This is a genomic window from Streptomyces sp. NBC_00670 (genome assembly GCF_036226765.1).
GTDB lineage: Bacteria > Actinomycetota > Actinomycetes > Streptomycetales > Streptomycetaceae > Streptomyces.
This window is the reverse complement of sequence record NZ_CP109017.1, coordinates 3,268,779-3,325,773: the sequence shown is the minus strand read 5'-3', so window position 1 is coordinate 3,325,773 and position 56,995 is coordinate 3,268,779. Positions and strand designations below refer to the sequence as shown.

The following is a 56,995-nucleotide window of genomic DNA, read 5'->3' as shown; positions in this document are numbered from 1 at the left end:
CGTCCTGCTGGACCCCGCCCCGTCCGTCGCGGCGGCGCAGCGCAAGAAGCCGGACGAACTGGCCTCGATCGTGCAGGACCTGACGACCCTCCTCGAGAACCTCACCCCGATGCTCGAGAAGGGCCGCTACCCGGACAAGGTGTCGGGGAAGAAGATCGCCGGCCTGCTGCGGGCGGTCGCCGATCAGCTGGATGTCTGAGACGACCGGCTGATGTCTGAGACGACCGGCTGGATGTCTGAAACGCCCCGCCGGACGTCTACGGGAACGTGAGCGCGTTCGCGGGCAGCGGCGGGAGCAGGTTCTCCTTCGCCGCGCGGTCCAGCAGGCCCCGGATCGCCGCGTAGCCGTCCTCGCCGAGGTCGGCGGTGAACTCGTTCACGTACAGCTCGATGTGCTGGTCGGCGACGGCCGGGTCCATCTCCTGGGCGTGATCGAGGACGTACGGGCGGGAGACCTCGGGGTCGTCCCACGCGGCCCGTACGGACGTGCGAACGGACTCGGCCAGGCGGTTCAGGGCCTCGGCGCCCAGCGACCGCTTGGCGATGATCGCGCCCAGCGGGATCGGCAGACCGGTGGTGGCCTCCCAGTGCTCGCCCATGTCGGCCAGCTTGTGCAGCCCGTAGTTCTGGTAGGTGAAGCGGGCCTCGTGGATGACGAGGCCCGCGTCCACCCGGCCGTCGCGCACGGCGGGCATGATCTCGTGAAACGGCATCACGACGATCTCGCCGACGCCTCCGGGCACGGTGTCCGCCGCCCAGAGGCGGAACAGCAGGTAGGCGGTCGACCTCTCGCTCGGCACGGCGACCGTGCGCCCGGTGAGGTCCGCGTCCGCCTCCCTGGTCAGCACCAGCGGGCCGCAGCCCCGGCCCAGCGCGCCGCCGCAGGGCAGCAGCGCGTACTCGTCGAGGACGTACGGCAGCACGGCGTACGACACCTTCAGCACGTCGTACTCGCCGCGCTCGGCCATGCCGTTGGTGAGGTCGATGTCGGCGAACGTCACGTCGAGCGCGGGGGCGCCCGGGACACGGCCGTGGGCGAGGGCGTCGAAGACGAAGGTGTCGTTCGGGCAGGGGGAGTACGCGATCTTCAGGGTGCCCGGGGTGGACACGGGCTCAGTCGCGGTCGGTGCGGTCGTCATGCGGGTTCCAACTCTCCAGGACGGGCGCCAGCTTCCCGAAGGCCCCGGTGAGCGCGGCGAGGGCGTCGCCGATTCGCCAGGCGGCGCGGTCGCGGGGGCCCACGGGGTTGGAGACGGCGCGGATCTCCAGGACGGGCGTACGGTGCGCGGCGGCCGCCTCCGCCACGCCGAACCCCTCCATCGCCTCGGCCAGCGCCCTCGGGTGCCGGGCGCGCAGCACGGCGGCCCGGCGGGCGGTGCCGGTGACGGTGGAGACGGTCAGGACGGTGCCGGTGCGGGCGCCGGTCGCCTCGGCGGCCCGGCGCACGAGGGCGGCGGGCGGGAGGTGGGTGACGGTGCCGAAGCCGAGGTCGGTGACGGGCAGGAACCCCTCCGGGGTCCCGTCGGGTCCGTCGGTCGCGTCCGTCTCGGCGCCGAGGTCGGCGGCGGTGATCTCGTCGGCGACGACGAGGGTGACCGGGGGCGCGTCCGGCAGGAAGCCGCCGCCGATGCCGGCCGAGACGACCAGGTCGTACGGGGTGCCGTGCAGCGCGGCGGCGGTCAGCGCGCCGGCCGTGGAGGCGGCGGCGAGGGCGGGGCCCACGCCGGCGGCCAGCAGGTCGTAGACCGGGCCGTCGGCGAAGGGACCGAGCCGGGCGAGGGAGGCCGCGGGAAGCGGTACCTCCCGCGAGGCGCCGTCGAACGCCTGTGCCACCGCGTCCCGCTCGACGGGGACCGCGGTGGCGACCAGTACGCGCAGCGGCGCGGGGCCGGACGGGGACGTGGTCAGGAGTCCTTCTTGAACGTGAAGTTCCACAGACCGGTGACCTTCTTGTCGTCGCCCTCCTGGATCGACACCTTCGTGGAGTCGCCGCTGGCGCCGTACTGGGCGTTGAAGAACACGCTGCCCGGGATCGTCCGGTAGGTCTTGGTGCTGGACTCGACGAGCGGCTGACCGTTCATCAGGATCGTCCAGCCCTTGTCGGCGATGTCCGGGTCGACGCCGAAGCGGACCGTCGCGTCCGGGTCGACCTTGATCGACTCGATGTCCTTGTCCTTGATGCAGGACTGGAGCTCGGACGTCGACAGGGCCTTGTCGTCGTCGTTGTAGCAGGAAGCCTCCGAGCTGACCGAGTCCTTGCCGACGGTGATCGTCGCCCTCGGGGTGGGCTTGTCGCAGGCGGACAGCAGGAGCAGTCCGGCGGATACGGCGCCGGCGGCGGCGACGGCGCGGCGGCGTCGCACAGCGGATTGCAGCGAGGTCATGGCCGAAGGCTATCTGGCACGCACGGAGTGGTCCCCACGTGGGGTCCACGGCGTGCCGCCGTCCACAGTGGGCGGACCGTCGACAGCAGGCCCGTGGCGACGATCGCCGCGCCCACCGACATGCCCAGCGCGCCGTCGAGCGGCAGCACGATGCCGATCGCGCCGCCCAGCACCCACGCCATCTGGAGCGACGTCTCGGACCGGGCGAACGCCGAGGTCCGCACCTCCTCGGGTACGTCCCGCTGGATCAGCGCGTCCAGGGACAGCTTGCCCAGCGCCTGCGCGCAGCCGGCGAACGCGGCCAGGCAGGCGACGAGGAACGCGCCGAAGAACACCGCCGCCGTGATCGCGACGGCCAGGACCGCGGCCACCACCGTGACGATGATGACCTCTGGTGCCCGGGACTTCAGCCAGGCGCCGACCGCCGTGCCCAGCGCGTTGCCGGTGCCGGCCGCGACGCCGACGATGCCGAGGGAGACGGCCGCGCTCGACCCGGCCAGGGGATGCTCGCGGAGCAGGAACGCGAGGAAGAAGATCAGGAACCCGGACAGACAGCGCAGACAGGCGTTGGCGCCGAGCGCGTGGATGACGGTACTGCCGACCGTGCGCAGGCCGGGACGGCGGCGGGAGGCCTTGGCGGAGGCGGAGGCGGAGGCGGGGGCGGAGGCGGGGGCGGGGGCGGGGCAGTCCTTCTCGCGGTTCTTTCCCGCCAGCAGGGCGATGCGCTCGCCCTTCGCCGAGTCGACCTTGCGCGGCAACGAGAACGACAGGAACGTGCCCCCGACGAAGATCAGGAAGGCGCCGTAGAGCGGATAGCGGGGCCCCAGCATCTGCAGCCCCGCCCCGATCGGCGCGGCCACGCCGGTGGCGAGGAGCCCGCCGAGGGTGACCCGGGAGTTCGCCTTGACCAGCGAGAACGCGGGCGGCAGCAGCCGCGGCACCACCGCGCTGCGGACCACGCCGTACGCCTTCGACGCCACCAGCACGCCGAGCGCCGCCGGATACAGCTCCAGGCTGCCGGTGGCGACCGCGCCGGACAGCAGCAGCGCGAGCAGCGCCCTGGCCAGCATCGCGGCGGCCATCGCGGCGCGGCGGCCGTGCGGGAGACGGTCCAGGAGGGGGCCGATCACGGGGGCGAGGACCGTGAACGGGGCCATCGTGATCGCGAGGTAGAGGGCGACGCGGCCGCGGGCCTCGTCGGTGGGGACGGAGAAGAAGACGGTGGAGGCGAGGGCGACGGTGACCATGACGTCGCCGGCGCCGTTCACGGCGTGCAGCTCGATGAGCTTGGCGAGGCCGGATTCGCCGGCGCCCTGGGCGTGGGTGACGCGGCGGATGCCGCGGTAGGTGCCGGTGACGGGGAGGTGGAGGGCGCGGGCGACCTTGCGGGCGGAGCCGCGCACGCGGTTCGGCCCGCCACGTCTGTCGTTGCCGGTCCGGGGTGGCCCCTCGGTGGGGGTGTCCTGGGGCGGGCGCGCGGCTGCCACCCCGTCAGTGTGCCCGGGATGGGCGGGGGTAGTGCGGTTACCGGCCGTATCGGTCGGAGTGGCGTGCGGCGGGGCGGGGGTGGCCGGAGGGGTTTTCTCGCCCCCGCCGCCCCTGCCCTTCCCGTCCCGGGGCTCCGCCCCGGACCCCCAAAAGATGCGCCCACGCGGCGGAGCCGCACATTGACACAGCCCCGCGCCCCTTCAAGCCTCCGGCTTCCGCCGGAGGCGCCGGTGTGGGCCGAGCGGCCGGAAGAAGGTAGCGTGCGTAGCGCGCCCCGGCGGTTGTTCTCGGCCGCGCGCCTGTTCGTCATCCCGCAGAATGGATGGCTGAAGGTGTGCCCGAGCGCGATCGGGCGCGGACGTCGACGCGGCCCTTCGGTCCGCTCCGTCCGCACCCCCCGCCAAGGCCGGCGCACCCGTGAGACGGCGTAGGAGAGAAGCGATACCTGTGAGCGCAGCGAGCACGCGAAGCCGCACCCCCGACCGTCTGTGCGCCGAGGCCGTCGACCTCGCCCGCACCGCAGCCGAGGAGGCCGCCGCCCCCGGCATCGTCGGCGCGCACACAGGGACCCTCGCCGAGGGCGACCGCGTCGTCACCCACTACTTCGAGTGCCAGGAGCTCGGCTACCGCGGCTGGCGCTGGGCGGTCACCGTCGCCCGCGCCTCCCGCGCGAAGAACGTCACCGTCGACGAGGCCGTCCTGCTGCCCGGGCCCGACGCCGTGCTCGCCCCCGAGTGGGTGCCGTGGAGCGAGCGGCTGCGCCCCGGCGACATGGGCCCGGGCGATCTGCTGCCCACGGACGCGGACGATCTCCGCCTGGAGCCCGGCTACACCGGCGAGGACGAGCCGGCGCCGAACTCCGCGGTCTCCGCGGGCATGGCCGAGCTGGTCGAGGCGGAGGACGCGGAGGTCACCGCCGGTACGCCGGCCCACCTCCCCCTCGTGCCCTCGCGCGGTTCCCTCGCGTCGGTCGCCGAGGAGCTGGGGCTGCGGCGGGCGCGGGTGCTCTCGCGGTACGGGCTGCATGTCGCGGCGGACCGGTGGGAGGAGGCGTACGGGGCGAAGACCCCGATGGCGCAGGCCGCGCCGGCCTCGTGCGTGAGCTGTGGCTTCCTCGCGCCGATCGGGGGGTCGCTCGGACAGGCGTTCGGGGTGTGTGCGAATGAGTTCTCGCCGGCGGACGGGCGGGTGGTGTCGCTGGCGTACGGGTGCGGGGGGCATTCGGAGGCGGCGGTGATGCCGAAGGCGCCGGTGCCGGCGGCGCCGGTGGTCGACGAGACGCGGGTCGATCCGTTCCCGCTGCGGGCGGCGACGGATTCCGGTTCGGTCTCGGCGACCGCGCCGGAGGATGCGGAGCTGGGGCACTCGTAGGTTTTTCTCGCCCCCGCCGCCCCTACCCGTCCCGTCCTTGACCTGGGGGCTCCGCCCCCAGGCCCCCCGGGGTGCGTTGTCGGCCGCGGGCCGGTGGGGCTTCTCGCGCAGTTCCCCGCGCCCCTGACAGGGGCGCGGGGAACTGCGCGACAAGCCACGACGCACCCGGCACCCGCCGACGCACCCGAACCCCCGAGCTCTGAGGCGCCCCACCGGGGGTCGGGCACCCCGCCCCCCGGTCCGGTAGCGTCGGGCCGCACGTCTCGCAGAGGGAGATTGAAGCGTGAGCAACTTCGTGCGGCCGGCGCCCGAGGGCGCGGACCCGTTCGGTACCGCCCGCCTGCGGCGCGGCGTGCTGGACGCGTGGGCCACCAGCCCCGCCCGGTTCCGCGAGGACGCCAACGCCGAGGAGGACCTCGTCCTCGGCGGCTACCGCGACCGCCTCGTCGTCGAGCTCGCGCAGAACGCCGCCGACGCCGCCGCCCGCGCCGGCGTCCCCGGCCGGCTCCGCCTCACCCTGCGCGACGGCGTCCTCGCCGCCGCCAACACCGGCGCCCCGCTGGACGCCGCCGGCGTCGAGTCGCTCGCCACCCTGCGCGCCTCCGCCAAGCGCGACGCCGCGCCCGGCGCCGTCGGCCGGTTCGGCGTCGGGTTCGCCGCCGTGCTCGCCGTCAGCGACGAGCCCGCCGTGCTCGGCCGGCACGGCGGCGTGCGCTGGGCGCTCGCCGAGGCCCGCGACCTCGCCGCCGACACCGCCGCGCACAGCCCCGGCCTCGGCGACGAGATCCGCCGCCGCGACGGCCACGTTCCCCTCCTCCGGCTGCCCTTCGCCGCCGAGGGCCGCGCCCCGGAGCCGTACGACACCGTCGTCGTCCTCCCGCTGCGCGACCCGGCCGCCGAGGGCCTGGCCGAGCGGCTGCTCGACGCCGTCGACGACGCCCTGCTGCTCGCCCTGCCGGGCCTGGAGGAGGTCGTCGTCGAGGTCCGGGAGGCGGAGCCACGGACCCTGCGGCGGTACGCCGACGGGAGCGACACCGTCGTCGAGGACTCGGCGCACGGCACCACCCGCTGGCGTACCGCCGCCGACCACGGGCCGCTCGACGCCGCGCTGCTCGTGGACCGGCCCGTCGAGGAGCGGCTGCGGCCGCACTGGTCGGTCACCTGGGCCGTGCCCGTCGACGCCGACGGCGGCCCGGCCCGGCCCCGTACCAGCCCCGTCGTGCACGCCCCCACCCCCAGCGACGAGCCGCTCGGCGTGCCCGCGCTGCTGATCGCCTCCCTGCCGCTGGACAGCACCCGCCGGCACGCCGCCCCCGGCCCGCTCACCGACTTCCTCGTCGAGCGGGCCGCCGACGCCTACGCCGAACTCCTCGCCGAGTGGCGGCCGGTCACCGACGGCGTCCTCGGCCTCGTCCCCGGCCCGCTCGGCAAGGGCGAGCTGGACGGGGCGCTGCGGCGGGCGATCCTCGAACGGCTGCCCCGCACCGCCTTCCTGCCGCCCGCCAACCCGCCCACCGCGGAGCCGGACACCGGTGACGACGACGGCACGCTGCCCGAGGCGCTGCGGCCCCGGGACGCCGAGGTCGTCGAGGGCGCCGGCGCCGACACCGTACGGGTCCTCGCCGAGGTGCTGACCGGGCTGCTGCCCGCCGGTCTGGAGCGACGCGTGGAGCTGCGCACGCTCGGCGTGGCCCGGGTGCCGCTGACCGAGGCGGTGGACCGGCTCGCCGGCCTGGAGAAGGACCCCGGCTGGTGGTGGCGGCTCTACGACAGCCTGGCCGGCGTCGACCCGGACCGGCTCTCCGGCCTGCCCGTGCCGCTCGCCGACGGGCGTACGACGATCGGGCCCCGGCAGGTGCTGCTGCCCGCCGCGGACGGTCCCCGGGTCGCCCCGGACGCGCTGGCCCGGCTCGGGCTCAAGGTCGCCCACCCCGACGCCGCCCACCCGCTCCTGGAGAAGCTCGGCGCGCTGCCCGCCACCCCGCGCGCCGTGCTCACCACCCCGCAGGTGCGGGCCGCCGTCGCCGCCTCCCTGGACGACGAGGCGCCCGGCTGGGACGAGGACGGGCTCGACCCCGAGGAACTCGCCGACACCGTCCTCGCCCTCGTCCGCGACGCGGGCCTCGAACCCGGCGACGAGCCCTGGCTCGGCGCGCTCGCGCTGCCCGACGAGGACGGCGAGCCCGCGCCCGCCGGTGAACTCGTGCTGCCCGGCAGCCCGTTCGCCGCCGTCATGCGCGAGGACGAACTCGCCCTGGTCGACGCCGAACTGGCCGAGCGGTGGGGCGAGCAGCCGCTCGCCGCGTGCGGGGTGCTCGCCGGGTTCCAGCTCGTGCGCGCCACCGACGTCGTCCTCGATCCGGACGAACTGGAGCCGCGCGAGGGCGACTTCGCCGAGCCCGACGACGCCGGTCTGCTCGACGCCGTCGACGTGTGGTGCGAGGACGTCCTCGACCGGCTGCCCGAGGGGCCCGTGCCGCCGGTCGCCACCGAGATCGTCGCCGTGCGGGACCTCGACCTCGTCGACGACGACCACTGGCCCGAGGCGCTCGCGCTGCTCGCCCGGCCGCCGCTGCGGGACGCGCTCACCCAGCCCGTGCGGGTGTTGCTGCCGGACGGCACGCACGAGGTCGTACGGCCGTACACCGCGTGGTGGCTGCGCGGGCACCCCGTGCTCGACGGGCGCCGTCCCGCCGGGCTGCGGGCCGCCGGGGGCGATCCGCTGCTGCACGGCCTGTACGACGAGGCCGACGCGACCGGGTTCGAGGACGAGCAGGTGCTGCGGGCGCTGGGCGTGCGGACGTCGGTCGCCGCGCTGCTGGACGAGCCGGGCGGCGCGGCCGAGCTCCTCGACCGCCTCGCCGATCCGGACCGCCCGGTCACCGCCGCGCAGTTGCACGGGCTGTACGGGGCGCTGGCCGAGCTGGACCCGGAGCGGGTGACGTTGCCGGACGAGGTGCGGGCGGTGGTGGACGGGGAGGTGACCGTGGTCGACGCGGCGGACGCCGTCGTCGTCGACTCGCCGGATCTGCTGCCGTTCACCGCCGGTGTGCCGCTGCTTCCCGTGCGGCCCTCCCTGGCCGGGGAGTTGGCGGAGCTGTTCCAGGTGCGGCGGCTGAGTGAGTCGGTGACGGGGGAGGTCGGGTCGGAGGGGACGGAGCACGACGTGCCGGGGCCGGTGCGGGTGTTGCTGGGGGCCGGGACCCCGCGCACGTACGTCGAGCACGACGAACTCGTGGTGGACGGGGTCGGGATCGACTGGCGCCGGACGCGGGACGGGGTGGTGCACGCGGCGACGTTGGAGGGGGTGGCGGCGGGGCTGGCCTGGGCGGCCGGTCAGTGGCCGCGGCGCTTCGAGGTGGCAGCGCTCCTGGAGGACCCGTCCCGCACGAACGAACTGGCGCGGGACCGCTGGTTCGACTGACCGCGGGATTTCCTTCGCCCCCGCCGGCGCGGAAGAGCTCGGGTGGGTCGGTTCGTTGGCGGGTGCGGGTGGGTGGGGGCTTCTCGCGCAGTTCCCCGCGCCCCTAAAGGACGGGGGGCGCCCCCTGCTTTTAAGGGGCGCGGGGAACTGCGCGACCGGCCACGACGCACCCGCACCCGCCCACGCACCCGCACACCCGAGCTCTTCCGCGAGGTGAGAGGCCGACGTGAGTTTTGCAACGTGAGGGCAAAGGGTGCCCCCGAAGGGGCAACCAGCCCCACCCCCCACGTATCTGATCAGCGGAGTCAACAGACTCACGTCAACCTCGGGCCTACGTGACCACACCGTCGGCCCCCTTTCTCCACCTGGGGAAACGCATGCGCATACGAGCCACCGTGGCCGCCCTCACCGGCGCCCTGGCCCTCTCCGCCCTCGCCGTCCCGGCCGCGCACGCCGCCGGCACCGCCCCCGTCCCGGACCACTCCGACGCCGCCAAGGTCCTGGACGCCGGGCAGAGCGCCGGCACCAACGCCGCCCGCACCGGCCGCACCGGCACCTCCGGAACCCCGTACGCCCTGAACGCCACGTTCTCGAACGTCGTCGTCAACAAGGGCAAGGCGATCGTCGCCGGCACCTCCAAGAAGGTGAACGTCCCGGTCAGCTTCACGCTCACCCACGGCAGCGACGTCGACGTCACCGCCGACGACTTCTTCGCCGGCGTCGACCTCTACCGCGGCACCAGCTACGCCGACGCCGACTACGAGCTCTCCAGCGACGACCCGGCCGTCTGCACGGTCTCCTCCGCCACGGTCACCAAGTGCACCGAGACGATCGTCATCGCCCCGGCCGACGACCTGCTCAACGAGGACGCCGGTACGTGGAAGGCGGACGCCTTCGCCGTCGCGTTCAACGGGCAGGACCCGACCGGCACCGACCTGGACATGAGCAAGGTCGGCGTCGCGGAGAAGGACGGCTTCGCCGCGCCCCACCTCCAGCGGTACTCCAAGCTCACCGTCAACGCCTCGCCGGAGCCGGTGAAGAAGGGGAAGACCCTCACGGTCACCGGCACCCTCAGCCGCGCCAACTGGGACACCGGCGCCTACGCGGGCTACACCGTGCAGTCCGTCAAGCTCCAGTTCAAGAAGAAGGGCAGCAGCTCCTACAGCACCCTGAAGACCATCAAGTCCGGCAGCAAGGGCGCCCTGAGGACGACGGTCAAGGCCTCCGCCGACGGCACCTTCCGGTACAGCTTCGCCGGCACCTCGACGACCCCCGCCGTCAACTCCTCGGGCGACTTCGTCGACGTGAAGTAAGCGACTGGCGGCCGGCGAGCAGCCGTGCCGCCACGCCCCCGCGCCTTCCCTCCCCGGGATCGCGCGGGGGTCCCGCCCGGTCCACCCGGCGCCAGCCCAGCTCCAGTACCGCCGAGGCGAGCGCCGCGATGCCGACCGCCAGCCACGGCATCTCCAGGCCGACCAGCCGCAGCGCGAAGAACTCCTGCAACCACGGCACCACGAGCACCACCAGGAACGCGGCCCCCATCGCCGCCACCAGCACCACGCGCCACCAGGTGTAGGGGCGGGCGACGATCGCCAGTACCCACAGCGAGATGAGGAACAGCGTGAGCGTCGCCGCGCTGGTCTCCGCCTCCAGCGAGCCGGGCCCGCTGTAGTGGTGGCGGGCGAGCAGATACGTCACGAAGGTGGCGACGGCGGCCACGGTCCCCGCCGGGATCGCGTACCGCATCACCCGCCGGACGAAGTGCGGTCTGGCCCGTTCCGTGTTGGGCGCGAGGGCGAGGAAGAACGCCGGGACGCCGATCGTGAGCGTGGACAGCAGCGTCAGATGCCGGGGCAGGAACGGGTACTCCACCTGCGCGCACACCACCAGCACCGCGAGCAGCACCGAGTAGACCGTCTTGACCAGGAACAGCGTGGCGACGCGGGTGATGTTGCCGATGACCCGGCGGCCCTCGGCGACCACCGACGGCAGGGTGGCGAAGCTGTTGTCGAGCAGCACGATCTGCGCGACCGCCCGGGTGGCCTCCGAGCCCGACCCCATCGAGACGCCGATGTCGGCGTCCTTGAGCGCGAGCACGTCGTTGACGCCGTCGCCGGTCATCGCCACCGTGTGCCCGTCGGACTGGAGCGCGCCGACCATGTCCCGTTTCTGCCGCGGGGTGACCCGCCCGAAGACCGTGGCGCCGTCCAGCGCCTTCGCCATCCCGGCCCGGTCGTCGGGCAGTTCGCGGGCGTCCAGGGCCTCGCCGGTGATGCCGAGCTTTCCGGCCACCGCGCCCACCGAGACCGCGTTGTCGCCGGAGATCACCTTGGCGTGCACGTCCTGCCGGGCGAAGTAGCGCAGGGTGTCGGCGGCGTCCGGGCGCAGCCGCTGCTCCAGGACGACGAGCGCGGCCGGCCGTACGCCCGACGCCACCGCCGGGTCGTCGAGCGGGCGGGCGGTGCGGGCCAGCAGCAGGACCCGCAGCCCCTGTTCGTTGAGCCGGACGGTCTCGGCGAGCGCCGGGTCGTCGGGGTCGAGCAGCACGTCGGGGGCGCCCAGCAGCCACGTGCCGGAGCCGCCGCCCGGCTCCTCGAAGGAGGCGCCGCTGTACTTGCGGGCGGAGGAGAAGGGCAGCGCGTCGGTGCGGCGCCAGTCCTCGCTGCCGGGGTAGGCGTCGATGATCGCCTGGAGGGAGGCGTTGGGGCGCGGATCGGCGGCGCCGAGCGCGCCGAGCACCGTGCGCAGATACGTCTCGTCGGCACCCTGGAGCGGCCGCAGCTCGGTGACGTCCATGCCGCCCTCGGTGAGGGTGCCGGTCTTGTCCAGGCAGACGGTGTCGACGCGGGCCAGCCCCTCGATCGCGGGCAGCTCCTGCACGAGCACCTGCTTGCGGCCCAGCCGGATCACGCCGATCGCGAAGGCGACGGAGGTGAGCAGCACCAGCCCCTCGGGGACCATCGGCACGATCCCGCCGACCGTGCGGGCGACGGAGTCCTTGAACCCGTGGTCCTTGACCACCAGCTGGCTGACGACCAGGCCGAGCGCGGTCGGCACCATCATCCAGGTCACGTACTTGAGGATGGTCGAGATGCCGGTGCGCAGCTCGGAGTGGACCAGCGTGAACCGCGAGGCCTCCTCGGCGAGCTGGGCGGCGTACGCCTCGCGGCCGACCTTCGTCGCCCGGAACGCGCCCCCGCCCGCGACCACGAAGCTGCCCGACATCACCGCGTCGCCGGGCTGCTTGACGACGGGGTCGGCCTCGCCGGTCAGCAGTGACTCGTCGATCTCCAGACCGTCGGCCTCGACGCACACGCCGTCGACGACGATTCTGTCGCCGGGGCCGATCTCCAGGACGTCGTCCAGCACGATCCCCGAGGTGGCGACCTCGGTGGTCCGCCCGTCCCGGCGCACGGCGGGCCGGGCCTCGCCGATCACCGCGAGCGAGTCCAGGGTCTTCTTGGCCCGCCACTCCTGGATGATCCCGATGCCGGTGTTGGCGAGGATGACGTACCCGAACAGGCTGTCCTGCACGGGCGCGACGAACAGCATGATCAGCCAGAGCAGCCCGATGATCGCGTTGAACCGGGTGAAGACATTGGCCCGGACGATCTCGCCGAGCGTGCGGCTGCTACGCACGGGAACGTCGTTGACCTGCCCGCGTTCGACGCGGGCCGCGACCTCCTCGGCCGTCAGCCCGCGCTCGCGCACGGGCAGCGGCACGGGGTGCACGGGGTCGAGTTCGGCGCCCGCGTCGATATCGGTCATGTCTTCGACGGTACGTGCGGGCGGGGGCGTTCACCTCCGCACTACGTGACAAATCCGACCTGGGGAGGAGTGGCGGGCGGGGGGTTGTCGTGCGGTGGTTGTAGTCGGGGGCGACTCGCGCGGTACCGGCGGCTCAGTCGGTGGCGGCGGTGTCGTTCTCCCGGCGGGCGGCCTCCCTCTTGATGGCGGCGTCCCGTCCGCGCACGTACCAGACGCCGATCAGCCCGAGGCCGCCCCCGGCCAGGCACGTCCACACCCACCAGGTGTGCCCGTGGTCGTCGAACCAGCCGTAGAACGGCAGCTGCACCAGGAAGAGGACGAACCAGATGATCGTGCCGCCGGTGATGGTGGCGACCACGGGCCCCTCCAGGGGCTCGGGCGCCTCGTGCTGGGGAGTCCACTTCGCCATGCGCACAGCTTACGAGGCCGGGCAATCGGCTCACGAGCCGCGGGAGCCCGCGCCCATGGGGCCGGGAACCGCACGGAATCTACGCGCGGAGATGGTCTTTTCCCGTTCATATGTTCATACTGAAACTGTTTGCGTCTGGCCACTTCCGCTCGTACGAACCTCCAAGAGGCGCCCACCGGCCACCCCGGAGGGCCACTCTTCGGTGAGGTACGCCGCCCAGGGGGAACCCGGGACGGCGCACGCCGGCCCGACCCGAACGCCCCCTTCCCCGACCCCGCATCCCCTGAGGTCCGCATGTCCACCTCGGCTCCCGCCAAGGTCCCCGCCCCCGGGCAGCCGGGCGGCCGTTCCGCCACCGGCCCCCTCGACCGCTACTTCAGGATCTCCGAGCGCGGCAGCACCCTGCCCCGCGAGATCCGCGGCGGCTTCGCCACCTTCTTCGCGATGGCGTACATCATCGTGCTGAACCCGATCATCCTGAGCGGCGCGAAGGACATGTACGGGCACCAGCTGGACTACGGCCAGCTGGTCACCGCCACCGCCGTCACCGCCGCCTTCACCACGCTGCTCATGGGCGTCATCGGCAACGTCCCGATCGCGCTGGCGGCCGGTCTCGGCGTCAACACGGTCGTCGCCCTCCAGCTCGCCCCGCGCATGTCCTGGCCGGACGCGATGGGCATGGTGGTGCTGGCCGGTTTCGTGGTGATGCTGCTGGTCGCCACGGGGCTGCGGGAACGCGTGATGAACGCCGTGCCGCTGGGGCTGCGCAAGGGCATCTCGATCGGCATCGGCCTGTTCATCATGATCATCGGCCTGGTCGACTCCGGCTTCGTCAGCCGCATCCCGGACGTGGCGGGGACCACCGTCCCGCTCCAGCTCGGCGCGGACGGCCACCTCAACGGCTGGCCGGTGCTGATCTTCGTCCTCGGCACGCTGCTCACCCTCGCGCTGATGGTGCGCAAGGTGCCGGGCGCGATCCTGATCTCGATCGTCACGATGACGGTCCTCGCCCTGATCATCAACGCCGCGGCCAAGATCCCCTCCTGGGGTCTGACCACCCCGAAGTGGCCCGGCAACCCGGTCGCCACCCCCGACTTCGGGCTGCTCGGCAAGGTCAGCCTGTTCGGCGGCTTCGACAAGGTCGGCGTGCTGACCGGCATCCTGTTCGTCTTCACCGTGCTGCTGTCGTGCTTCTTCGACGCGATGGGCACGATCATGGGCATCGGCGACGAGGCCAAGCTGACCGACGCCGAGGGCCAGATGCCCGGCATCAACAAGGTCCTCTTCGTCGACGGCATCGCCGTCGCCGCGGGCGGCGCCAGCTCCTCCTCGGCCACCACCTGCTTCGTGGAGTCCACGGCGGGCGTCGGCGAGGGCGCGCGCACCGGCTTCGCCAACGTCGTCACCGGTCTGCTGTTCGCGGCGGCGCTCTTCCTGACCCCCGTCGCCACGATGGTGCCGTCCCAGGCGGCCACGCCCGCGCTGATCGCGGTGGGCTTCCTGATCCTGTCCCACTCGATCAAGGACATCGACTGGGCGGACTACACGATCGCCATCCCGGCCTTCGTGACGATGCTGATGATGCCGTTCACGTACTCCATCACCAACGGCATCGGAATGGGCTTCCTCACCTTCGTGGTGCTGCGCCTGGCCGCGGGCCGAGCCCGCGAGGTGCCGGTGGCGCTGTACGTCGTCGCGGCGGTGTTCGGCTTCTACTACCTGATGCCGGCGCTGGGCCTGACCTGATCGCCGGGCGGCTCGCCCGCCGGGTCCGGGGCGGCGTCGGCGTCCCCGTAGAACTCCTCCGTCCTCTCGACGGCGGCCTGGAACCGCTCGTCGAAGTCATCACGAATGAGCGTCCGGACGACATAGTCCTGGACGCTCATTCCTCTTTTCGCCGCCCGGTGCCGGAGCCGGTCGAGCAGCTCCCCGTCCATGCGCAGGCTGAGCACGCTGGTCCCCATGGCCACGAGGGTGGCCGGATTCGCGGGGGTGGTGGAAGGTTTTTTGCTCCCATGTCACTCGTACGGGTGATTCGTCTCGTTCTGTTGTTTTGGCGCGGGGAGGGTGTGCGTGCGGGGGTGGCGCGCACCACCGGGGCGGGCGGTGTGCCGACAGTGGCCGGAGTCACCCTGTCGGACGTGCACGACGGTGGTCTTTAGCGAAAGTAATGAGTTACGCTAAAGAGCATGCCTGACCTGACCCATGGCGACGATGCCGCCGCCGTGAACGCCCTGCGCTCCGCCGTGATGCGCCTGTCGCGCCGACTCAAGCACCAACGGGTCGACGAGTCGCTGAGCCCCACCGAGATGTCGGTGCTCGGCACCCTCGCCAACTGCGGTTCGGCCACCCCCGGTGAGCTGGCCCGCAAGGAGCACGTCCAGCCGCCGTCGATGACCCGCATCGTCGCGCTGCTCGAGACCAAGGGCCTGGTGAGCCTGGAGCCGCACCCCGAGGACCGCCGGCAGAAGGTCGTCAGGCAGACCGAGCAGGCCACCGTCATGCTCGAGGAGAGCCGGCGCCGGCGGAACGCGTTCCTGGCCCGCCTCGTCGAGCAGCTCGACGAGGATGAGTGGGCGAGGCTCAGCGCGGCGGCCCCGGTCCTGGAGAAGCTCGCGCACCTCTGACCCCTTCCCGCCGCCGATCGAGTACCAGCCACTCCCCCTTTCCATCGTCGTCGCGCCCGAGGAGGCGAGCCCTTTTGAGTTCGGGACCCGGAGCAGACTCCGCCCCCGCACCAGCCACCCCCGACCCCACCCCGCCCACACCGCGCACCCCCGCCGAGCCCCGCAGGACGTCCATGTTCAGCTCGCTGCGGATCCGCAACTACCGCCTGTTCTTCATCGGCCAGGTCGTCTCCAACACCGGCACCTGGATGCAGCGCATCGCCCAGGACTGGCTGGTACTGAGCCTCACCGGCTCCTCCACCGCCGTCGGCGTCACCTCGGCGCTGCAGTTCCTGCCGATGCTGCTGTTCGGCCTGTACGGCGGTGTCCTCGTCGACCGGCTGCCCAAGCGGCCCACGCTGCTGCTGACCCAGTCCGCGATGGGCCTGGCCGGCCTGGCCCTGGCCGTCCTCACGCTCTCCGGCCACGTCCAGGTGTGGCACGTGTACGTGGCCGCCTTCGCCGTCGGACTCGCCACGGTCCTGGACAACCCGGCCCGGCAGACCTTCGTGCCGGAGATGGTCGGCCCCGGCCAGCTCCAGAACGCCATCAGCCTCAACTCGGCCAACTTCCAGTCCGCCCGGCTGGTCGGCCCGGCCGTCGCCGGTGTGCTGATCACCGGGGTCGGCACCGGCTGGGCGTTCCTGCTCAACGGCGTCTCCTTCCTCGCCCCGATCGCCGGGCTGCTCCTCATGCGCTCCCGCGAGCTGCACGAGATCCGGCGCGCGCCGCGCGGCAAGGGCCAGCTCCGCGAGGGGCTGCGGTATGTCGCCGTACGGCCCGAGCTGGTCTGGTCCATCGTGCTGGTCGGCTTCATCGGCACGTTCGGCTTCAACTTCCCGGTCTGGCTCTCCGCCTACGCCGACGACGTCTTCCACGCGGGCGCCGGCGCGTACAGCCTCTTCAACACGCTGATGGCGGTCGGCTCGCTGATCGGCGCGCTGCTCGCGGCCCGGCGCGGTACGGCCCGGCTGCGGGTGCTGATCGCGGCGGCCCTCGGCTTCGGCGTGCTGGAGGTCGTGGCCGCCGTGGCGCCCGGGCTGTGGCTGTTCGCCCTCCTCATGGTGCCGATCGGCATCTTCGGCATGACGGTGAACGTCACCGCGAACACGTCCGTGCAGATGTCCACGGATCCCGAGATGCGGGGCCGGGTGATGGCCCTGTTCATGATGGTCTTCATGGGCGGTACGCCGCTGGGGGCGCCGCTCGTCGGCTGGGTCACCGACGCGTTCGGCCCGCGCGTCGGCTTCGCGGCCGGCGGTGCCGTCTCGCTGGCGGCGGCGGCCGTGGTGGGCGCGATGCTGCTCCGGGTGGGCAACCAGCGGGTGCGGCTGACCTGGCGGGGCGGGCCGCGGGTGCGGCTCTCCCCGCGGGGCGCGGGGGCCCGGGAAGAGGTGGCGCTGTCGTCATGAGACTGTTCGCCGCGGTGCTGCCGCCGGAGGAGGCGGTCGAGGAGCTGGCCGCGCGGGCGGCGGGGCTGCGGGGACTGCCCGGTGCGGAGGCGCTGCGCTGGACCGAGCGGGCGGGGTGGCACTTCACGCTGGCGTTCTACGGGGAGGTCGGCGAGGAGGCCGTGCCGGAGCTGTCCGGCCGGCTGGCCCGGGCGGCCGGGCGGACCGTGCCGTTCCGGCTCGCCCTGCGGGGGGCCGGGCGCTTCGGTGACCGGGTGCTGTGGGTGGGGGTTTCGGGAGATGTGGGGGTGCTGCGGGTGTTGGCGGGGAGGGCCGAGGCCGCGGGGCGGAAGGCGGGACTGCCGGTGGAAGTGGGCCGGCGGTACCGGCCGCATGTGACGTTGGCGCGGGGTGGGCGGCGGGGAGTGGATCTTCGGCCGTACGTGGCGGCGTTGGAGGGGTTCGAGGGCCGGGACTGGGAGGTGCGGCACGTGCACCTCGTCCGTAGCCGGCTCCCCGCCTCCGGCGTCCCGGGCGAACGCCCGCGGTACGAGTCGCTCACGCGGTGGCCTTTGACGGGGTGAGCGTGGTTTTCCTCGCCCCCGCCGCCCCTACCCTCCCCGTCCCTTCAAGGGGCTCCGCCCCTTGTACCCCGGGAGAGCTCGGGTGGGTGGGGTTTCGATGGGGAGTGCGGGTGGGTGGGGGCTTCTCGCGCAGTTCCCCGCGCCCCTGAAAAGCCTGCGCGACCAGCCACGACGCACCCGCACCCGCCCCGCGACCCCGGTCACCCGAGCTCTTCCGCGCCCCGGGGGTAGGGGCGGCGGGGGCCCGGACCCGCCGCCGCCCCGCGACCCCGGTCACCCGAGTCCGATCGCGCCCCCCGCGGAGCGGCTCCGTGGGGGAGGGCGGGGCCTTGGCCCGCACCCCCGCCCGTTACGCTCGACCCGTGGACCCGAAGACCCGCAACCGCATCATGGCCGTCGTACTCGTCGTCATGTTCATCGTCGTCGCCCTGGCAGCCGCCCTGAACCAGTAGGGCACAGCGCCGCTCGCTACCAGGCGAACGCCTCCGGGGACGGGCCCGGGCCCGGGAAGATTTCGTCCAGGGACGCCAGCAGCTCCTCGCTCAGCTCCAGCTCCACCGCCCGCACCGCGGACTCCAGCTGCTCCCCCGTGCGCGGCCCGACGATCGGCCCCGTCACCCCCGGCCGCGTCAGCAGCCACGCCAGCGCCACCTCGCCCGGCTCCAGGCCGTGCTTGTCGAGCAGGTCCTCGTACGCCTGGATCCGCGCCCGGCCGGCCGGATCGGCGAGGGTGTCGGCGGCCCGGCCGGACGCCCGGCGCCCGCCCTCCGCCTGCTTCTTCAGCACCCCGCCCAGCAGCCCGCCGTGCAGCGGCGACCAGGGGATGACGCCGAGCCCGTAGTCCCGCGCGGCCGGGATGACCTCCATCTCGGCCCGCCGCTCGGCGAGGTTGTACAGGCACTGCTCGCTGACCAGCCCGTACGACCCGCGCCGTGCGGCGGTCTCGTTGGCCTGCGCGATCTTGTAGCCGGCGAAGTTGCTGGAGCCGACGTAGAGGACCTTGCCCTGCTGGACCAGGACGTCCATCGCCTGCCAGATCTCGTCGAACGGGGTGTCCCGGTCGACGTGGTGGAACTGGTAGAGGTCGATGTGGTCGGTCTGCAACCGCTTCAGGGAGGCCTCCACGGCACGGCGGATGTTGACCGCGGAGAGCTTGTCGTGGTTGGGCCAGACGGGGCTGCCGTCGAGCGTCATGTCGCCGTACACCTTGGTGGCGAGGACGACCTTGTCGCGCCGGTCGCCGCCCTTGGCGAACCAGTTGCCGATGATCGTCTCGGTCCGGCCCTTGTTCTCGCCCCAGCCGTAGACGTTGGCGGTGTCGAAGAGGTTGATACCGGCGTCCAGCGCCGCGTCCATGATGGCGTGACTGTCGGCCTCACCGGTCTGCGGACCGAAGTTCATGGTCCCGAGGACCAGCCGTGCGACCTTGAGTCCCGTGCGTCCGAGCTGCGTGTACTCCATACCTCCAGCCAACGTGCTGGAGTGCGCTCGAAGCAAGGGGAGCGCCCCTGGGGGCGCGGAGGGATCAGTCGCGGGGGAAGTTGTCGGTCTTCAGGAGGAGACCGAGGGGGGTGGTGGTCATGTCGACGTCGCCTCCGTAGTCGACACGCAGCTCGCAGGTGTAGTCACCGTTCTTCGGCTCCGTGTAGACGTGGCACCGTCCCTGATAGGGATCGGCGATCAGATACACGCCCACCCCGGCCTGTGCGTACGCGGCCTTCTTGGGGCCGTAGTCGTTCCGGGCCGTCCCCTTGGAGATGACCTCGGCGACGAACTCCACGTCTCCGTACCGCCAGCGGCCCTCGTCGTCCTTCGCCGCGCCCTCGCGCAGCTTGGCCACATCGGGGCAGAAGCCGTTCTCGTGGCCGGGGAAGTCGATGCGGACGTCCGAGAGGACTCGCGCACGCCGCCTTCCGAAGTGATCCTCGAGTGCCCAGAGGATCTCCCGAATGGTTTCCCAGTGGACGTCCCGCTGCGGTGTCATGTGGACATTGCCCCCGACGATCTCGACCCTGAATCCTTCGGGGACGGGCATACGCTCCAGGCGCTCGAACCATTCGTCCAGGCGCGTGGTGTTGTCGCTCTCGGCCATCATGATCCTGTCCTCAATGACGGTCACCGTGGCGCTCCTCCCCGGCCGCTCACGGACGAGGGCGGCCGCGCGGTACAACGATACGCACGGCACCGGGGCAACGAGGGGCGTGCATATGCCCCCCGAACGTGCGAACCGAGCGGACCGCGTCCGCTCACCCCTCGTACTCCCCACCCCACCCCCACCCCTGATGCATCGCCCCCGCGAAGGCCGCCGCCAGTTTGTGCTCGCCGGATGCGTTGGGGTGCGTGCCGTCGTAGGTGTCGAGGTCGATGTCGTAGGACTCGGGAACGGAGGCGAGGAGGAGGGGGGAGGCGGGCTCGTCGAGGTCGGCGACCGCCTTCGCGAGCAGTTCGTTGAAGCGGGTGACCTCCGCCGCGAAGAACGCGTCGTTCGTGGCGCGGACGTTGGGTATCACCGGCAGCAGCACCATCCGCACCCGGGGCCGGGCCTCCCGCGCCCCGGCCACGAACCGCCGCATGTTCTCCGCCGTCTGCTCGGCGTTGGTGTAGAAGCCCAGGTCGATCAGGCCGAGGGAGACGAGCAGCACGTCCGCGCGGCTCTCGCGCACCGCGTCCCCGATCAGCGGGGCCAGGTGCTGCCAGCCCTCGCCCCAGCCGGCCAGATGGGCGCGGGGGAAGTCTGGGTCGGCGTACTCGTAGGACACGGGGGCGTCCAGCGCCTTGTCGTACAGCGTCTCGCGCGGTCCGACCAGCGCGAACGGACGGCCGTAGGTGTCGCGCAGGTGCTGCCACAGCCGGTAGCGCCAGGTGTGTTCGCCCGCGCTGCCGATGGTCATGGAGTCGCCTACGGGCATGAACCTGAGCATCCGCTCATGATGGCGGACGGGGACCGCCGCGCGGAACGGCGGGCGCCCCGGCGGGATGTGAGACCGGCCACCAAGGCCTGCCGGGTGCGACCCGCCCCCGTCCCGCCCGGCCGCCGACGGACCGCCCACCCGCGACCTGCCCCCGTACCGCCCGGCCGCCGGTGGGCCGCCCACCCGCCGCAACCGCCGGAGGAGATGGCAGGCTTGGCCGCATGCGCCGACCGTTCGCCCTCCTCGCCGGGGCCCTGCTCGTGGGTGCCCTCGCCGCGCCCGTCGCCTCCGCGGCACCGTCCTCGGACGGTGACGCGGGCTTCACGATCAAGGACCCGCGCATCACCGAGTCCAGCGGTCTCGCCGCCTCCCACCGGCACAAGGGCGTCTACTGGACGCACAACGACAGCGACGACGGCCCGTACCTCTACGCCGTCGACAGCGCGACCGGCAGGACCCTCGCCCGGATCACCCTCAGCGGCATCGGCACCCCGCGCGACGTCGAGGCCATCTCGATCGGCCCCGACGACCAGATCTACGTCGGCGACATCGGCGACAACCTCGGCGGCAGCTGGCCGTACGTCTGGATCTACAAGCTGCCCGAGCCGAAGAAGCTCGTGGACCAGACCGTGCGGGCCACGCAGTACGTCGTGAAGTACTCCGACGGGGCGCGGGACGCGGAGTCGATGGTGGTGGACCCCAAGTCCGGGCGCGTCTACATCGTCGACAAGAACGAGGACGGCGGCCATCTGTACGAGGGCCCGGAGCGGCTGTCGACCTCCGGCAGCAACGTCTTCAAGCCGGTGGCGACCGTCGACCTGTGGGCCACCGACGCGGCCCTCTCCCCGGACGGCGAGCAGCTCGCCGTACGCGGCTACTTCGGCGGCGTCCTCTACGACTGGGAGGGGGGCGGGAGGATCAAGCGCGCCGGCCGGCTCAACGTGCCGCTCCAGGGCCAGGGCGAGTCGGTCACGTACAGCGCCGACGGGACGAAGCTGATGTACGGCTCGGAGGGCAAGGACAGCCCGGTCAAGGCGGAGGACGCGCCGGGGCAGGGGTCCTCGTCCTCGTCGTCGGGATCGTCCGGCGGCGGGAGCGGGAAGGCGTCGGGGGACGACGACGGGCCGGTGAGCGGCGGGAACCTGAAGGTCGGCGCGGGCGCGGTGCTCGTCCTGGCGGCCGGCTTCCTCGGGCTGCGGAGGCTGCGCCGGCGGCGGTGACGCAGGGGGGACGGGAGGGGCGGGGCGTCACGTGTCTTGACGGCGTGGCGCGTTGCTGGCTTCTATGAGAGACGCAGGGTCGTGGGAGCGCTCCCACCCGTTCCGGGCCCGTGCCTCCCGAGAGGACGCAGCGAGATGTTCCGCAGCTTGCGAAGAGCGCTGTGCACCGCCGCGACGGTGCTCCTGTTACCCCTGGGCCTCGGCGTGACGGCGACGGCCGGCACGGCGCACGCCGCCGAGAGTTCCCCCACCGCCGAAGCCGCCGCGGGCGAGGGCTACTGGCACACCAGCGGGCGCCGGATCCTGGACGCGGCGGGGCAGCCCGTCCGTATCGCCGGCATCAACTGGTTCGGCTTCGAGACCACCAACCTCGTCGTCCACGGTCTGTGGTCACGCGACTACAAGAGCATGATCGACCAGATGAAGTCGCTGGACTACAACACCATCCGCATCCCCTACAGCGACGACATCTTCAAGAGCGGCGCGACGCCGCTGAGCATCGACTTCTCCGAGGGCAAGAACACCGACCTCCAGGGCCTGAACTCCCTCCAGGTGCTGGACAGGATCGTGGCGTACGCCGGACAGGACGGCCTGAAGGTCATCCTCGACCGGCACCGTCCGGACTCGGCGGGCCAGTCGGCGCTCTGGTACACCTCGTCGGTCCCCGAGTCGACGTGGATCGCCAATCTGAAGGCGATGGCCGCGCGGTACGAGGGCCAGGACACCGTCATCGGCATCGACCTGCACAACGAGCCGCACGACCCGGCCTGTTGGGGCTGCGGCGACCAGGCCACGGACTGGCGGCTCGCCGCCGAACGGGCCGGCGACGCGGTGCTGTCCGTCAACCCGGACCTGCTGATCTTCGTCGAGGGCGTGCAGACGGTGAACGGCGTCTCCGGCTGGTGGGGCGGCAACCTGATGGGCGTCGCCCAGTACCCCGTACGGCTCGACGTGGCCAACCGGGTCGTGTACTCGGCCCACGACTACGCCACGAGCGTGGCCCAGCAGAGCTGGTTCAGCGACCCGTCGTTCCCGGACAACATGCCCGGCATCTGGGACAAGTACTGGGGCTACGTCTTCAAGCAGAACATCGCCCCGGTGTGGGTGGGCGAGTTCGGCACGACGCTGCAGTCGACGACGGACCAGAAGTGGCTGGCGGCCCTGGTGGACTACCTGCGCCCGACGTCGACGTACGGCGGCGACAGCTTCCACTGGACGTTCTGGTCGTGGAACCCCAACTCCGGTGACACGGGCGGGATCCTGAAGGACGACTGGACGACCGTCGACACGGTGAAGGACGGCTACCTGGCGAGCGTGAAGGCGCCGGACTTCCCGTCCACGGGCGGGGGCGACGACGGGGGCGGCGGCGACCCCGGTCCCGGCGCGGCCTGCGCCGCGACGTACGCCGTCACCAACGACTGGGGCGGCGGCTTCAACGCCGAGGTGACGGTGAAGAACACCGGCACGACGGCGCTGAAGTCGTGGCAGGTCACGTGGACATGGCCCGGCTCGCAGAAGATCACAAACATGTGGAACGCGTCGTACACGCAGTCCGGCACGACGGTGACGGCGACGAACGCGGCCCACAACGGCACGGTGGCCGCGGGCGCCTCGACGAGCTTCGGCTTCGGCGGAGCACCGGGCGGCGGGGCGGCGCCGAGCGTGAGCTGTTCGGGGTCGTAGGCGGTGGGGGCGCCCGGAGCGTTCGGGCGCCCCGTTCTCCGGACACCGGGGTCTTCGGAACCGGTGGGCCACGAGTGCCCGAACGGGCAACCAGTCTGCCCGAGGGCAGCCCCGCTGCCCCCTCCCCGGGTCCACATACTTCAACTATCAAATTATTACTGGACCACTTCTCAACTGCTCCTCGCCTCGGCCCGCCGGCCGTTGGCTCGCTGACCACAGAAAGGGGCGAGCCGCTGCGGTTCACGTCGCTCACGAGCACGTACGGCACGCTCACCGTCCACTGCACGGCCGTCTCGGCGCAGAGCCCGGGGCCGTTCGTCTTCTGACGCGTCACCCCGTGTGATCGCCGGCTGCGGCGGTTGTGCGGGACGGGGACGGGGACGGGGACGGGGGCGGGGACGGCCCACGGTCCCCGTCCCGTCCGGCCGCCGCACCGTCCGGGCACGGGAGACCCGGGCCCGTGCGGTTGGGGGAGCAGGTCACGAGGGCGAGGGAGAGGTACGAGGGCCGCTCCAGATAGAACCCGTACGACAGGTCCCCTGCCGCATGTCGCATCTCTCCCCTTCGCATCTTTATCGTCTGCGGAAAACGTTGGGCCGGCTCGGTCTGACGCCAGCCCGTTACGGCAGGTGTGCGCGTTCCGTGAATCACCGGAAACGCGGAGGTCACGAAGCCGCTGTCGTTTCGGCCAGCTTCTGGAACTGGCCGAGGTCGTAGTTGGCGAGTGTCGAGTCCAGGTTGGTGAGTGCGCCAAGGTGTTCGACGAAGCCCTTGGGGTCGTATTCGATCTGCAGAGTCACCCGGCATGTCGTGTCGCTCAGACGATGGAAGGTGACCACCCCCGCGTGATCGACTCCCTCGACGGTGTGCCAGGCTATGCGGTCTTCCGGTACTACCTCGGTGAGCTCGGCCACGAAGTACTTGTCAGCTCCCGGCAGTTGAAGCTGCCAGGTGAAGCGGCGATCGTCCAGCCTTTCCACCTGGCGTACGTGGCTCAAGAAGGACGGCCATTGAGTTACATCGCTCCAAAGCGCCCATGCGACTTCGACGGGAGCTTGGATATCGACGGTTTCTACAAGAGATGCAGACATGCGGTACCCCTCATCTCAGCGGATCTCGGTCTCCGCGGTGGCTGCTGCGTGAAACGGATACCCGCGTCAGGAGGAAGCACGTCCCCCAGTGCTGATCGTCGGACAGAGTCCAAACGGAACCGGTCACCGGACTGGGTGTAGCCGGCGAGTTGGGCGACAGGGGGCGGCCGAGGTCGCCGAGGCGTCAACGCTTGAGGACGTAAGGCCGGGCCACGTCCTCGATGTCGTCCGTGTGGCAGGGGGAGCGGCTTGGCGGCGTCCGGGGTGCGCCAGCAGGGCTCGTCGCAGGGGAAGGACAGGTGGCCACCGGCCGCACGGGATCGTCTGGACCAGCGGTGCCGGCGGGCGTCGTACGGGCTCGGGAGCCGCCAGACGTACGGGTCCGGCCGGCGGACCTCGCGGGCCAGGTCGAGGTCGGTCAACGGTGGGGCGTGGCCGAGCAGGCGGGCGGCGGCGTCACGGAGTTGCCGGAACACGGGTCCCCTCCGGTGCGGTCACCGTGAGGCGGGCCCAGACGCACTTCGCGTACGGCTCCGGCCGGCACCCCCAGGTGTCGGCCAGCGCCGCGACGAGGGCGAGGCCACGTCCGCCCTCCTCGTCCGGGGCGGAGTCGCGCGGCTCGGGGAGGCGGTCCCGGTCGGGGTCCCGTACCTCCAGGATCAGTTCGGGTTCGCCCAGGGTGAGGGTGACGGCGATCTGGGCGCTGGAGACGCGGCAGTGGGCCACCGCGTTGGTGACGAGTTCGTTCGCCAACAGGGTGATGGTGTCGGCGAGTTCGTCCGTCACTCCCCAGTCCGCGAGCACCTTCCGCACGCGCTGCCGGGCGACCGGGACGTGCCTTTTGTGCTTGGGGATGCGGAATGTTTCGGTTGCGGGCATGGAGGCGAAGTTAGGGCCGAATTCGGCGTGTCGACAACTCACTCAACTGAATACATGCACTCGTCCACTCGATCGGGTGACAGGCCGTCAGATCGGGCCGTCCGTGTGGCATGGTGGCGCCCGAAGAGGGGAGAACTCATGCCCGCAGGTGGACGACCGACCGTACGCAGCAGACGACTTGGGACGGCGCTCAGGCAGTACCGCCAGGCGGCCGGACTCGACCAGCCGCAGGCCGCGGAGATCATCGCGGCGAGTCAGGCGAGGGTCAGCCGCGTCGAGAGCGGGCACGTCACCGCGCGCGTCATCGAGGTACGGCTGCTGTTGGACGCGTACGGCGTGAAGGACCCGGACGTACGCGCCAAGCTGGAGGAACTGGCCAAGCACTCCAAGAACCGCGGCTGGTGGCTGGAGCACGCGGCCCACCTGCGCCCGGACTACGTCGATCACATCGCCCTGGAGGACGACGCGACGTACATCCGCGAGTGGCAGCCGGTGTTGGTCCCCGGGCTTCTGCAGACCCCGGCCTACGCGGAGGCGGTGATCGCGGCCGGTCCTGATTACGTCGCTCCCGAGGTGGTCGAGCAACTGGTGAGGGTCCGTGAGGGGCGACAGACGAAGATCGACGGAGGTGGCGCCTCGTTCTCCGTCGTCCTGTGGGAGGCGGTCGTCGCACACCCGCTGGTGACGGCCAAGATCCACCGGGAGCAGCTCACCGCGATCCTCGAAAAGGCCAAGAGGAAGAACGTCACCGTGCAGGTGCTGCCCTTCAGCGCAGGTGCCCTGGCCGCCACGACCTCCGCGTTCTCCTCCTTCAGCTTCGATGCCGAGCCCGTGGTCGAAGCCGTGTCCTTGGAGAACCTGCGGGGCACTTCGGTCCTGGAGTCTCCGGAGGACCTGACCGCTTACGCCAACATGTTCGACCAACTACGATCGGAGGCATTGGCGCCGGAGGCGAGCGCGAGTCTCATCCGGGGCGTACTGCGGAGCATGAAGGAAGGTTGATCGTGACCGAGGTTGTGGGCCCCTTCCAGAAGTCGTCGTACTCCGGGCAGCAGGGAAACTGCGTGGAAGTGGCCGGCACAACCACCGGTGGTCGCGCCGTTCGCGACAGCAAGCGCGAGGACGGCCCCCTGCTCGCCGTCTCGCGTGAGAGCTGGCGGGCGTTTCTGGGGCAGTTCTGAGCGGCTTCGGCTCGGTACGCTGCGCGGCATGATCGACTCATCCGCGGAGGCCGATGACGCCGCCGTCGCCATAGCCGCGGCACGCGCCGGGGCCCACGTCGTGCGGCGTATGTACGGGCGGCGGCTCGACCGGATCGACAAGGGTGCCGGGGACTTCGCCACCGCCGCCGACGTGGCGGCGGAGGAGGCGATCCTCGGTGTGCTGCGGGCCGCGCGGCCCGAGGACGCGGTGCTCGGCGAGGAGGGCGGGCGGCGGGGCGCCGCCGGTGCCGTGCGGCAGTGGCTCGTGGACCCGCTGTGCGGCACGCTGAACTACGCCGTCGGCAACATGCTCGTCGCCGTCAACGTCGCCCTGCGCGACGGAGCCGCCGCGGTGGCCGATCCGTTCAGCGGTGAGGTCTTCTTCACCGACGGCACCACCGCCCGGGTGCGGCGCGACGGGGGCGACGAGGCGGCCCTGACACCGACGCCGTCCACCGCCCTCGTGGACGTCAACCTCGACCCGCCCTTTCCCGGCGCGCCGGGTTTCCGGGCCGTGGACCTGCTTGCCCACCCCGACTTCGGCGCCCGTTTCCGGCCGCGCGTCGTCTCCACGACGCTCGCCCTCGCCTGGGTCGCCGCCGGTAAACGCGCCGCGTACGTCACCGACGGCGGCGACCTCACCGGCAGCGTCCACTTCGCCGCCGGCATCGCACTGTGCCGGGCCGCCGGCTGCGTCGTCACCGGTATCGACGGCACCCCGGTCGGCGAGGCCGGCGGCCGCGGGCTCCTGGTCGCCGCCGACGAGGAGACCCATGGGGCGCTGCTGGCGATGGCGGCCGTACCGACCCCCGGATGACACCGGCCCCCTCAGCCGCGTGTCTCGAACTTCAGGTCGCCCCGCATCACGTTGCGGATGTGGTCGCTCGCCAGGAGCGAGTGCGGGATGCCCAGGTCGATCGCGCTCGCCTCGTTCAGGCGGGTGAGCTGGGCGTCGGTGAGGTCGACGTCCAGTGCGCCCAGGTTGTCCTCCAGTTGCGCGGGGGTACGCGCGCCGAGGAGCGGGGCCGTGATGCCCGGGGTGCGCAGGGTCCAGGCCAGGGCGACCTGGGCGGGGCTGTGGCCCAGTTCCGTCGCGACCTCCTGCACGACGTCCGCGATCGCGAGGTTGCGCTCGGTGACCGTGCCGAGCGCGACGTTGAAGCTCTTGCGGGTGCCGTCGGCCGGGTCGATGTTCGCCGGGGTCAGGTCGTCGCGCGTGTACTTGCCGGTGAGCACCCCGCCGGCCAGCGGCGAGTACGGGAGCACGCCGAGCCCCATCTCCCGGGCCATGGGGATGAGTTCGCGCTCCCCGGTGCGCTCGATCAGGCTGTACTCCAGTTGCAGCGCGACCAGCGGTGACCAGCCCCGCAGGTCGGCCATCGTCTGCATGCGCGCGATCTGCCAGGCCGGGGAGTTGGAGATCGCCACGTAGAGGACCTTGCCCTGCCGGACCAGGTCGTCCATGCCGCGCAGGATCTCCTCCACCGGGGTGGTGAAGTCCCAGACGTGCAGGTAGAGGACGTCGAGGTAGTCCGTGCCCAGCCGCCGCAGGCTGCCCTCCACCGAGGAGAACAGGTTCTTGCGGTGGCTGCCCGAGGAGTTCGGGTCGCCGGGCCGGCTCAGCGTGGTGTACTTCGTCGCCAGCACCAGGCTGTCGCGGTTCTGCCGCGTGAACTCGGCCAGCAGACGCTCCGAACTGCCCGCGGAGTAGGTGTCGGCGGTGTCGATGAAGTTGCCGCCGCGCTCGACGTAGAGGTCGAACACCTTGCGCGACTCCGCCCGCTCCGAGCCCCAGCCGCTCTCGGTGCCGAAGGTCGCCGCGCCCAGCGCCAGCGGGGAGACCCGCAGGCCGGAGCGGCCCAGCAGCCGGTAGGTGTCGAGGGTGAGTGACATAGGGGGCTCCTCATGTGCTTGCGATCCGTTGCCGTCCGCAAGCCTGTGACGGCCGTGAGCAGGGGGTAAGGGAAGGACGTTCCTGGGAGGACCGGTCCCACCCTGTAACACCGCCCCACCCCGGAACACCGCCCCCGCCCCGGAACACCGCCCCCGCCCCGGCTGTTGCAGCACACATGACCACGACCACCCTCACCGCCGTGGACACGACACAGGAGCTGGCGGCGTTCCTGCGGACCCGGCGCGAGAGCCTGGACCCCGAGGACTTCGGCCTGCCCGCGCGCCGGCGGTCCCGGCGTACCCCGGGGCTGCGCCGGGAGGAGGTCGCCGAGCTGGCCGGGGTCAGCATCGACTACGTCGTACGGCTGGAGCAGGCCCGCGGCCTGCGCCCCTCGGCGGACGTCGTGGAGGCACTGGCCGGCGCCCTGCGGCTGTCCCCGCACGAACGCGCCTACCTCTTCGACCTCGCCCAGCAACGCCCCCGCACCACCGACAAGCCCGCCACCACGGCCGCGCCCCAGCTCGCCCGCCTCGTCGAGGACCTCTCGCCGCTGCCGGCCATGCTGCTCAACCACCGCTACGACATCCTGGCCTGGAACGACCACATGGCCAGGCTCCTCCTGGACTTTGGCACCCTGCCGCCCGCGCAGCGCAACTCCATGTGGCTGTGCCTGCTGCATCCGTACATGCGCGAGTTCTACGTCGACCGCGAGCGCGTCGTACGGGAGGGCGTCGCCCATCTGCGCGCCGCGTGGGCCGCGCATCCCGACGACCGGGCGCTGAACGAGCACATCGCGGAGTTCAGCGCGCGCGTCGAGGAGTTCCCGCGCCTGTGGGCCGAGCGGAGCGTGCGGGCGGGCGGCCGCGGCAGCAAGGCGATACGGCATCCCGACGCCGGTGAGATCGACGTCCGCTTCGAGGTGCTCACGCCGCTCCAGGACCCGGACCAGCGGGTGATGATCTGCCGCGGGGCGGACGACGAGAGCCGGGCGGCGCTCGACCGGCTGTGGGCGCGGTAGCCCCCGGCTCAACCGGCCACCGCTCAGCGCGCGTGCGCGTGCGCGTGCGCGGGCGTCGGGCGCACCACCCGGGTCGTCGACGTCACGCCCGGCAGCGGGCGCTCGCCCGTCAGTACCGCCGTGCCCGAGTCGTCGCCCTTGAGGTGCTTGCCGAAGAACGCGGTGGCGTAGGCGGTCAGCGCGTTCTGCTGGGGCGCGGGGGCGAGTTCCTGCGCGGGGCAGGTGCTGTCGTCCTCGCCCAGCGGGGCGGGCGGCGTCCACCGCGTGTTGAAGTAGTTGTGGTTGCCGTGCAGCACCGAGACCGAGTAGGCGGGCTCCCGGGTGCGCCCCACGACGTCGTCCAGGTACTCCTGGCCATGTTCGTGCACGGCGCCGTCGCAGCTGGTGGTCATCACGGCGACGGGTGTGCGGGTGACGAGGGTGTCGCTGTTGTCGCCCTCCGGGTCGTCGAACTTGACGGGGGCCAGGGCGAGCACGGCGCCCACGCGGACCCCGTCGGGCATCTCGTCCCGGTGCTTGTCCGAGGCCTGCCACATCACGCCCTTGCCGCCGCGGGAGTGCCCGACGGTTCCGACGCGCTGCATGTCGACGTGGCCGCGCAGCGCGGGCAGGCGTCCGGCGAGGGCGCCGTCGCCGTCGGCGAGCCGCTTCCACAGGCGCAGGTGTTCGTTGACGAGCCGGGCGCGGTCCCCGTAGTCGAAGGAGGTCATGTTGATGCCGTCCACGCTGATCGAGACGACCACGAAGCCGCGCGCGGCCAGGGCCTCGCCGAGGTAGTCGTAGCCCCGGTAGCCGGGGTGGGGCCGGCCCCGGTCGCAGGGCCAGGCGGTGGCGTCCTCGTCGGTGCACGCGTACCAGGAGCCGTGGGAGACCACGACCAGCGGGAGCCGGCCGTGCACGTGCCTCGGGCGGTGCACGACCGCGCGGACCTCGCTGACCGTGCCGGAGGTGGGGTCGGTGAAGGCCGTGTCGCCGAGGTCATAGGTCTCGGTGACGGTCGCCGACGCCTTTGCCGTACTGACCGGGGCCGGGCCGGTTGTCGCGGTCGCGGCGGCCGCGCCGTCCGTGCCGGTGAGACCGGCGGTCAGGAGCAGCGCGGCGGTCAGTGCCCCGGCGGTCAGCGGTCCGGCGGTGCGGCGTCGGGCGCCGGTGTGCGTGCGTGTCCGTCGTGTCATCCCTGTGTCTCCAGTTCTCCGGTGTTTTCCGGTGTTCTCCGGTGCGGTGGGGCGGACGGATGTGTTCCGCCGCCCCTTGGAGACGACACGGCCCACCGATCGGTTGGAACCGATGCATCGGGCACGGGAGGCAGGGGGTGGGACGAAACGGCGAAGGGCGCCCGGTGGTGCACCGGGCGCCCTTCGCCGTCGTACGGAAGCCGCGTGCGGCCTCGCGTGGGTGGCTACAGCTTCTCGATCACGTAATCGACGCACTTCGTGAGCGCCTCGACGTCCGCCGGGTCGATCGCCGGGAACATCGCGACGCGGAGCTGGTTGCGGCCGAGCTTGCGGTACGGCTCGGTGTCGACGATGCCGTTGGCGCGCAGGGCCTTGGCGACGGCCGCCGCGTCGATGTCGTCGTCGAAGTCGATCGTGCCGATGACCTGCGACCGCTTGGCCGGGTCGGTGACGAACGGGCTGGCGTACTTGGCGTCCTCGGCCCAGGTGTAGAGGCGGGTCGAGGAGTCCTTCGTACGGGCCGTGGCCCAGTCCAGGCCGCCCTGGCCGTTGATCCACTCCAGCTGCTGGTTGAGCAGGAAGAGCGTGGCCAGCGCCGGGGTGTTGTACGTCTGGTTCTTGAGCGAGTTGTCGATCGCCGTGGGGAGCGAGAAGAACTCCGGGACGTGGCGGCCGGAGGCGTGGACGCGCGCGGCGCGCTCCAGCGCGGCCGGGGAGAAGACGCCGATCCAGAGGCCGCCGTCGGAGGCGAAGGACTTCTGCGGGGCGAAGTAGTAGACGTCGGTCTCGGAGACGTCGACCGGGAGGCCGCCGGCGCCGCTCGTCGCGTCCACCAGGACCAGCGCGCCCTCGTCCGCGCCCGCGACCCGCTTGATCGGCATGGCGACACCGGTCGAGGTCTCGTTGTGCGTGAACGCGTACACGTCCACGCCCTCCTCCGCCTTCGGCTCCGGGTGCGTGCCCGGGTCGGAGGCGATCACGGTGGGCTCGGCCAGCCAGGGGGCGAGCTTGGCGGCCTTGGCGAACTTCGAGCTGAACTCGCCGAAGTTGAGGTGCTGCGACTTGTTCTCGATCAGGCCGTGGGTCGCGATGTCCCAGAACGCCGTCGAGCCGCCGTTGCCGAGGATCACCTCGTAGCCGTCGGGGAGCGAGAACAGCTCGCGGACGCCCTCGCGGACCTGGCCGACCAGGTTCTTGACCGGGGCCTGGCGGTGGGAGGTGCCGAGCAGGGAGCTGCCGGTGGCGGCGAGGGCGTCGAGCGCCTCGACCCGCACCTTGGAGGGGCCGGCGCCGAAGCGTCCGTCGGTGGGCTTGATGTCTGCGGGAATCTCGATATCGGCCACGGGGGGAGAGTAGCCCGTCGGGGAAACGGGGGCGAAACGTGTTCCGTCGGGTGAGACGGGCGCCATCGGGGGTTCATACGGGTGTGCGGGGCGGGGCGCCTGGGTGTTCGAAAGCGGGGGCGCGTAGGGGTTCGGGAGGGGCGCTGGGGCGCGCTCACGCGGGCGTTCGTCCGGGAGCACGTCGCACGGTACTGAACCGGTGACTGTCAGTGGTCGGTGGCATGGTGGAGGGCATGACGGATCGCGGGGAGTTCGGGGTCGGTGCGGGGACGGCTGTGCCGTCTCCCGGTGTCGAGCGGGTCGTGCGGGACGCGTTGCGGAAGGCCGTGCGCGGCGAGGTCGCCTTCGGGGCGACCGCACGCGCGCTGCACACCATGGACGCGTCCAACTACCGCCGCCTCCCGCTCGGCGTCGTCGCCCCGCGGGACGCGGACGACGTGGCGGCGGCGCTGGCGGTGTGCCGGGAGCTGGGGGTGCCGGTGGTGCCGCGCGGGGGCGGTACGTCGATCGCGGGGCAGGCCACCGGGACCGGCGTCGTGCTGGACTTCACGCGGCACATGAACCGCCTCCTCGACCTGGATCCGGGCAGCCGTACGGCCGTCGTGCAGCCGGGGCTGGTGCTCGACCGGCTCCAGGAGGCCGCCGCCCCGCACGGGCTGCGCTTCGGCCCGGACCCCTCCACGCACGGCCGCTGCACCCTCGGCGGCATGATCGGCAACAACTCCTGCGGCTCCCACTCGGTCGCCTGGGGCACCACCGCCGACAACGTCAGCGAACTGTCCGTCCTCACCGTGCGTGGCGAACGGCTGCGGGCCGGGCGGGACTGGCGGGGTGCGCCGGACGGCCTGCGGGCGCTGGTGGAGGGCGAGTTGGCGCGGCTGCGCACCGGCGTCCCGGAGCTGCCGCGCCGCATCTCCGGGTACGCGCTCGACGCGCTGCTGCCCGAGCGGGGCGCCGACGTGGCCCGATCGCTGTGTGGCTCGGAGGGCACGCTCGGGGTGCTCACCGAGGCGGTCGTACGGCTCGTCGAGGCGCCGCGCGCACGGGCGCTGGCCGTGCTCGGGTACGCCGACGAGAGCGCGGCGGCCGACGCGGCGGCCGGTCTGCTGCCGTACGGGCCGCTCACGGTGGAGGGCATGGCCGCCGACCTGGTGCCCGACACCGCCGCCCTGCCCCGGGGCGGGGCCTGGCTGTTCGTGGAGGCCGGCGGCGACAGCGCGGGCGAGGCACGCGCGCGTGCGGAGGCGCTCGTGCGCGCCGCCGACGTCACGGAGGCCGTCGTCGTCACCGACCCGGCCGGGCAGCGCGCGCTGTGGCGGATCCGCGAGGACGCCGCCGGTACGGCGACGCGCATGCCCGACGGCACAGAGGCCTGGCCCGGCTGGGAGGACTGCGCGGTGCCGCCCGCACGGCTGGGGGCGTACCTCAAGGACTTCCGGCGCCTGCTCACCGCCCACGGCCTGCGCGGCACGCCGTACGGGCACTTCGGCGACGGCTGCATCCATGTCCGCATCGACTTCGACCTGCTCACGGAGGGCGGGATCGCGCGGTTCCGGCGCTTCTCCGAGGAGCTGGCCGAGCTCGTCGTGGCGCACGGCGGCTCGCTGTCGGGGGAGCACGGCGACGGGCAGGCGCGCGCGGAGCTGCTGCCCGCGATGTACGGGCCCGAGCTGGTGGAGCTGTTCGCCCGTGCCAAGGCCGTCTGGGACCCGGACGACCTGCTCAACCCCGGCATCCTGGTCCGCCCCCACCGGCTCGACGAGAACCTGCGGTTCGCGCCGCTGCCCCGCCGTCCGGTGGACGTCGCCTTCGGCTACCCGGCCGACGGCGGGGACTTCACCGCGGCGGTGCGCCGGTGCGTCGGCGTCGCCAAGTGCCGAACCACGCAGGCGGGTTCGGGGGTCATGTGTCCCTCGTTCCGGGCCACCGGGGAGGAGGAGCACTCCACGCGCGGCCGGGCCCGGCTGCTGCACGAGATGCTGGCGGGCGAGGTCGTCACCGACGGCTGGCGCTCCACGGAGGTCCGGGACGCGCTCGACCTGTGCCTGTCCTGCAAGGGCTGCCGCAGCGACTGCCCGGTCGGCGTCGACATGGCCACGTACAAGGCGGAGTTCCTCCACCACCACTACGCCGGGCGCCGCCGCCCGGCCGCGCACTACGCGCTGGGGTGGCTGCCGCGCTGGCTCGCGCTCGTCGCCCGTACGCGCACGGCGGGGCTGGTCAACGCCGCCGCCGGGATACGCCCGCTGGCTGCCGTCGCCAAGCGGCTCGGGGGGATCGCGGGGGAGCGGGACGTGCCGCGGCTGGCGGGGGAGACGTTCGGCCGGTGGGTACGGAGGCGTGGGCCGGTCAGGGGTGGTGGGGGTGGTGCGGGGGGTGCGGGTGATTCCGGCGGCGCCCCCGGTGCCGGCGGCGCTCCCGGTGCCCCCGGTGCCCCCGGTGCGCTCGTCGTGCTGTGGCCCGACACCTTCACCGAGCACTTCTCGCCGTCGGTCGGCCGGGCGGCCGTACGGGTGCTGGAGGCGGCGGGGCTGACGGTCGTACCGCCGCCGCGGGCGCGGTGGGGGGCGGCGGTCGGCGACGGCGGTTCGCGCACCCCGTGGGCACTGGCCGCCGGGGCGCGGCGGGGCCGGGTCTGCTGCGGGCTGACGTACGTCTCCACCGGCCAGCTCGACCGGGCCCGTACGGTGCTGCGCCGCACGCTCGACCTCATGGAACCGGTACTGACCGGCGGCGCCCCCGTCGTCGTCCTGGAGCCGAGCTGCGCCGCCGCGCTCCGCGCCGACCTGCCGGAACTGCTGTCCGACGATCCGCGCGCGGCCCGGCTGGTCTCCCGCGTCGTCACGTTCGCCGAGGCGCTCGAGCGGTACGCCCCGGACTGGCGGCCGCCGGTGGTCGACCGTCCGGTGGCCGGCCAGACCCACTGCCACCAGCACGCGGTCCTCGGCGACGCGGCCGAGCGCCGGCTGCGCGCGGCGGCCGGACTCACCGGCGAGCTGAGCGGCGGCTGCTGCGGCCTCGCGGGGAACTTCGGCTTCGAACGCGGGCACTACGACGTGTCGGTGGCCTGTGCGGAGGAACAACTCCTGCCGTCCGTACGGGCCGCCGGCCCGGAGACGGTACTGCTCGCGGACGGCTTCTCCTGCCGTACGCAGCTCGGCCACCTCGCGGGCCGGGAGAGCAGACACCTGGCGGAGGTGCTGGCGGAGCACCTGGCGGAACACCGGGAGGACCGAGGGCCTGGACGGACTGCGCCGTCGTGCCCGGAGCGGCCACGCTGAGCAGGCACTCCGTGACAGCCCCATCACCACTACACACACCTGACCCGGTCCACTACCCTGGACCCGTCAGTACATCGCGATGGACGCCTCCCCGCCCGGACCCGTCCGTCGCGCTACTCCCAGCCCCTGGACCGCCCGTGACCACCCCCAGCGCCGCCTCCACGCCCTCACCGGCCCCGCGCACGTCCGCCGACCCGGCCGCCGGGCCGTCGTCCGGAGCCACCGGCGACTCCCCGCGCCGCTGGGGGTCCCTCGGCCCCGTCGGCCTGGTTCTCGCCGGCGGGGTGTCCGTGCAGTTCGGGGCCGCCCTGGCGGTGAACCTGATGCCGCGCGCCGGCGCGCTGGGCGTGGTCACGCTGCGGCTGGCGATGGCGGCGGTGCTGATGGTCGTCGTCTGCCGGCCGAAGCTGCGCGGTCACTCGCGCGCCGACTGGGGCACGGTCGTGGCGTTCGGCGTCGCGATGGGCGCGATGAACGGCCTCTTCTACCAGGCCGTCTCCCGCATCCCGCTCGGCCCCGCCGTCACCCTGGAGGTGCTCGGCCCGCTGGCCCTGTCGGTCCTGGCCTCGCGCCGGGCGGTCAACGTCGTCTGGGCCGCGCTGGCCCTCGCGGGCGTCTTCCTGCTCGGCGGGGGCGGCTTCGACGGCCTCGACCCCGCCGGTGTCGGCTTCGCGCTCGGCGCCGGCGCGATGTGGGCGGCGTACATCGTCTTCAGCGCGCGGACGGGCCGCCGCTTCCCGCAGGCCGACGGGCTGGCCCTCGCACTGGTCGTCGCGGCGGCGCTGATCACGCCGCTGGGCATCGCCGAGTCGGGCTCGAAGCTGCTGGTGCCGACGACGCTGGGGCTGGGCGCGGCGGTGGCGTGCCTGTCCTCCGTCCTGCCGTACACCCTGGAACTGCTCGCGCTGCGCCGGCTGCCCGCGTCGACGTTCGCGATCCTGATGAGCCTGGAACCGGCCCTCGCCGCGCTCGCCGGGTTCCTGATCCTGCACCAGTCCCTGTCGCTGCCGGAGGTGCTGGCGATCGCCCTGGTCATCGCGGCGAGCATGGGCGCGGTACGCACACAGGTGGGCCGCGGCGGCCGGCGCGCCCGGCGCGAGGGCCGGGTGACACCGGAGTCCGGGGTGAACGCCTGAGCGGAAACCGGGCGATCGCCGGCCGCGAGGACGTTACCGTGGAACGGTCCGTGGACGTGTTGCCACCGTGCGTGAGCGAGCGGGCGCGGTTGACCGACGGGGTGAGGGGAGCGGTGATGGATCCGATCTCAGCAGCTGCGCTGGCGGCTCTGGCCGGGGGTGTCGGCGGCGAGGCCGGCCGGCATGCGTGGCAGGCGTTGAGCGCGCTGATCCGCCGCCCGTTCCGGCAGGGTGAGGCCGACGGAGCGCCCGGGGTGAGTTCCGGCGAGGCCGAACTCACGGCGCTGACGCAGGATCCCGGCGAGACGGAGCGGGCTCAGCGGTTGAGTACGGCCCTGGCCGTGCGCGCCGCGCTGGACGCGGAGTTCCGCCTCGCCCTGGAGAGCTGGTGGCGGCGGGCGGAGCCGGTGTCCGCGAGTCAGGGCGCGGTGACGAACCGGATCAGCGGGGGCACGCAGCACGGCCCCGTCGTCCAGGGCCGTGACTTCTCCGGTCTCACCATCACCGCGCACGCGACGCCTTCGGCCACGGGTGACACGCAGGAGGACTGAACCGGCGGCTCTTCCGATGCCGTAGGCTGCGTGAAGCGGAAACCCTTTCCGTTACTGGTCGCGAGGGAGCCGTCGCCGATGAAGCGGGCGCGGACGGAGGTGACGTGATGAGCCGGGGCAGGACCGCACGGGCGGGAGAGCCGGCACGGGCGGAAAACCAGGAGCCCGGCACGACGGCGGAGGAACCCCCCGGCGTCGCACCGGACGCCACCGACCCGGCCCCCCGGCAGCGCCGCCGCCGTGCCGACGCGCGGCGCAACGTCGACGCGCTGGTCGAGGCCGCGCGCACCGTCTTCGCCACCTCCGGGGTCGATGCCCCAGCGAAGGAGATCACCGACCTGGCCGGGGTCGGCGTCGGCACGCTGTACCGGCACTTCCCGCAACGCGCCGACCTGGTCAAGGCGGTCGTGGAGAGCGGCATCGACGCCGTCGCGGACGCGGGTCCCGAGCTGGGCGCCGCGTACCCCCCGGCGGAGGCGCTCGCCCGCTGGACCCACCGGTTCACCGCGCTGCTCGCGACCAAACGGGGCCTCGCCTCGGCACTGCACTCGGGCGACCCGGCCTTCGCCGGTCTGCCCGACTACTTCCTGCAACGCCTGGGCCCCGCCCTCGCCACCCTGCTCGCCGCGGCGGTCGCCGACGGCACGGTCCGCGACGACATCGACGCCGAGGACCTGCTCCACGCCCTTGCCCAGCTCTCCCAACCGGTCCCGGGCCGAAGCCCCGAACAGACCCGGCGCATCGTCGACGTCTTCGTCGACGGGCTGTACCGGGGCAGCGCCGCAGGTCCCGCCCCCGACGGCCGGCCGTCGGCCTGAGTCACCGGCCTGAGTCCCCGGCCTGAGTCACGCCTGAGTCCCCGGCCGGCGCCGGTGCCCGCCATCGCCGTCCCGTCCGTCGCAAATGATGCAAGCACGCTTGCTTGTTTCCGACGCCGCTGCCATGCTCCCTCGCACACCGCCGGGCCCCGACGGCCGCTGGTGTCGTACCGCCGTGCCGTGACCGTGCCATGTCCGTGCCGTGCCGGAAGGGGAGTGCCCCGTGTCCGATCCGACGCCCGTGTTCGACGATCTGCACGACGAGGGTGAGGAGCTCGACCGGCTCGTCGCGGGGCTGCCGGGGGAGCGGTGGGGCGGGGCCACCCCCGCGCCGGGCTGGAGCATCGCCCACCAGATCGCGCACCTCGCCTGGACCGACCGCTCCGCGCTCGTCGCCGTCACCGATCCGGACGGCTTCGGCGCGCTCGTCGAACAGGCGCTCGCCGCGCCCGACGCCTTCGTGGACCGGGGCGCGGAGGAGGGCGCCGCGCGCCCGCCGGACGCGCTGCTCGCCCACTGGCGCGAGGGGCGCGCGGCTCTGCAGAAGGCGCTGCGCGCCGCGCCCCCCGGCACGCGCTTCCCCTGGTACGGACCGCCCATGTCGGCCGCCTCCATGGCGACCGGGCGGCTGATGGAGACCTGGGCCCACGGCCAGGACGTCGCCGACGCGCTCGGCGTCACCCGCACCCCCACCGACCGGCTGCGCCACGTCGTGCGCATCGGCGTACGGGCTCGCGACTACTCCTTCATGGCGCACCGACTCACGCCTCCGGCCGCGGAGTTCCGCGTCGAGGTCGTCGCGCCGGACGGGGCGGTGTGGGCCTACGGTCCCGAGGACGCCGCCCAGCGGGTCACCGGGGCGGCGCTCGACTTCTGCCTCCTGGTCACCCGGCGCGCCCACCGCGCCGACCTCGCCGTACGGGCGGAGGGCGCCGACGCCGACCGGTGGCTGGACATCGCCCAGGCGTTCGCGGGACCGCCGGGCGCCGGGCGTGCGCCCGGGGGCGCGGGGTCCGCGGAAGGGGCCCGTCCATGACGGAGTCCCCCTCCACCGCGCCCGCCCCCCTCCGCATAGGCAACGCCTCCGGCTTCTACGGCGACCGCTTCGACGCCCTGCGCGAGATGCTCACCGGCGGCCCCCTCGACGTCCTCACCGGCGACTATCTCGCCGAGCTGACCATGCTCATCCTCGGCCGCGACCGGCTGAAGGACCCCGCCGCCGGATACGCCCGCACCTTCCTGCGCCAGCTGGAGGAGTGCCTCGGCCTCGCGCACGAACGGGGCGTGAAGATCGTCAGCAATGCCGGGGGCCTCAACCCGGCCGGGCTCGCCGACGCCGTGCGCGCGCTGGCCGGGCGGCTCGGCATCCCCGTCCGCGTCGCGCACGTCGAGGGCGACGACCTGACCGCCGCGCACCCCGGGATCCTGGCCGCGCACGCCTACCTCGGCGGCCACGGCATCGCCGCCTGTCTGCGCGAGGGCGCCGACGTCGTCGTCACCGGGCGGGTCACCGACGCCGCGCTCGTCACCGGGCCCGCCGTCGCGCACTTCGGCTGGGCGCCGGACGCGTACGACGCCCTCGCGGGCGCGGTCGTCGCCGGGCACGTACTGGAGTGCGGCACGCAGGCCACCGGCGGCAACTACGCCTTCTTCACCGAGCATCCGCGCGCCCGGCTGCGCCACCCCGGCTTCCCGCTCGCCGAACTGCACGCCGACGGCAGCGCCGTCATCACCAAGCACGACGGCACCGGCGGCGTCGTCGACCTCGGCACCGTCACCGCGCAGCTCCTCTACGAGACGGCCGGCGCCCGGTATCCCGGCCCGGACGTCACCGCCCGCCTCGACACCGTGCGCCTCACCCAGGAGGGCCCCGACCGGGTCCGGATCAAGGGCGTGCGCGGAGAGGCGCCGCCGCCCACCCTCAAGGTCGGCCTCAACCGCCTCGGCGGCTTCCGCAACGAAGTCGTCTTCGTCCTCACGGGGCTGGCGGTGGAGGCCAAGGCCGCCCTGGTCAGGGAGCAGCTGGAGGACGCCTTCGCCGCCGCCCAGTCCCGGCCCCGGCACGTGCGGTGGGATCTCGTCCGCACCGACCGGCCCGACGCCCGCACCGAGGAGACGGCGAGCGCGCTGCTGCGGCTCGTCGTCCGCGACCGGGACGCCGACGCGGTCGGCAGGGCGTTCAGCGGCGCCGCCGTCGAACTCGCGCTCGCCAGCTACCCCGGCTTCCACGTCCTCGCCCCGCCCGCCAAGGGCACGCCCTACGGCGTCTTCGAGGCCGCCTCCGCCGATCAGGGCGCCGTACCGCACCTCGCCGTCCTGCCCGACGGCCGGCGTATCGCCGTCGGTCCGCCCGCCGACAGCCGCGTACCCGACGCCGTACCCGAACCGCCGCTGCCCGCGCCCCTGCCGCCGGGACCGACCCGGCGGGCGCCGCTCGGTCTCGTCGCCGGAGCCCGCAGCGGCGACAAGGGCGGCGACGCCAACATCGGCGTCTGGGTGCGGACGGAGGCCGCGTGGCGCTGGCTCGCCCACGAACTGACCACCGACCGGCTGCGGCACCTCCTTCCCGAGACCGGAGCCGGGACCGAGACCGGAGCCCGGACGGAGGCCGGTACCGGGGCCTCCGGCCTCACCGTGACCCGCCACGTCCTGCCGAACCTGCGCGCCCTCAACTTCGTCATCGGCGGCATCCTCGGCGAGGGCGTCGCCGCGCAGGCCCGCTTCGACCCCCAGGCCAAGGCACTCGGCGAATGGCTGCGCTCCCGCCACGTGGACATCCCGGAGGCCCTGCTGGACGCCCCCGGCACCCCGCCGGACGCCCCGGGCCTCCCGCCGACGGCCACCCCGGAATCCCTGCCCGCGGCGACCGACCCTCCGGAGGACCCCCGATGACCGTCCTGACCTCCGCCCTCGACACCTCCGCCCCCGCATACGCCGAGAACCGCGCCGCCATGCTGGAGAAGCTCGCCGCGCTCGACGCCGAGCACGCCAAGGCGCTCGCCGGGGGCGGCGAGAAGTACGTCGAACGCCACCGGGGGCGCGGCAAACTGCTCGCCCGCGAGCGCGTCGAACTCCTCCTCGACCCCGACACCCCGTTCCTCGAACTGTCCCCGCTCGCCGCCTGGGGCAGCGACCACGCCGTGGGCGCCTCGCTCGTCACCGGCATCGGCGTCGTCGAGGGCGTCGAGTGCGTGATCACCGCCAACGACCCGACCGTGCGCGGCGGCGCCAGCAACCCCTGGACCCTGCGCAAGGCCCTGCGCGCCAACGAGATCGCCCTCGCCAACCGGCTGCCCTGCATCAACCTCGTCGAGTCCGGCGGCGCGGATCTGCCCTCCCAGAAGGAGATCTTCATCCCCGGCGGCGCCCTCTTCCGCGATCTGACCCGGCTGTCCGCCGCCTGCATCCCCACGATCGCCGTCGTCTTCGGCAACTCCACCGCGGGCGGCGCCTATGTGCCCGGCATGTCCGATCACGTGATCATGGTCAAGGACCGCGCCAAGGTGTTCCTCGGCGGCCCGCCGCTGGTGAAGATGGCCACCGGCGAGGAGAGCGACGACGAATCCCTCGGCGGCGCCGACATGCACGCCCGCGTCTCCGGACTCGCCGACCACTTCGCCGTCGACGAACCCGACGCGCTGCGCCACGCCCGCCGCGTCGTCGCCCGCCTCAACCACCGCAAGGCCCATCCCGATCCCCCGTTCGCAGAGCCACCCGCATACGACACCGGCGAACTTCTCGGCATCGTTCCCGGCGATCTGAAGATCCCCTTCGACCCGCGCGAGGTCGTCGCCCGCCTCGTCGACGGCTCCGACTTCGACGAGTTCAAGCCGCTCTACGGGCCCAGCCTGGTCACCGGCTGGGCCGCCCTGCACGGCCATCCCGTCGGCATCCTCGCCAATGCCCAGGGGGTGCTGTTCAGCGCCGAGTCGCAGAAGGCCGCGCAGTTCATCCAGCTCGCCAACCAGCGCGACATCCCGCTGGTGTTCCTGCACAACACCACCGGTTACATGGTCGGCAGGGAGTACGAACAGGGCGGCATCATCAAGCACGGCGCCATGATGATCAACGCGGTCGCCAACTCCCGCGTCCCGCACCTCTCCGTCCTCATGGGCGCCTCCTACGGCGCCGGCCACTACGGCATGTGCGGCCGCGCCTACGACCCCCGGTTCCTGTTCGCCTGGCCCAGCGCCAAGTCCGCCGTCATGGGCCCGCAGCAGCTCGCCGGCGTCCTCTCCCTCGTCGCCCGCCAGTCCGCCGCCGCCAAGGGCCGCCCCTACGACGACGAGGCCGACGCCGCGCTGCGCGCCATGGTGGAACAGCAGATCGAGTCCGAGTCGCTGCCGATGTTCCTGTCCGGACGCCTGTACGACGACGGCGTCATCGACCCGCGCGACACCCGCACCGTCCTCGGCATCTGCCTGTCCGCGATCCACACCGCCGACTACGAGGGCGCCCGGGGCGGCTTCGGCGTCTTCCGCATGTGAGAGGCGAAAGAAACCAGTGATGATCACCTCGCTGCTCGTCGCCAACCGGGGCGAGATCGCCTGCCGGATTTTCCGCACCTGCCGCGACCTCGGCATCCGCACCGTCGCCGTGCACTCCGACGCCGACGAGAACGCCCTGCACGCGCGCGTGGCCGACGCGGGCGTACGGCTGCCGGGCGCGGCGCCCGCCGACACGTATCTGCGCGGCGACCTGATCGTCGGGGCCGCCCTCGCCGCCGGCGCCGACGCCGTCCACCCCGGCTACGGCTTCCTCTCCGAGAACGCGGGCTTCGCGCGCGCGGTGCGCGACGCGGGGCTGACCTGGATCGGGCCGTCCCCGGAGGCGATCGAGGCGATGGCCTCCAAGACGCGCGCGAAACAACTGATGGGCATCAAGCCGCTCGACGTCGACGAGATCACCGAGGCCGACCTCCCGGTCCTGGTCAAGGCCGCCGCGGGCGGCGGCGGGCGCGGCATGCGCATCGTCCGCGAACTCGGCGCGCTCGGCGCCGAGACGACCGCCGCGCGCGCGGAGGCGCTGAACGCCTTCGGGGACGACGAGGTGTTCGTCGAGCCCTATGTGGAGGGCGGCCGGCATGTGGAGGTGCAGATCCTCGCCGACGCCCACGGCACGGTCTGGCCGCTCGGCACCCGGGACTGCTCGCTGCAACGCCGTCACCAGAAGGTCGTCGAGGAGGCCCCGGCGCCCGGCCTGTCCGACGAACTCACCGACGAGCTGTACGAGCTGGCCGTACGGGCCGCCCGCGCCGTCGACTACACGGGCGCCGGAACCGTCGAGTTCCTCGTCGCCGACGGGCGGGCGCAGTTCCTGGAGATGAACACCCGGCTCCAGGTCGAACACCCCGTCACCGAAGCGGTGTTCGACCTCGATCTGGTCGCCCTCCAGGTGCGGATCGCCGAGGGGCACGCACTGGAGAAGTCCCCGCCGCCCGCGCGCGGCCACGCCGTCGAGGCCCGCCTCTACGCGGAGGACCCCGCCCGGGACTGGACGCCGGGCACGGGCACGCTGCACCGGCTCGCCGTGCCGGAGGGCGTCCGGCTGGACACCGGGTACGCCGACGGCGACGAGGTCGGCGTGCACTACGACGCCATGCTCGCGAAGGTCGTCGCCCACGGGGCGACCCGGGCGGAGGCGGTGCGCAGGCTCGCGGGGGCGCTGGAGCGGGCGGAGGTGCACGGGCCGGTGACCAACCGCGAGCTCCTCGTGCGGTCGCTGCGGCACGAGGAGTTCGCCGAGGGGCGGATGGACACCGGATTCTACGACCGGAATCTGGCCGCGCTGACGGTGCCGGACGTCGATCCGTGCGTGGCGGTGGCGGCCGCGCTGGCCGACGGGGTCGGGCGGTCGCGGTTCGGCGGGGGCGTCGGGGGGTGGCGCAACGTGCCGTCGCAACCGCAGGTGAAGCGGTTCCGGGTGGCGGGGGAGGAGCGCGAGGTGCGGTACCGGTGGGGGAGGGACGGGGTCGTGGTCGAGGGCGGCGGTGGCGTGCGGGTGGTGCGGGTCGGGGCGGAGGAGGTCGTGCTGGAGGTGGCCGGTGTGCGGCGGGCGTTCGCCGTCGCGCGGTACGGCGACGTCGTGTACGTCGGCAACACGCTGGTCGAACCCCTGTCGCGGTTCCCGGACGCCGCCGTCGAACAGGCTCCCGGGTCGTTGGTGGCGCCCATGCCGGGGACGGTGGTGCGGGTGGCGGACGGTGTGCGGGTGGGGGCGCGGGTGGTGGTGGGGCAGCCGTTGCTGTGGTTGGAGGCGATGAAGATGGAGCATCGCGTTTCCGCGCCGGTGGCCGGCACGGTGACGGTGCTGCACACCGTGCCGGGTGAACAGGTGGGGGTGGGTTCCCTGTTGGCGGTGGTGCGGGAGGAGTGAGGGCGCGACCAGCCACACACACCCCGCAGCCTCCGACGGACAACCACACCCCTCCCCCTTAGGAGCCCCATGTCCCCCCTCACGGAAACCGACGACCACAAGGCCCTCCGGGCCGCCGTCCGCGCGCTCGGAACCCGGTACGGCCGCCCGTACTTCACCCGCACCGTCACCGCCGGAGGCACCCCCACCGAACTCTGGAAGGAGGCCGCAGACCTCGGATACCTCGGCGTCAACCTGCCGGAGGCATACGGGGGAGGCGGCGCCGGCATCGTCGAGCTCTCCCTCGTGCTCGAGGAACTCGGCACCGCCGGGTGCCCGTTGCTCATGCTGATCGTCTCCCCGGCGATCTGCGGCACCGTGATCGCCCGCTTCGGGACGGACGAGCAGAAACAGGCGTGGCTGCCCGGGCTCGCCGACGGGAGCCGGATCATGGCCTTCGGGATCACCGAACCCGACGCCGGCTCCAACTCGCACCGCATCACCACCACCGCCCGCCGCGACGGCACCGGACCCGGCGCCGACTGGATCCTCAGCGGCCGCAAGGTCTTCGTCTCCGGCGTCGACATCGCCGACGCCACCCTCATAGTCGGCCGCACCCACGACGCCCGCACCGGCCGCCTCAAGCCCTGCCTGTTCATCGTCCCGCGCGACGCCGACGGCTTCACCCGGCGCCGTATCGACATGGAACTCAGCGCCCCGGAGAAGCAGTTCGAGCTCACGCTCGACGACGTCCGGCTGCCCGCCGACGCACTCGTCGGCGACGAGGACGCGGGCCTGCTGCAACTGTTCGCCGGACTCAACCCCGAGCGCATCATGACCGCCGCCTTCGCGATCGGCATGGGCCGTTACGCCCTCGACCGCGCCGTCGCCTACGCACGCGAACGCACCGTCTGGCAGCAGCCCATCGGCGCCCACCAGGCGATCGCGCACCCGCTCGCCCAGGCCCACATCGAACTCGAACTGGCCCGGCTGATGATGCGCGAGGCCGCACAGCTGTACGACGCGGGGGACGACGCCGGCGCCGGGGAGGCCGCCAACATGGCCAAGTACGCCGCCGCCGAGGCCTGTGTGAAGGCCGTCGACCAGGCCGTGCACACCCTCGGCGGCAATGGCCTGACCAGCGAGTTCGGCCTCGCCTCCCTCGTCAACGCGGCCCGGGTCGCCCGGATCGCGCCGGTCAGCCGCGAAATGATCCTCAACTACGTCTCGCACCAGACCCTGGGCCTGCCCAAGTCCTACTGAGGACCGGCATGAGGAGGAACCGTGTTCCGCAGCCAGTACGCAGACGTGCCCGCCCTCGAACTCCCCATCCACGAGGCGGTCCTGGGCCGGGCCGTCGAGTTCGGTGACGCGCCCGCGCTGATCGACGGCGTGGACGGCACCACCCTCAGCCACGAGCAACTCGGCCGCTTCCACCGGCGGCTGGCCGCCGCGCTCGCCGAGGCCGGGGTGCGCAAGGGCGACGTCCTCGCCCTGCACAGCCCCAACACGATCGCCTTCCCCACCGCGTTCTACGCCGCCACCCGCGCCGGCGCGACCGTCACCACCGTGCATCCGCTCGCCACCGCCGACGAGTTCGCCAAGCAGCTCCGCGACTCGGCCGCCCGCTGGATCGTCACCGTCTCCCCGCTGCTCGACACCGCCCGCACCGCCGCCGAACGCGCGGGCGGCATACGGGAGATCTTCGTGTGTGACAGCGCGCCCGGCCACCGCTCGCTCATCGACATGCTGGCCACCACCGCGCCCGAACCGGTGGTCGACCTCGACCCCGCCGAGGACGTCGCCGTGCTGCCGTACTCCTCCGGCACCACCGGCACCCCCAAGGGCGTGATGCTCACCCACCGCTCGATCGCCACCAACCTCGTGCAGCTCGAACCCCTGGTACCGACCGGCCCCGGCGAACGCCTCCTCGCCGTCCTGCCGTTCTTCCACATCTACGGCCTGACCGCGCTGATGAACGCCCCGCTGCGGCGCGGCGCCACCGTCGTCGTGCTGGCCCGCTTCGCGCTCGACACCTTCCTCGCCGCGATCGAGAAACACCGCATCACCAGCCTGTACGTGGCCCCGCCGATCGTCCTCGCACTCGCCAAGCACCCGGCGGTCGCCCAGTACGACCTGTCGTCCCTGCGGCACGTCATCAGCGCCGCCGCCCCGCTGGACGCCGCCACCGCCGCAGCCTGCTCCCGGCGGCTCGGCCTGCCGCCGGTCGGCCAGGCCTACGGCATGACCGAACTCTCCCCGGGCACCCACGTCGTCCCGCTCGACGCGGCCGACCCGCCGCCCGGCACCGTCGGCAAGCTCATCCCCAGCACCGAGATGCGGATCGTCTCCCTGAACGACCCCGGCAACGACCTCGGCCCCGACGAGCGCGGCGAGATCCTCATCCGCGGCCCCCAGGTGATGAAGGGCTACCTCGACCGCCCCGAGGCCACCGACGCGCTGATCGATGCCGACGGCTGGCTGCACACCGGTGACGTCGGGCACGTCGATGCCGACGGCTGGCTGTTCGTCGTCGACCGCGTCAAGGAGCTGATCAAATACAAGGGGTTCCAGGTCGCCCCCGCCGAACTGGAGGCCCTGCTGCTCACCCACCCGGGCATCGCCGACGCCGCGGTGACCGGCGCCCTCGACGGGAACGGCAACGAGATCCCGCACGCCCACGTCGTCCGGCAGCGGGGCGCGGAGGGGCTCACCGAGACGGAGGTCATGATGCACGTCGCCGAGCGCGTCGCCCCGTACAAGCGCGTCCGCCGCGTCTCCTTCGTCGACCGGGTGCCGCGTGCCGTCTCCGGCAAGATCCTCCGCCGCGAACTCAGGGAGCGCCCGTGACCACGACCGCCCTCGTGGGCCGCTCCCGGGACCGGGGCGTCGCCACCCTCACCCTCGACTCCCCGGCCAACCGCAACGCCCTGTCCGCCGCCCTCGTCGGCGAACTCGCCGCCGCGCTGGAGGAGTGCGGCGCCGACCCCGGCGTACGGGCCGTCGTCCTCACCCACACCGGTACGACGTTCAGCGCGGGCGCCGACCTGCGCGACCCGCCACCGCCCGAGGCGCTCGTCGCGCTGCTGCGGCGGATCGTGGAGCTGCCCAGGCCCGTGGTGGCCCGGGTGACCGGGCACGTCCGGGCCGGTGGCCTCGGGCTGCTCGCCGCCTGCGACATCGCGGCCGCCGCCGGGACCGCCGACTTCGCCTTCACCGAGGTCCGCATCGGCGTCGCGCCCGCCGTCATCTCCCTGCCGCTGCTCCCCCGCGCCGACCCGCGCGCGCTCGCCCTGCACTGCCTCACCGGGGCCCGCTTCGACGCCGCCGAGGCCGTCCGCACCGGGCTGCTGACCCTCGCGGGCGACGACGTCGACGTCGTCCTCGCCCCCGTCCTCGACGGGCTGCGCCGGGCCTCCCCGCAGGGGCTGGCGGAGACCAAACGGCTGCTCACGGCCGGGGTGCGGGAGGCGTTCGACCGGGACGCGACCGCCCTGACGGCACTCACCGCACGGCTGTTCGCCTCCCCGCAGGCCCGGGAGGGCATGACGGCCTTCCTCGAACGACGGGACCCGGTATGGATGGACCTCACATGAGGGAGACCGGCGCGGGCGGAAGGGGCGCGGCATGGAGATGACAGCGGTCGACCGGGCGCCCAAGCAGGACCGCAGCCGGGCCACCCGGCAGCGGCTGCTGGCCGCCGCCGTCGCCTGCCTCGCCGAGCGCGGCTGGGCCGGCTCCACCGTCTCCGCCGTCGCGCTGCGCGCCGGCGTCTCCCGGGGCGCCGCCCAGCACCACTTCCCCACCCGCGAGGACCTGTTCACCGCGGCGGTCGAGTACGTCGCCGAGGAACGCTGCCAGGCCCTGCGGGACCTCTTCCCGCAGGGCGCCGCCGGGGACCGGCGCGCGGTGGTCGCCGCCCTCGTCGACGGCTGCACCGGCCCGCTCTTCCGCGCCGCGCTGCACCTGTGGGTGGCCGCGTCCAACGAGGACCAGCTGCGCGCCCGGGTCACCGAACTGGAGGCCCGGGTGGGCCGCGAGACCCACCGCGTCGCCGTCGAACTCCTCGGCGCCGACGAGTCCCGCCCCGGCACCCGCGAAACCGTCCAGGGCCTCCTCGACATGGCCCGCGGCCTGGGCCTGGCCAACCTGCTCACGGACGACACCGCCCGTCGGGAACGCGTGATCGAACAATGGGCGGGGGTGCTGGACGGGGTGCTGGGGTGAGGGGCGCCGGCGAGAGGGGCGGTCGGCCCTACCGCGTCCCCGCCCCGCCGTCCCGGATGTCCTCGTACCCCGCCACGTCGCGCGGGCTGCGCGGTGCCGGGCCCACGTAGCGGGCCGACGGGCGGACCAGGCGGCCCGTGCGCTTCTGCTCCAGGATGTGCGCCGACCAGCCTGCCGTGCGGGCGCAGGTGAACATCGACGTGAACATGTGCGCGGGGACCTCCGCGAAGTCCAGCATGATCGCGGCCCAGAACTCCACGTTCGTGGCCAGCACCCGGTCCGGGCGGCGGTTGTGCAGCTCCTCCAGGGCCGCCTTCTCCAGCGCCTCGGCGACCTCGAACCGCGGCGCGCCCAGCTCGCGCGCCGTGCGCCGCAGCACCCGGGCGCGCGGGTCCTCCGCGCGGTAGACCCGGTGCCCGAAGCCCATCAGCCGCTCGCCGCGGTCCAGGGCGCGCTTGACGTAGCCGACCGCGTCGCCCGTCCGTTCGATCTCCTCGATCATGCCGAGGACCCGCGACGGCGCCCCGCCGTGCAGCGGCCCCGACATCGCGCCGACCGCGCCGGACAGCGCGGCGGCCACGTCCGCGCCGGTGGAGGCGATCACGCGGGCGGTGAACGTGGAGGCGTTCATGCCGTGCTCGGCGGCCGAACTCCAGTACGCGTCGACGGCGGCCACGTGCTTCGGGTCCGGCTCGCCCCGCCAGCGGATCATGAACCGCTCGGTGATCGAGTGCGCCTTGTCGATCTCCCGCTGCGGCACCATCGCCCGCCCCTGACCGCGCGCGGACTGGGCGACGTAGGACAGCGCCATCACGGCGGCGCGGGCCAGGTCCTCGCGCGCCTGCTCGGCGTCGATGTCGAGCAGCGGCCGGAGCCCCCACACCGGCGCCAGCATGGCCAGCGCGGACTGCACGTCCACCCGGATGTCACCGGAGTGGACGGGGATCGGGAACGGCTCGGCGGGCGGCAGACCGGGGTTGAAGGCGCCGTCGACGAGCAGTCCCCAGACGTTCCCGAAGGACACCTGGCCGACCAGCTCCTCGATGTCGACGCCGCGGTACCGGAGCGCGCCGCCCTCCTTGTCCGGTTCGGCGATCTCCGTCTCGAACGCGACGACTCCCTCGAGCCCGGGTACGAAGTCGGACATCTGGCGGCTCCTCGGTAGGTGCGGACCGGAAGCAGCACGATATCCCCGAGTGCCACCTTTGGGGAGGGCTCGCGGCACTCAGTGCCAGGGAGGTGACGGAACCCACCACTCCCCCGGACGACCGCCGCCATGCGGCAGGATGACCGCGTGAGCGACCACTTCCCGGACGAACCCGTGATCGAACCCCTCGTCGAACGCGCCGCCGCCGAAGCCGCACAGGAGGCCGGGGAACGCGAGCCGTCCGGCCCCGCCGCCCCGGGCGGGGAACCGGCCACCGACCCCGCCGCGATGCGGGCCCACTACCGCGCCGAGGGGTTCGACGAGGCCGACCTCGCCCCGCACCCCATGGACCAGTTCGACCGCTGGTTCAAACAGGCGGCACGGGCGGCCGTGCGGGGCATGCTCTACGAACCCAACGCCATGGTCGTCTCCACCGCCGACGCCGACGGCCGCCCCAGCTCCCGCACGGTCCTGATGAAGGGCTACGACGCCCACGGCTTCGTCTTCTACACCAACTACGACTCCCGCAAGGGCCGGGAACTGGCCGCCAACCCGTACGTCTCGCTGCTCTTCCCCTGGCACCCGATGGCCCGCCAGGTGATCGTCACCGGCACCGCCCGCCGCACCGGCCGCGACGAGACCGCCGCCTACTTCCGCACCCGCCCGCACGGCTCCCGCCTCGGCGCCTGGGCGAGCGCCCAGTCCACGGTGATCCCCTCGCGCACGGTCCTGGACACGACGTACGAGGAGCTCGGCGCCCGCTATCCGGAGGGCGAGCGGGTCCCGGTCCCGCCGCACTGGGGCGGCTTCCGCATCGCCCCGGAGACGGTCGAGTTCTGGCAGGGCCGCGCCAACCGCCTCCACGACCGCCTCAGGTACACCGCCGCGGCGGACGGCACCTGGCACGTGGACCGGCTGAGCCCCTGAGAGACGGCCCCGGACACGCGGACGACCCGTGGGCTCAGGTCCTCGTCTGACGACGAGGAGCCGGCCGGACGTACCGGCGAGCCCACGGGCCGGGTGACTGCGTTGGATTGGCCGGTTGCGTGCTTCGAACACACGCCGGTCCGGCGCCGAACCGAGTACGACGGCGGGCTACTGGCCCGCAGCCACCTCCGTTGTCCGGTCTGCATACATGCTCCGAACCACCTCCTTTCACACGGTGGAACCAGCCTAAGAAGTGCGGAGCATGTGTTCAATCGATTTTTTCGGGACCCGCCGGGGAAGGTTCGCGCCGGGAGCCGTATCCGTATCCGTCCCCGCGTTGCAGCAGCCTCAGAGGGTGATGCGACACGTTGGCATGCGGGGGAGCGTCACCGCTCCCGTTCTCTGCCGCGTCCGTCGGTCCCCCCTCGCCCATGCATGCGGTGCGAGGTGCCTGCCTCGCCGACCTACCCGTCAGTGCCGGTAGAAGATGCGGTCGGCGTACGTGTCGAAGACGTGGTCGTTCCATTCGAGGCCGCCGTCGATGTTGCCCGAGCGGAGCATGGGCGGGGTGAGGCCGCGGGCGGCCAGGGTGGTGGCGGCCGTGGCGATCATGGCCTGCATCAGGGCGCTGGTGACGACCGTGGAGGCGGGGGCGAAGGGGGCCTCGATGCCGTCCTGGGTCAGGACGGTGTCCCCGAGCGGGATGCGCGAGTCCAGGACGACGTCGCAGTGGTCCCTGAGGAACGTGCCCGAGGAGTGGCGGGAGGCGGTCCGCTCGGCGTACGCCACCGAGGTCACGCCGATGACCTTCACGCCGCGCGCGCGGGCGTGCGTCGCCATCTCGACGGGGAGGGCGTTGCGGCCGGAGAGGGAGATGATCACCAGCAGGTCGCCGGCGCGCAGGGGGCCGACGTCGAGTACGGCGGTGGCGAGGCCGTCGACGCGTTCCAGCGCCGAGCCCAGCGTCGCGGGCAGCACGTCGACGCCCGTCACGCCGGGCACGGTGAGCAGGTTCATCAGGGCGAGTCCGCCGGCGCGGTAGACGACGTCCTGGGCGGCCAGCGAGGAGTGCCCGGCGCCGAAGGCGAAGAGCCGGCCGCCGGCGGCGACGGTGTCGGCGATCAGTTCGCCGGCCGCGGTGATCTCGGCGGCGTCCCCGTCCCGCACCTGCCGCAGCAGCTCGATCGCGGCGTCGAAGAACCGCTCGCCCGGCCCGTCCGCGCCCCCCGTCCCCTGGCTCATCGGCGACGCTCCTCACCTTCGCAACGCTTCGTCCGGCGGCCGGAACCCCGCGGGGCCCGTCCGTGTCGCGGATCACGGTGCGGTCTGGACCAGTGCCGTGTCAATACGGCCGCCGCGACGGGGCGGGCGGTGGCCGTTTTCCCCGCACGGCACGGTTGTCGGTGGGATGCGTCAGAATTGAATCCAGGGCCAGCGCACACGCCGGTGAGGCCGCCGAGCCTCCGGCAGATCTCAATCGAGGGGCACGTATGTCCGGACTGATCGACACCACGGAGATGTATCTCCGCACCATCCTCGAGCTCGAGGAAGAAGGCGTCGTGCCCATGCGCGCCCGTATCGCCGAGCGGCTCGACCAGAGCGGTCCGACGGTCAGCCAGACGGTCGCGCGCATGGAGCGCGACGGGCTGGTGTCCGTGGCACCGGACCGGCACCTGGAGTTCACCGACGAGGGGCGCCGCCTCGCCACGCGCGTCATGCGCAAGCACCGGCTCGCGGAGTGCCTGCTCGTCGACGTGATCGGGCTGGAGTGGGAGCAGGTGCACGCCGAGGCATGCCGCTGGGAGCACGTGATGAGCGAGGCGGTCGAGCGCCGCGTGCTTGAGCTGCTGCGGCACCCCACCGAGTCGCCGTACGGCAACCCGATCCCGGGCCTGGAGGAGCTGGGTGAGAAGGACGGCACGGTTCCGTTCCTTGACGAGGGCATGGTCTCGCTCGCCGACCTCGACCCGGGCCTGGAGGGCAAGACGGTGGTCGTCCGCCGCATCGGCGAGCCCATCCAGACGGACGCGCAGCTCATGTACACCCTGCGCCGGGCGGGCGTGCAGCCCGGCTCGGTCGTCAGCGTGACGGAGTCCGCGGGCGGCGTCCTGGTCGGCAGCAGCGGCGAAGCCGCCGAACTGGAGTCGGAGACCGCCTCCCACGTCTTCGTCGCGAAGCGCTGACGGGGCGGCGCCCCGGCGGCCGATCGCCCGCCCCCGCGCACATTTCGTGCGCCGAATGGCAGCGCAAACCCCGTTCCCGTGCCACGCTGTCGGGTGAGGCATATGACCTGAGGGCTCTGGGGCCGGCGCGGAGAGCAGGAGCCGTGCGGCCGGGGAGGGGAGCGGGACGATGTGCCGCAGACATGGAGAGGGCCCCGGCGCTCGATGGCGCCGGGGCCTGTCCTCCCCTGTGCTGACCCGGAGCCCCGAGCTCCCAGGGTCATCCCCCTCGGACCGTTTTTCCCCGAGCGGTCCGCCCCCCCGCTGAAGATCTCCCCCCGGTGACGTCGGCCAATCCCCGACCGGTGTCACTCGAAGGAGGGGTGTTGGCGACCGAAAGCCCATTTTCGAATGAGCTTTCGATAGCGTGACGAGCACAGCAGGACGAACCAGCACGGCGGCAACAGCACGAGGAGCGTCCGGACCGGCCACGCGACACGCACGGGCGGCCCGGGCGGAGCCAGGGGGGTGCCAGGACGATGGTGCGGCGCATCGACGTGACGGGAACGGACGGCGTACGCCTCGCGGCATGGGAGTTCGGCGACCCGCCCAAGGGCGACGATCCGGCGGCGGGCGCCGACCGGCCCGGCGTGCTCTTACTGCACGGCCTCATGGGCCGCGCCTCGCACTGGGCGTCCACCGCCCGCTGGCTCGCCGAGCGGCACCGCCCCGTCGCCCTGGACCAGCGCGGCCACGGCCAGAGTGAGAAGCCCCCCGAGGCCGCCCACACCCGCGAGGCGTACGTCGAGGACGCGGCCGCCGCGCTGGAGCAGCTCGGCCTCGCCCCGGCCGTCGTCATCGGCCACGCGATGGGCGCCCTGACGGCCTGGCAGCTCGCCGCCGCCCGCCCCGACCTGGTCCGCGGCCTGGTCATCTGCGACATGCGGGCCTCGGCGCTGGGCGCCGCCTCGCAGCGGGAGTGGGAGGACTGGTTCCGCACCTGGCCACTGCCGTTCGCCACGCTCGCCGACGTCCGCAGGTGGTTCGGCGAGGACGACCCGTGGGTGGAGCGCCCCAACCCGGCGCGCGGCGAGTTCTACGCCGAGGTGATGCACGAGTCGTCCGACGGCTGGCGCCCCGTCTTCACCCCCGCGCAGATGCTGAGGTCCCGCGAGACGTGGGTGTACGACGCGCACTGGGAGGAGCTGGCGCAGGTGCGGTGCCCCACGCTGGTGGTCCGCGGCCTGGACGGCGAACTGGGCCGGGCGGAGTCCCAGGAGATGGTCCGCGTCCTGCCGCGCGGCCGTTACGCCGAGGTCGCCGACGCCGGCCACCTCGTCCACTACGACCAGCCGGAGGCCTGGCGCGCGGCGGTCGAACCGTTCCTGGAGGGGGTTCTCACGGGCGCGGGTGCGGGCTGATCCAAACGACAGGCCCTAGTCTCGCTTCCGCCCGTCCGTCGTGGCCAGGTCCAGGCAGAGGGCGATGCGGGACGCCACGTCCTCCGCGTAGAGGGCGTCGGGGCGCTCGAAGGGGGCGCGGGCGGCGGCGCGCAGGAACGTGACCACGCCCAGCGTGCGCCCCCGGTTGCGGAGCACCGCGCACAGAGCGTGCACGGTGTCCTCCGGCCACTGCCGGGAGCGGGCCCACGCGCGGGCCCGTTCCGCGTCGGCCCGGCCGGCGCTCGCGCGGACCGAGCCCGCCCGTTCCGCGCACTGCACCGCCGGGTGCGTCTCCCCGTAGTGCACCGGCAGCCCGGACGCGCCCGCGAGGACGCCCGGTCCCGGCGTGCCCGACGGCGTCGACGCGGCCCGCACCAGCCGTACGGGCACCTCGGGGTCGTCGGGCGCCGGGGCGCCCGCGACGCGGTCGATCAGCGCGTGGTCGGCGAAGCCGGCGAGCGCGAAGTCGAGGTGGACCGTGGCTGCCTCCCACGGGTCCTCGCACTCCGCCGCCGTCCGCGCCGCCCGGTGCGACTGGTTGGCCCGGAACCGGGTCTGCGACGCCTCCTGCTCGCGCCGCCGCGCCTCGGTGACGTCCTGGAACAGCCAGCCCACCCCCAGCGGAACCGGCTCCTCCGCGAGCGGCGAGGCCAGCCGGAGGAAACCGTTTCGCCAGCAGCGCCGCTGCTCGCCCTCCGGCGTCCGTACGCTCACCCACATCTCGGCCGGCGCGGGCGGCGCGCCCTCGCCCAGCACGTGCGCCAGCGCGCTCTCCAGCTCCTCCACGCCCTGCGCGAGCAGCTCGCCCAGCGGCCGGCCCAGCACCGCCGTGCGGCCGACGCCCAGCAGCCGGGCGGCGTGCGCGTTGACGACGGCGGGCCGCAGATCGGCGTCGACGAGGACCACGCCCCAGCCGGCGTCCTCCAGCAGCGCCTCGCTCAGCGCGATCGACCGCTCCAGGTCGATCTGCGTGTGCACCTCGCTGAACGCGCAGTACACCCCGGCGGGCGTGCCGTCCGGGCCGCGCACGGCGGCGGACTGGGTACGGACCAGAACCCGGCCGCCGTCCTTGGTGACCAGCGCGAACTCGTGCACCTGACGCCCTGGCGCCCGCATCGCGGACATCAGCCGCCGCTCGACCTCCTCGGCGTCCGCGCTGCGCACCGCCCAGCCGGCGAAGCCCTGCCGACCGACGGCCTCGGCCGCCGTCCAGCCGAGGATGCGTTCGGCCTCGCGGTTCCAGTGGGTGACGACGCCGTCCGCGTCGAACGCGCACAGCGCGGCGTCCATGCCGTCCAGGAGGGCGGCGAGCAGGTCGGAGCCGTCCGGGCCCGACGGTTCGGGCTCGGGGTCGGGCTCGTCGTGATCGGGAGGGCGGGGGCCGCCGCCGGGGCCGGTGGGCTCGGGCCCGTCCGGCCCCAGCTCGTCGGTGGTCCCTCTACGCCGGGAAGTACTCACCTGGACCCCCTGCCGGCCGCTTCCGCGTCCGCGGTCGCGTTGGTTCGTTGCTCGCAATCATTCAACGTGAACGTGACTCAGCACACAGCGGGTTCCCGCAATGTGGGAGGCAATCGTTGCACGAGGGGTCTCATGGGGGGCGGTCGTGCCACCGGTGTGCGCCCTCGGCGCACCGGGGGCGGGGGCGGGTGGGGCCCCGAACCGTCAGCCCTTGCTCACCGCTGTGAGGATCTCCGGGAGGCGGGCTGCCGTGCGGGGGGCCGCCAGGCGTAGGCCCGTCACCGTGAGGGCCGCGCCGTACGCCGCGCCTCCGGGGAGGAGGAGCCAGGCCCAGTCGTCGCCGTCAGCGGTCACGTTGAGCCAGATCGTGGCCGCGATGACCGGTGCGGACAGCAGCGCCGCGGCGATCATGCCGCCGAAGATCGAGAGCCAGGCGACGCCCATCTGCGCGGGGACCACGTTCTTGTAGCCCTCCTGCGGGATCGAGTACGGGAACCGCGCCGACGTCCACGCCCCCGTCGCCAGCATCGCCCCGAGCAGCGCGAACGACAGCCCCAGCACCTCCGGCAGCTTCGCCCAGACGCCGAGCATCGCCGTGGTCAGGACGGTGACCAGGGCGGTGTACGGCACCGTGATCAGCAGCAGCGCCAGCGCCCGGCCGCGCAGTTCGGCGAGGGCGTCCCGGGGGGAGGAGATCGTCATGGCCACCGTCCAGAACGCGGAGGTGTCCTGCCCGAACTGGTTGTACATCTGGATGCCGAGCATCCCGGAGGCGAAGCACGCGAAGTAGACCGAGCCGGTGCCCTGCAACGCGTTGAAGACGGGCACGATCAGGCCGATGGCCAGCGACGTCGCCCAGGCCGACTTGGTCTTCGGGTCGCGCCACACATAGCGCAGGCCGCGCTCCACGACCGGGCCGGTGCGCCCGGCGGGCAGCAGCCGGGCCAGGCCGCCCGTGCGCCCGGCCTTCTCGCGGGCGGCCGGCTCGGCGGCGCTCAGGGTGGAGGCGTCGGGGGCCGTCATCAGCCGGGTCAGCGTCCGCGTCCACAGCGCCAGCAGCCCGGCGAGGGCGGCCGCCGTCAGCAGCAGCTGCGCCGCCGCGACGCCGTACGCGCCGTCGCTCGCCGAGTCCACCGCGCCGATCGCGGCGGCGGGCGGCACCCAGCGCAGCACGCCGGCCACCGGGTCCAGCGGCTCCAGGCCGCCCGCCGAGCCGAGCCGCTGCGCCCCGAAGTTGACGAACTGCGCGCCCACCGCGATCACCAGCCCGCTGAGCACCGCCAGATCGCGGCCCTTGCGGCTGGTCAGCAGCCGGATGTTGGCGGCGGCCACCGCGCGCGCGAGGGCCACGCACACCAGCAGCCCCAGGACGACCGCGACGACGCCGACGACGTACGCCACCGCCCCGTGCGCCACGGAGACCACCGAGCCGGCCAGCAGGCACAGCGTGAACAGCGGGCCGATGCCGATCAGGGAGCCCGCCAGCAGCGCCCGGACCAGCGGCCGGGGCCGCAGCGGCAGCATCACCAGGCGGGTCGGGTCGAGGGTCTCGTCGCCGCCGGGGAAGAACAGCGGCATCACCGCCCACCC

General features: G+C 73.2%; 48 protein-coding genes (2 of these 48 only partly in view). 29 read left to right on the top strand and 19 right to left on the bottom strand.

The window, feature by feature from the left end; translation table 11 throughout:
* Window positions 1-199, top strand: the 3' portion of a protein-coding gene (locus OIE12_RS14725; protein WP_329135487.1) for a cold-shock protein. Its footprint begins 185 nt before the window's first position; the window shows 199 of its 384 coding nt (coding positions 186-384); its start codon lies beyond the left edge, outside the window; it ends in the stop codon at window positions 197-199.
* 58 nt (window positions 200-257) lie between these two features.
* Here OIE12_RS14725 and OIE12_RS14720 read toward each other — a convergent pair whose 3' ends face one another.
* From OIE12_RS14720 to OIE12_RS14705, 4 genes are read right to left on the bottom strand one after another with little or no spacing between them, the layout of a single operon-like run.
* Window positions 258-1,139 (bottom strand): 1,4-dihydroxy-6-naphthoate synthase, encoded by an 882-nt coding sequence (locus OIE12_RS14720; protein ID WP_329135486.1) that lies wholly within the window; start codon window positions 1,137-1,139, stop codon window positions 258-260.
* Window positions 1,114-1,878: a futalosine hydrolase gene (locus OIE12_RS14715; protein WP_329141962.1), complete on the bottom strand. Its 765-nt coding sequence runs from the start codon at window positions 1,876-1,878 to the stop codon at window positions 1,114-1,116. Before OIE12_RS14715 ends, OIE12_RS14720 begins: the two co-directional genes overlap by 26 nt.
* A 26-nt stretch (window positions 1,879-1,904) precedes the next feature.
* On the bottom strand, window positions 1,905-2,384 hold the full coding sequence (locus OIE12_RS14710; protein WP_329135484.1) for a DUF2771 domain-containing protein: 480 nt from the start codon (window positions 2,382-2,384) through the stop codon (window positions 1,905-1,907).
* Entirely contained in the window at window positions 2,381-3,871 is a 1,491-nt protein-coding gene (locus tag OIE12_RS14705; RefSeq protein WP_329135482.1) for an MFS transporter, read from the bottom strand. Before OIE12_RS14705 ends, OIE12_RS14710 begins: the two co-directional genes overlap by 4 nt.
* A 448-nt stretch (window positions 3,872-4,319) precedes the next feature.
* Between OIE12_RS14705 and OIE12_RS14700 the strand changes: the two genes are divergently transcribed.
* From OIE12_RS14700 to OIE12_RS14690, 3 genes are all read left to right on the top strand, one after another.
* On the top strand, window positions 4,320-5,243 hold the full coding sequence (locus OIE12_RS14700) for a DUF3027 domain-containing protein (RefSeq protein ID WP_329135480.1): 924 nt from the start codon (window positions 4,320-4,322) through the stop codon (window positions 5,241-5,243).
* A 283-nt stretch (window positions 5,244-5,526) separates the two neighbouring features.
* Window positions 5,527-8,667, top strand: coding sequence for a sacsin N-terminal ATP-binding-like domain-containing protein (locus OIE12_RS14695; protein WP_329135478.1), 3,141 nt, complete (start codon window positions 5,527-5,529; stop codon window positions 8,665-8,667).
* 377 nt (window positions 8,668-9,044) lie between these two features.
* The gene (locus OIE12_RS14690; protein ID WP_329135476.1) at window positions 9,045-9,980 is read left to right on the top strand and encodes a hypothetical protein; all 936 of its coding nucleotides are present in this window, start codon (window positions 9,045-9,047) and stop codon (window positions 9,978-9,980) included.
* Here OIE12_RS14690 and OIE12_RS14685 read toward each other — a convergent pair.
* Window positions 9,946-12,435: a cation-translocating P-type ATPase gene (locus tag OIE12_RS14685; protein WP_329135475.1), complete on the bottom strand. Its 2,490-nt coding sequence runs from the start codon at window positions 12,433-12,435 to the stop codon at window positions 9,946-9,948. The genes OIE12_RS14690 and OIE12_RS14685 overlap by 35 nt on opposite strands.
* 133 nt (window positions 12,436-12,568) lie before the next feature.
* Window positions 12,569-12,844: a DUF2530 domain-containing protein gene (locus OIE12_RS14680; RefSeq protein WP_329135473.1), complete on the bottom strand. Its 276-nt coding sequence runs from the start codon at window positions 12,842-12,844 to the stop codon at window positions 12,569-12,571.
* 294 nt (window positions 12,845-13,138) lie between these two features.
* Here OIE12_RS14680 and OIE12_RS14675 point away from each other — a divergent pair, with 294 nt between their 5' ends.
* Window positions 13,139-14,590: an NCS2 family permease gene (locus OIE12_RS14675; RefSeq protein WP_329135471.1), complete on the top strand. Its 1,452-nt coding sequence runs from the start codon at window positions 13,139-13,141 to the stop codon at window positions 14,588-14,590.
* On the opposite strand, the gene OIE12_RS14670 is transcribed toward OIE12_RS14675, so the two are convergent.
* Window positions 14,560-14,808 (bottom strand): hypothetical protein, encoded by a 249-nt coding sequence (locus tag OIE12_RS14670; protein ID WP_329135469.1) that lies wholly within the window; start codon window positions 14,806-14,808, stop codon window positions 14,560-14,562. The two genes, OIE12_RS14675 and OIE12_RS14670, sit on opposite strands and share 31 nt — an antisense overlap.
* A 225-nt stretch (window positions 14,809-15,033) precedes the next feature.
* Between OIE12_RS14670 and OIE12_RS14665 the strand changes: the two genes are divergently transcribed.
* The 3 genes from OIE12_RS14665 to thpR all read left to right on the top strand — a co-directional run bounded on the left by OIE12_RS14665 (window position 15,034) and on the right by thpR (window position 17,485).
* Complete coding sequence (locus OIE12_RS14665) at window positions 15,034-15,471, top strand: MarR family winged helix-turn-helix transcriptional regulator (RefSeq protein WP_329135467.1); 438 nt, start codon at window positions 15,034-15,036, stop codon at window positions 15,469-15,471.
* Window positions 15,472-15,545: 74 nt separating this feature from the next.
* The gene (locus OIE12_RS14660) at window positions 15,546-16,922 is read left to right on the top strand and encodes an MFS transporter (protein ID WP_443053825.1); all 1,377 of its coding nucleotides are present in this window, start codon (window positions 15,546-15,548) and stop codon (window positions 16,920-16,922) included.
* Entirely contained in the window at window positions 16,919-17,485 is a 567-nt protein-coding gene (gene thpR, locus OIE12_RS14655) for an RNA 2',3'-cyclic phosphodiesterase (protein ID WP_329135463.1), read from the top strand. Before OIE12_RS14660 ends, thpR begins: the two co-directional genes overlap by 4 nt.
* Window positions 17,486-17,953: 468 nt before the next feature.
* Here the strand turns inward: thpR and OIE12_RS14650 are convergent, their stop codons facing one another.
* The 3 genes from OIE12_RS14650 to OIE12_RS14640 form a co-directional block, all read right to left on the bottom strand.
* Window positions 17,954-18,946 carry an aldo/keto reductase gene (locus OIE12_RS14650; protein WP_329135461.1) on the bottom strand — a complete coding sequence of 331 codons (993 nt, stop codon included), beginning with the start codon at window positions 18,944-18,946 and terminating at the stop codon, window positions 17,954-17,956.
* Window positions 18,947-19,010: 64 nt separating this feature from the next.
* Window positions 19,011-19,604, bottom strand: a complete 594-nt coding sequence (locus tag OIE12_RS14645; RefSeq protein ID WP_329135460.1) for a Uma2 family endonuclease — start codon at window positions 19,602-19,604, stop codon at window positions 19,011-19,013.
* Between the two features lie 127 nt (window positions 19,605-19,731).
* On the bottom strand, window positions 19,732-20,406 hold the full coding sequence (locus OIE12_RS14640) for an SGNH/GDSL hydrolase family protein (protein ID WP_329135458.1): 675 nt from the start codon (window positions 20,404-20,406) through the stop codon (window positions 19,732-19,734).
* Between the two features lie 212 nt (window positions 20,407-20,618).
* Between OIE12_RS14640 and OIE12_RS14635 the strand changes: the two genes are divergently transcribed.
* Window positions 20,619-21,617, top strand: a complete 999-nt coding sequence (locus OIE12_RS14635) for a WD40 repeat domain-containing protein (RefSeq protein ID WP_329135456.1) — start codon at window positions 20,619-20,621, stop codon at window positions 21,615-21,617.
* A 135-nt stretch (window positions 21,618-21,752) separates the two neighbouring features.
* The gene (locus OIE12_RS14630; RefSeq protein ID WP_329135454.1) at window positions 21,753-23,300 is read left to right on the top strand and encodes a cellulase family glycosylhydrolase; all 1,548 of its coding nucleotides are present in this window, start codon (window positions 21,753-21,755) and stop codon (window positions 23,298-23,300) included.
* A 665-nt stretch (window positions 23,301-23,965) separates the two neighbouring features.
* On the opposite strand, the gene OIE12_RS14625 is transcribed toward OIE12_RS14630, so the two are convergent.
* Complete coding sequence (locus OIE12_RS14625) at window positions 23,966-24,391, bottom strand: SRPBCC family protein (protein ID WP_329135452.1); 426 nt, start codon at window positions 24,389-24,391, stop codon at window positions 23,966-23,968.
* A gap of 456 nt (window positions 24,392-24,847) precedes the next feature.
* Complete coding sequence (locus OIE12_RS14620) at window positions 24,848-25,270, bottom strand: ATP-binding protein (protein ID WP_329135450.1); 423 nt, start codon at window positions 25,268-25,270, stop codon at window positions 24,848-24,850.
* Window positions 25,271-25,408: 138 nt separating this feature from the next.
* Here OIE12_RS14620 and OIE12_RS14615 point away from each other — a divergent pair, with 138 nt between their 5' ends.
* Genes OIE12_RS14615 through OIE12_RS14605 form a run of 3 tightly spaced genes read left to right on the top strand, consistent with a single transcriptional unit; the run spans window position 25,409 to window position 27,289 of the window.
* Complete coding sequence (locus OIE12_RS14615) at window positions 25,409-26,272, top strand: helix-turn-helix domain-containing protein (protein WP_329135448.1); 864 nt, start codon at window positions 25,409-25,411, stop codon at window positions 26,270-26,272.
* 2 nt (window positions 26,273-26,274) lie between these two features.
* Complete coding sequence (locus OIE12_RS14610) at window positions 26,275-26,451, top strand: DUF397 domain-containing protein (protein ID WP_329135446.1); 177 nt, start codon at window positions 26,275-26,277, stop codon at window positions 26,449-26,451.
* A 28-nt stretch (window positions 26,452-26,479) separates the two neighbouring features.
* On the top strand, window positions 26,480-27,289 hold the full coding sequence (locus OIE12_RS14605) for an inositol monophosphatase family protein (RefSeq protein ID WP_329135445.1): 810 nt from the start codon (window positions 26,480-26,482) through the stop codon (window positions 27,287-27,289).
* 11 nt (window positions 27,290-27,300) lie between these two features.
* On the opposite strand, the gene OIE12_RS14600 is transcribed toward OIE12_RS14605, so the two are convergent.
* Window positions 27,301-28,365 (bottom strand): aldo/keto reductase, encoded by a 1,065-nt coding sequence (locus OIE12_RS14600; RefSeq protein ID WP_329135443.1) that lies wholly within the window; start codon window positions 28,363-28,365, stop codon window positions 27,301-27,303.
* A gap of 176 nt (window positions 28,366-28,541) precedes the next feature.
* Between OIE12_RS14600 and OIE12_RS14595 the strand changes: the two genes are divergently transcribed.
* Window positions 28,542-29,384 (top strand): helix-turn-helix transcriptional regulator, encoded by an 843-nt coding sequence (locus tag OIE12_RS14595; protein ID WP_329135441.1) that lies wholly within the window; start codon window positions 28,542-28,544, stop codon window positions 29,382-29,384.
* A 23-nt stretch (window positions 29,385-29,407) separates the two neighbouring features.
* Here OIE12_RS14595 and OIE12_RS14590 read toward each other — a convergent pair whose 3' ends face one another.
* Both OIE12_RS14590 and serC read right to left on the bottom strand, forming a co-directional pair.
* Window positions 29,408-30,559: an alpha/beta hydrolase family protein gene (locus OIE12_RS14590; protein ID WP_329135439.1), complete on the bottom strand. Its 1,152-nt coding sequence runs from the start codon at window positions 30,557-30,559 to the stop codon at window positions 29,408-29,410.
* 224 nt (window positions 30,560-30,783) lie between these two features.
* Window positions 30,784-31,902 (bottom strand): phosphoserine transaminase, encoded by a 1,119-nt coding sequence (serC, locus tag OIE12_RS14585; protein ID WP_329135437.1) that lies wholly within the window; start codon window positions 31,900-31,902, stop codon window positions 30,784-30,786.
* Between the two features lie 233 nt (window positions 31,903-32,135).
* On the opposite strand from serC, the gene OIE12_RS14580 reads away from it, so the two are divergent.
* The 12 genes from OIE12_RS14580 to OIE12_RS14525 all read left to right on the top strand — a co-directional run bounded on the left by OIE12_RS14580 (window position 32,136) and on the right by OIE12_RS14525 (window position 48,269).
* Window positions 32,136-35,183 (top strand): FAD-binding and (Fe-S)-binding domain-containing protein, encoded by a 3,048-nt coding sequence (locus OIE12_RS14580; RefSeq protein WP_443053824.1) that lies wholly within the window; start codon window positions 32,136-32,138, stop codon window positions 35,181-35,183.
* 137 nt (window positions 35,184-35,320) lie between these two features.
* On the top strand, window positions 35,321-36,319 hold the full coding sequence (locus OIE12_RS14575) for an EamA family transporter (RefSeq protein ID WP_329135435.1): 999 nt from the start codon (window positions 35,321-35,323) through the stop codon (window positions 36,317-36,319).
* Window positions 36,320-36,435: 116 nt separating this feature from the next.
* Complete coding sequence (locus OIE12_RS14570; RefSeq protein WP_329135433.1) at window positions 36,436-36,870, top strand: hypothetical protein; 435 nt, start codon at window positions 36,436-36,438, stop codon at window positions 36,868-36,870.
* Between the two features lie 107 nt (window positions 36,871-36,977).
* On the top strand, window positions 36,978-37,688 hold the full coding sequence (locus tag OIE12_RS14565; protein WP_329135431.1) for a TetR/AcrR family transcriptional regulator: 711 nt from the start codon (window positions 36,978-36,980) through the stop codon (window positions 37,686-37,688).
* Window positions 37,689-37,911: 223 nt separating this feature from the next.
* A complete protein-coding gene (locus tag OIE12_RS14560; protein WP_329135429.1) occupies window positions 37,912-38,724 on the top strand; it encodes a TIGR03084 family metal-binding protein in 813 nt (270 codons plus the stop codon).
* Window positions 38,721-40,580: an acyclic terpene utilization AtuA family protein gene (locus OIE12_RS14555; protein WP_329135428.1), complete on the top strand. Its 1,860-nt coding sequence runs from the start codon at window positions 38,721-38,723 to the stop codon at window positions 40,578-40,580. The genes OIE12_RS14560 and OIE12_RS14555 overlap by 4 nt, the downstream gene beginning before the upstream one ends.
* Entirely contained in the window at window positions 40,577-42,175 is a 1,599-nt protein-coding gene (locus OIE12_RS14550; RefSeq protein ID WP_329135426.1) for an acyl-CoA carboxylase subunit beta, read from the top strand. The genes OIE12_RS14555 and OIE12_RS14550 overlap by 4 nt, the downstream gene beginning before the upstream one ends.
* A gap of 19 nt (window positions 42,176-42,194) precedes the next feature.
* The gene (locus OIE12_RS14545; protein WP_329135424.1) at window positions 42,195-44,063 is read left to right on the top strand and encodes an acetyl/propionyl/methylcrotonyl-CoA carboxylase subunit alpha; all 1,869 of its coding nucleotides are present in this window, start codon (window positions 42,195-42,197) and stop codon (window positions 44,061-44,063) included.
* A 69-nt stretch (window positions 44,064-44,132) separates the two neighbouring features.
* Entirely contained in the window at window positions 44,133-45,305 is a 1,173-nt protein-coding gene (locus tag OIE12_RS14540; RefSeq protein ID WP_329135422.1) for an acyl-CoA dehydrogenase family protein, read from the top strand.
* Between the two features lie 21 nt (window positions 45,306-45,326).
* A complete protein-coding gene (locus tag OIE12_RS14535; RefSeq protein ID WP_329135420.1) occupies window positions 45,327-46,892 on the top strand; it encodes a 4-coumarate--CoA ligase family protein in 1,566 nt (521 codons plus the stop codon).
* Complete coding sequence (locus OIE12_RS14530; RefSeq protein ID WP_329135418.1) at window positions 46,889-47,638, top strand: enoyl-CoA hydratase family protein; 750 nt, start codon at window positions 46,889-46,891, stop codon at window positions 47,636-47,638. The genes OIE12_RS14535 and OIE12_RS14530 overlap by 4 nt, the downstream gene beginning before the upstream one ends.
* A gap of 37 nt (window positions 47,639-47,675) precedes the next feature.
* Window positions 47,676-48,269 carry a TetR/AcrR family transcriptional regulator gene (locus OIE12_RS14525; RefSeq protein WP_329141958.1) on the top strand — a complete coding sequence of 198 codons (594 nt, stop codon included), beginning with the start codon at window positions 47,676-47,678 and terminating at the stop codon, window positions 48,267-48,269.
* 28 nt (window positions 48,270-48,297) lie between these two features.
* Here the strand turns inward: OIE12_RS14525 and OIE12_RS14520 are convergent, their stop codons facing one another.
* The gene (locus tag OIE12_RS14520; RefSeq protein ID WP_329135416.1) at window positions 48,298-49,416 is read right to left on the bottom strand and encodes a citrate synthase 2; all 1,119 of its coding nucleotides are present in this window, start codon (window positions 49,414-49,416) and stop codon (window positions 48,298-48,300) included.
* Between the two features lie 288 nt (window positions 49,417-49,704).
* On the opposite strand from OIE12_RS14520, the gene pdxH reads away from it, so the two are divergent.
* On the top strand, window positions 49,705-50,343 hold the full coding sequence (gene pdxH / locus OIE12_RS14515) for a pyridoxamine 5'-phosphate oxidase (protein ID WP_329141956.1): 639 nt from the start codon (window positions 49,705-49,707) through the stop codon (window positions 50,341-50,343).
* Window positions 50,344-50,814: 471 nt separating this feature from the next.
* Here pdxH and OIE12_RS14510 read toward each other — a convergent pair whose 3' ends face one another.
* The gene (locus OIE12_RS14510; protein WP_329135414.1) at window positions 50,815-51,585 is read right to left on the bottom strand and encodes an SIS domain-containing protein; all 771 of its coding nucleotides are present in this window, start codon (window positions 51,583-51,585) and stop codon (window positions 50,815-50,817) included.
* A 248-nt stretch (window positions 51,586-51,833) separates the two neighbouring features.
* On the opposite strand from OIE12_RS14510, the gene OIE12_RS14505 reads away from it, so the two are divergent.
* Together OIE12_RS14505 and OIE12_RS14500 are read left to right on the top strand one after the other, a co-directional pair.
* A complete protein-coding gene (locus OIE12_RS14505) occupies window positions 51,834-52,526 on the top strand; it encodes a metal-dependent transcriptional regulator (protein WP_030380356.1) in 693 nt (230 codons plus the stop codon).
* A gap of 518 nt (window positions 52,527-53,044) precedes the next feature.
* Window positions 53,045-53,926, top strand: a complete 882-nt coding sequence (locus OIE12_RS14500; RefSeq protein ID WP_329135411.1) for an alpha/beta fold hydrolase — start codon at window positions 53,045-53,047, stop codon at window positions 53,924-53,926.
* Window positions 53,927-53,941: 15 nt separating this feature from the next.
* Here the strand turns inward: OIE12_RS14500 and OIE12_RS14495 are convergent, their stop codons facing one another.
* Window positions 53,942-55,405 carry a PAS domain-containing protein gene (locus tag OIE12_RS14495; RefSeq protein ID WP_329135409.1) on the bottom strand — a complete coding sequence of 488 codons (1,464 nt, stop codon included), beginning with the start codon at window positions 55,403-55,405 and terminating at the stop codon, window positions 53,942-53,944.
* A 204-nt stretch (window positions 55,406-55,609) separates the two neighbouring features.
* Window positions 55,610-56,995: the 3' portion of a transporter gene (locus OIE12_RS14490; protein ID WP_329135407.1), read on the bottom strand. 252 nt of this gene lie beyond the right edge of the window; 1,386 of the gene's 1,638 nt are visible here — the last part of the coding sequence; its start codon lies off the right edge, out of view — the gene reads right to left on this strand; the stop codon is at window positions 55,610-55,612.

Bases quoted from the DNA above. Each gene is read 5' to 3' on its own strand.
- OIE12_RS14520 (WP_329135416.1), bottom strand. From the start codon at position 49,416: ATGTCCGACTTCGTACCCGGGCTCGAGGGAGTCGTCGCGTTCGAGACG.
- OIE12_RS14620 (WP_329135450.1), bottom strand. From the start codon at position 25,270: ATGCCCGCAACCGAAACATTCCGCATCCCCAAGCACAAAAGGCACGTC.
- thpR (WP_329135463.1), top strand. From the start codon at position 16,919: ATGAGACTGTTCGCCGCGGTGCTGCCGCCGGAGGAGGCGGTCGAGGAG.
- OIE12_RS14615 (WP_329135448.1), top strand. From the start codon at position 25,409: ATGCCCGCAGGTGGACGACCGACCGTACGCAGCAGACGACTTGGGACG.
- OIE12_RS14680 (WP_329135473.1), bottom strand. From the start codon at position 12,844: ATGGCGAAGTGGACTCCCCAGCACGAGGCGCCCGAGCCCCTGGAGGGG.
- OIE12_RS14600 (WP_329135443.1), bottom strand. From the start codon at position 28,365: ATGTCACTCACCCTCGACACCTACCGGCTGCTGGGCCGCTCCGGCCTG.
- OIE12_RS14675 (WP_329135471.1), top strand. From the start codon at position 13,139: ATGTCCACCTCGGCTCCCGCCAAGGTCCCCGCCCCCGGGCAGCCGGGC.
- OIE12_RS14635 (WP_329135456.1), top strand. From the start codon at position 20,619: ATGCGCCGACCGTTCGCCCTCCTCGCCGGGGCCCTGCTCGTGGGTGCC.
- OIE12_RS14580 (WP_443053824.1), top strand. From the start codon at position 32,136: ATGACGGATCGCGGGGAGTTCGGGGTCGGTGCGGGGACGGCTGTGCCG.
- OIE12_RS14500 (WP_329135411.1), top strand. From the start codon at position 53,045: ATGGTGCGGCGCATCGACGTGACGGGAACGGACGGCGTACGCCTCGCG.
- OIE12_RS14670 (WP_329135469.1), bottom strand. From the start codon at position 14,808: ATGGGGACCAGCGTGCTCAGCCTGCGCATGGACGGGGAGCTGCTCGAC.
- OIE12_RS14625 (WP_329135452.1), bottom strand. From the start codon at position 24,391: ATGTCTGCATCTCTTGTAGAAACCGTCGATATCCAAGCTCCCGTCGAA.
- OIE12_RS14630 (WP_329135454.1), top strand. From the start codon at position 21,753: ATGTTCCGCAGCTTGCGAAGAGCGCTGTGCACCGCCGCGACGGTGCTC.
- OIE12_RS14690 (WP_329135476.1), top strand. From the start codon at position 9,045: ATGCGCATACGAGCCACCGTGGCCGCCCTCACCGGCGCCCTGGCCCTC.
- OIE12_RS14565 (WP_329135431.1), top strand. From the start codon at position 36,978: ATGAGCCGGGGCAGGACCGCACGGGCGGGAGAGCCGGCACGGGCGGAA.
- OIE12_RS14605 (WP_329135445.1), top strand. From the start codon at position 26,480: ATGATCGACTCATCCGCGGAGGCCGATGACGCCGCCGTCGCCATAGCC.
- OIE12_RS14640 (WP_329135458.1), bottom strand. From the start codon at position 20,406: ATGCTCAGGTTCATGCCCGTAGGCGACTCCATGACCATCGGCAGCGCG.
- OIE12_RS14665 (WP_329135467.1), top strand. From the start codon at position 15,034: ATGCCTGACCTGACCCATGGCGACGATGCCGCCGCCGTGAACGCCCTG.
- OIE12_RS14525 (WP_329141958.1), top strand. From the start codon at position 47,676: ATGACAGCGGTCGACCGGGCGCCCAAGCAGGACCGCAGCCGGGCCACC.
- OIE12_RS14550 (WP_329135426.1), top strand. From the start codon at position 40,577: ATGACCGTCCTGACCTCCGCCCTCGACACCTCCGCCCCCGCATACGCC.
- OIE12_RS14545 (WP_329135424.1), top strand. From the start codon at position 42,195: ATGATCACCTCGCTGCTCGTCGCCAACCGGGGCGAGATCGCCTGCCGG.
- OIE12_RS14505 (WP_030380356.1), top strand. From the start codon at position 51,834: ATGTCCGGACTGATCGACACCACGGAGATGTATCTCCGCACCATCCTC.
- OIE12_RS14710 (WP_329135484.1), bottom strand. From the start codon at position 2,384: ATGACCTCGCTGCAATCCGCTGTGCGACGCCGCCGCGCCGTCGCCGCC.
- OIE12_RS14590 (WP_329135439.1), bottom strand. From the start codon at position 30,559: ATGACACGACGGACACGCACGCACACCGGCGCCCGACGCCGCACCGCC.
- pdxH (WP_329141956.1), top strand. From the start codon at position 49,705: ATGCGGGCCCACTACCGCGCCGAGGGGTTCGACGAGGCCGACCTCGCC.
- OIE12_RS14650 (WP_329135461.1), bottom strand. From the start codon at position 18,946: ATGGAGTACACGCAGCTCGGACGCACGGGACTCAAGGTCGCACGGCTG.
- OIE12_RS14685 (WP_329135475.1), bottom strand. From the start codon at position 12,435: ATGACCGATATCGACGCGGGCGCCGAACTCGACCCCGTGCACCCCGTG.
- OIE12_RS14555 (WP_329135428.1), top strand. From the start codon at position 38,721: ATGACGGAGTCCCCCTCCACCGCGCCCGCCCCCCTCCGCATAGGCAAC.
- OIE12_RS14595 (WP_329135441.1), top strand. From the start codon at position 28,542: ATGACCACGACCACCCTCACCGCCGTGGACACGACACAGGAGCTGGCG.
- OIE12_RS14540 (WP_329135422.1), top strand. From the start codon at position 44,133: ATGTCCCCCCTCACGGAAACCGACGACCACAAGGCCCTCCGGGCCGCC.
- OIE12_RS14570 (WP_329135433.1), top strand. From the start codon at position 36,436: ATGGATCCGATCTCAGCAGCTGCGCTGGCGGCTCTGGCCGGGGGTGTC.
- OIE12_RS14510 (WP_329135414.1), bottom strand. From the start codon at position 51,585: ATGAGCCAGGGGACGGGGGGCGCGGACGGGCCGGGCGAGCGGTTCTTC.
- OIE12_RS14720 (WP_329135486.1), bottom strand. From the start codon at position 1,139: ATGACGACCGCACCGACCGCGACTGAGCCCGTGTCCACCCCGGGCACC.